This is a genomic window from Paenibacillus sp. FSL M7-0656 (assembly GCF_038003225.1).
GTDB classification, from domain to species: domain Bacteria; phylum Bacillota; class Bacilli; order Paenibacillales; family Paenibacillaceae; genus Paenibacillus; species Paenibacillus amylolyticus.
In genome coordinates, this window is record NZ_JBBOOT010000001.1 from 6,055,494 (window position 1) to 6,113,164 (window position 57,671).

Annotated in this window: 47 protein-coding genes (1 of these 47 only partly in view); 33 read left to right on the plus strand and 14 right to left on the minus strand. The window is 44.7% G+C overall.

Annotated features, from left to right (window positions below; genetic code table 11):
• Window positions 1-53 precede the first annotated feature (53 nt).
• From MHI01_RS26610 to MHI01_RS26620, 3 genes are all read left to right on the plus strand, one after another.
• Complete coding sequence (locus MHI01_RS26610) at window positions 54-506, plus strand: hypothetical protein (protein ID WP_340984510.1); 453 nt, start codon at window positions 54-56, stop codon at window positions 504-506.
• A gap of 547 nt (window positions 507-1,053) precedes the next feature.
• A complete protein-coding gene (locus tag MHI01_RS26615; RefSeq protein WP_036668702.1) occupies window positions 1,054-2,061 on the plus strand; it encodes an ROK family protein in 1,008 nt (335 codons plus the stop codon).
• Window positions 2,062-2,122: 61 nt separating this feature from the next.
• Entirely contained in the window at window positions 2,123-2,764 is a 642-nt protein-coding gene (locus MHI01_RS26620; protein WP_340984512.1) for a sugar O-acetyltransferase, read from the plus strand.
• 61 nt (window positions 2,765-2,825) lie between these two features.
• Here the strand turns inward: MHI01_RS26620 and MHI01_RS26625 are convergent, their stop codons facing one another.
• From MHI01_RS26625 to MHI01_RS26635, 3 genes are all read right to left on the minus strand, one after another.
• Entirely contained in the window at window positions 2,826-4,646 is a 1,821-nt protein-coding gene (locus MHI01_RS26625) for an ABC transporter substrate-binding protein (RefSeq protein ID WP_340984513.1), read from the minus strand.
• 78 nt (window positions 4,647-4,724) lie between these two features.
• A complete protein-coding gene (locus MHI01_RS26630) occupies window positions 4,725-6,236 on the minus strand; it encodes an ABC transporter permease (RefSeq protein ID WP_076328215.1) in 1,512 nt (503 codons plus the stop codon).
• Between the two features lie 36 nt (window positions 6,237-6,272).
• A complete protein-coding gene (locus MHI01_RS26635; RefSeq protein ID WP_340984514.1) occupies window positions 6,273-7,715 on the minus strand; it encodes an ABC transporter permease subunit in 1,443 nt (480 codons plus the stop codon).
• Window positions 7,716-7,865: 150 nt separating this feature from the next.
• On the opposite strand from MHI01_RS26635, the gene MHI01_RS26640 reads away from it, so the two are divergent.
• Window positions 7,866-9,617 (plus strand): ABC transporter ATP-binding protein, encoded by a 1,752-nt coding sequence (locus tag MHI01_RS26640; RefSeq protein ID WP_036668695.1) that lies wholly within the window; start codon window positions 7,866-7,868, stop codon window positions 9,615-9,617.
• 109 nt (window positions 9,618-9,726) lie between these two features.
• On the opposite strand, the gene MHI01_RS26645 is transcribed toward MHI01_RS26640, so the two are convergent.
• From MHI01_RS26645 to MHI01_RS26655, 3 genes are all read right to left on the minus strand, one after another.
• Window positions 9,727-10,506 (minus strand): hypothetical protein, encoded by a 780-nt coding sequence (locus MHI01_RS26645; RefSeq protein WP_127550049.1) that lies wholly within the window; start codon window positions 10,504-10,506, stop codon window positions 9,727-9,729.
• Between the two features lie 110 nt (window positions 10,507-10,616).
• On the minus strand, window positions 10,617-11,378 hold the full coding sequence (locus MHI01_RS26650; protein WP_076318764.1) for a LuxR C-terminal-related transcriptional regulator: 762 nt from the start codon (window positions 11,376-11,378) through the stop codon (window positions 10,617-10,619).
• 26 nt (window positions 11,379-11,404) lie between these two features.
• A complete protein-coding gene (locus MHI01_RS26655) occupies window positions 11,405-12,469 on the minus strand; it encodes a suppressor of fused domain protein (RefSeq protein ID WP_340984515.1) in 1,065 nt (354 codons plus the stop codon).
• Window positions 12,470-12,616: 147 nt separating this feature from the next.
• On the opposite strand from MHI01_RS26655, the gene MHI01_RS26660 reads away from it, so the two are divergent.
• The 6 genes from MHI01_RS26660 (at window position 12,617) to MHI01_RS26685 (ending at window position 21,077) form a co-directional block, all read left to right on the plus strand.
• Window positions 12,617-12,910, plus strand: coding sequence for an antitoxin Xre/MbcA/ParS toxin-binding domain-containing protein (locus MHI01_RS26660; protein ID WP_127550055.1), 294 nt, complete (start codon window positions 12,617-12,619; stop codon window positions 12,908-12,910).
• Between the two features lie 291 nt (window positions 12,911-13,201).
• On the plus strand, window positions 13,202-14,659 hold the full coding sequence (locus MHI01_RS26665) for a glycoside hydrolase family 1 protein (protein ID WP_036668687.1): 1,458 nt from the start codon (window positions 13,202-13,204) through the stop codon (window positions 14,657-14,659).
• A gap of 135 nt (window positions 14,660-14,794) precedes the next feature.
• A complete protein-coding gene (locus MHI01_RS26670) occupies window positions 14,795-16,477 on the plus strand; it encodes an S-layer homology domain-containing protein (RefSeq protein WP_340984516.1) in 1,683 nt (560 codons plus the stop codon).
• A gap of 48 nt (window positions 16,478-16,525) precedes the next feature.
• On the plus strand, window positions 16,526-17,950 hold the full coding sequence (locus tag MHI01_RS26675; RefSeq protein WP_127550061.1) for a glycoside hydrolase family 1 protein: 1,425 nt from the start codon (window positions 16,526-16,528) through the stop codon (window positions 17,948-17,950).
• 233 nt (window positions 17,951-18,183) lie between these two features.
• Window positions 18,184-19,035: a BglG family transcription antiterminator LicT gene (gene licT, locus MHI01_RS26680; RefSeq protein WP_036617363.1), complete on the plus strand. Its 852-nt coding sequence runs from the start codon at window positions 18,184-18,186 to the stop codon at window positions 19,033-19,035.
• Between the two features lie 128 nt (window positions 19,036-19,163).
• Window positions 19,164-21,077: a beta-glucoside-specific PTS transporter subunit IIABC gene (locus MHI01_RS26685; protein WP_340984517.1), complete on the plus strand. Its 1,914-nt coding sequence runs from the start codon at window positions 19,164-19,166 to the stop codon at window positions 21,075-21,077.
• Between the two features lie 72 nt (window positions 21,078-21,149).
• Here MHI01_RS26685 and MHI01_RS26690 read toward each other — a convergent pair whose 3' ends face one another.
• Window positions 21,150-22,052 carry a LysR family transcriptional regulator gene (locus MHI01_RS26690; RefSeq protein ID WP_340984518.1) on the minus strand — a complete coding sequence of 301 codons (903 nt, stop codon included), beginning with the start codon at window positions 22,050-22,052 and terminating at the stop codon, window positions 21,150-21,152.
• 195 nt (window positions 22,053-22,247) lie between these two features.
• On the opposite strand from MHI01_RS26690, the gene MHI01_RS26695 reads away from it, so the two are divergent.
• Together MHI01_RS26695 and MHI01_RS26700 are read left to right on the plus strand one after the other, a co-directional pair.
• The gene (locus tag MHI01_RS26695; protein WP_340018095.1) at window positions 22,248-22,835 is read left to right on the plus strand and encodes an ankyrin repeat domain-containing protein; all 588 of its coding nucleotides are present in this window, start codon (window positions 22,248-22,250) and stop codon (window positions 22,833-22,835) included.
• Window positions 22,836-22,884: 49 nt separating this feature from the next.
• Window positions 22,885-24,228 (plus strand): uracil/xanthine transporter, encoded by a 1,344-nt coding sequence (locus MHI01_RS26700; RefSeq protein ID WP_340984519.1) that lies wholly within the window; start codon window positions 22,885-22,887, stop codon window positions 24,226-24,228.
• A gap of 75 nt (window positions 24,229-24,303) precedes the next feature.
• On the opposite strand, the gene MHI01_RS26705 is transcribed toward MHI01_RS26700, so the two are convergent.
• The gene (locus MHI01_RS26705) at window positions 24,304-24,681 is read right to left on the minus strand and encodes a PilZ domain-containing protein (protein ID WP_036617371.1); all 378 of its coding nucleotides are present in this window, start codon (window positions 24,679-24,681) and stop codon (window positions 24,304-24,306) included.
• 188 nt (window positions 24,682-24,869) lie between these two features.
• Between MHI01_RS26705 and MHI01_RS26710 the strand changes: the two genes are divergently transcribed.
• From MHI01_RS26710 to MHI01_RS26740, 7 genes are all read left to right on the plus strand, one after another.
• Window positions 24,870-25,337, plus strand: a complete 468-nt coding sequence (locus tag MHI01_RS26710; RefSeq protein WP_340984520.1) for a DUF6386 family protein — start codon at window positions 24,870-24,872, stop codon at window positions 25,335-25,337.
• A gap of 28 nt (window positions 25,338-25,365) precedes the next feature.
• Window positions 25,366-26,046, plus strand: a complete 681-nt coding sequence (locus tag MHI01_RS26715; RefSeq protein ID WP_340984521.1) for a hypothetical protein — start codon at window positions 25,366-25,368, stop codon at window positions 26,044-26,046.
• A 28-nt stretch (window positions 26,047-26,074) separates the two neighbouring features.
• Window positions 26,075-26,722 (plus strand): SMI1/KNR4 family protein, encoded by a 648-nt coding sequence (locus MHI01_RS26720; RefSeq protein WP_340984522.1) that lies wholly within the window; start codon window positions 26,075-26,077, stop codon window positions 26,720-26,722.
• A gap of 14 nt (window positions 26,723-26,736) precedes the next feature.
• Window positions 26,737-27,063 (plus strand): hypothetical protein, encoded by a 327-nt coding sequence (locus MHI01_RS26725; protein WP_076318774.1) that lies wholly within the window; start codon window positions 26,737-26,739, stop codon window positions 27,061-27,063.
• A 36-nt stretch (window positions 27,064-27,099) separates the two neighbouring features.
• Window positions 27,100-27,501, plus strand: coding sequence for a hypothetical protein (locus tag MHI01_RS26730; protein ID WP_340984523.1), 402 nt, complete (start codon window positions 27,100-27,102; stop codon window positions 27,499-27,501).
• Window positions 27,502-27,681: 180 nt separating this feature from the next.
• Window positions 27,682-28,230, plus strand: a complete 549-nt coding sequence (locus tag MHI01_RS26735) for a sigma-70 family RNA polymerase sigma factor (protein ID WP_307720268.1) — start codon at window positions 27,682-27,684, stop codon at window positions 28,228-28,230.
• Window positions 28,220-29,362, plus strand: coding sequence for a DUF4179 domain-containing protein (locus MHI01_RS26740; protein WP_340984524.1), 1,143 nt, complete (start codon window positions 28,220-28,222; stop codon window positions 29,360-29,362). Before MHI01_RS26735 ends, MHI01_RS26740 begins: the two co-directional genes overlap by 11 nt.
• Window positions 29,363-29,485: 123 nt before the next feature.
• Here the strand turns inward: MHI01_RS26740 and MHI01_RS26745 are convergent, their stop codons facing one another.
• Entirely contained in the window at window positions 29,486-31,471 is a 1,986-nt protein-coding gene (locus tag MHI01_RS26745) for a beta-galactosidase (protein WP_340984525.1), read from the minus strand.
• 114 nt (window positions 31,472-31,585) lie between these two features.
• Here MHI01_RS26745 and MHI01_RS26750 point away from each other — a divergent pair, with 114 nt between their 5' ends.
• From MHI01_RS26750 to MHI01_RS26765, 4 genes are all read left to right on the plus strand, one after another.
• Window positions 31,586-32,428: an AraC family transcriptional regulator gene (locus MHI01_RS26750; RefSeq protein ID WP_340984527.1), complete on the plus strand. Its 843-nt coding sequence runs from the start codon at window positions 31,586-31,588 to the stop codon at window positions 32,426-32,428.
• Between the two features lie 290 nt (window positions 32,429-32,718).
• Window positions 32,719-33,762 carry a pectate lyase family protein gene (locus MHI01_RS26755; RefSeq protein WP_036617386.1) on the plus strand — a complete coding sequence of 348 codons (1,044 nt, stop codon included), beginning with the start codon at window positions 32,719-32,721 and terminating at the stop codon, window positions 33,760-33,762.
• A 303-nt stretch (window positions 33,763-34,065) separates the two neighbouring features.
• On the plus strand, window positions 34,066-35,544 hold the full coding sequence (locus tag MHI01_RS26760) for a methyl-accepting chemotaxis protein (RefSeq protein WP_340984528.1): 1,479 nt from the start codon (window positions 34,066-34,068) through the stop codon (window positions 35,542-35,544).
• 196 nt (window positions 35,545-35,740) lie between these two features.
• Entirely contained in the window at window positions 35,741-36,949 is a 1,209-nt protein-coding gene (locus tag MHI01_RS26765; protein WP_340984529.1) for a GNAT family N-acetyltransferase, read from the plus strand.
• Between the two features lie 125 nt (window positions 36,950-37,074).
• Here MHI01_RS26765 and MHI01_RS26770 read toward each other — a convergent pair whose 3' ends face one another.
• Complete coding sequence (locus MHI01_RS26770) at window positions 37,075-37,440, minus strand: VOC family protein (protein ID WP_340984530.1); 366 nt, start codon at window positions 37,438-37,440, stop codon at window positions 37,075-37,077.
• Between the two features lie 573 nt (window positions 37,441-38,013).
• Between MHI01_RS26770 and MHI01_RS26775 the strand changes: the two genes are divergently transcribed.
• The 5 genes from MHI01_RS26775 to MHI01_RS26795 all read left to right on the plus strand — a co-directional run bounded on the left by MHI01_RS26775 (window position 38,014) and on the right by MHI01_RS26795 (window position 46,603).
• Complete coding sequence (locus tag MHI01_RS26775; protein WP_340984531.1) at window positions 38,014-39,615, plus strand: hypothetical protein; 1,602 nt, start codon at window positions 38,014-38,016, stop codon at window positions 39,613-39,615.
• Between the two features lie 14 nt (window positions 39,616-39,629).
• On the plus strand, window positions 39,630-40,364 hold the full coding sequence (locus MHI01_RS26780; protein ID WP_264928297.1) for an OmpA/MotB family protein: 735 nt from the start codon (window positions 39,630-39,632) through the stop codon (window positions 40,362-40,364).
• Window positions 40,354-41,589, plus strand: coding sequence for a hypothetical protein (locus MHI01_RS26785; protein WP_340984532.1), 1,236 nt, complete (start codon window positions 40,354-40,356; stop codon window positions 41,587-41,589). Before MHI01_RS26780 ends, MHI01_RS26785 begins: the two co-directional genes overlap by 11 nt.
• A gap of 42 nt (window positions 41,590-41,631) precedes the next feature.
• Window positions 41,632-44,361, plus strand: a complete 2,730-nt coding sequence (locus MHI01_RS26790; RefSeq protein ID WP_340984533.1) for a DEAD/DEAH box helicase — start codon at window positions 41,632-41,634, stop codon at window positions 44,359-44,361.
• A gap of 82 nt (window positions 44,362-44,443) precedes the next feature.
• Window positions 44,444-46,603, plus strand: a complete 2,160-nt coding sequence (locus tag MHI01_RS26795; RefSeq protein WP_340984534.1) for a Z1 domain-containing protein — start codon at window positions 44,444-44,446, stop codon at window positions 46,601-46,603.
• 184 nt (window positions 46,604-46,787) lie between these two features.
• Here MHI01_RS26795 and MHI01_RS26800 read toward each other — a convergent pair whose 3' ends face one another.
• Entirely contained in the window at window positions 46,788-48,440 is a 1,653-nt protein-coding gene (locus tag MHI01_RS26800) for an alkaline phosphatase (RefSeq protein WP_340984535.1), read from the minus strand.
• A gap of 724 nt (window positions 48,441-49,164) precedes the next feature.
• Here MHI01_RS26800 and MHI01_RS26805 point away from each other — a divergent pair.
• Window positions 49,165-51,408: a carboxylesterase/lipase family protein gene (locus MHI01_RS26805; protein ID WP_340984537.1), complete on the plus strand. Its 2,244-nt coding sequence runs from the start codon at window positions 49,165-49,167 to the stop codon at window positions 51,406-51,408.
• 146 nt (window positions 51,409-51,554) lie between these two features.
• A complete protein-coding gene (locus MHI01_RS26810) occupies window positions 51,555-51,761 on the plus strand; it encodes a hypothetical protein (RefSeq protein WP_036668655.1) in 207 nt (68 codons plus the stop codon).
• Between the two features lie 136 nt (window positions 51,762-51,897).
• On the opposite strand, the gene MHI01_RS26815 is transcribed toward MHI01_RS26810, so the two are convergent.
• A complete protein-coding gene (locus MHI01_RS26815; protein WP_339283821.1) occupies window positions 51,898-53,484 on the minus strand; it encodes a choice-of-anchor I domain-containing protein in 1,587 nt (528 codons plus the stop codon).
• A gap of 322 nt (window positions 53,485-53,806) precedes the next feature.
• Here MHI01_RS26815 and MHI01_RS26820 point away from each other — a divergent pair, with 322 nt between their 5' ends.
• From MHI01_RS26820 to MHI01_RS26830, 3 genes are all read left to right on the plus strand, one after another.
• Window positions 53,807-54,766, plus strand: coding sequence for a helix-turn-helix transcriptional regulator (locus MHI01_RS26820; RefSeq protein ID WP_340984538.1), 960 nt, complete (start codon window positions 53,807-53,809; stop codon window positions 54,764-54,766).
• Window positions 54,767-54,876: 110 nt separating this feature from the next.
• Window positions 54,877-56,079, plus strand: coding sequence for an MFS transporter (locus tag MHI01_RS26825; protein WP_340984539.1), 1,203 nt, complete (start codon window positions 54,877-54,879; stop codon window positions 56,077-56,079).
• A 191-nt stretch (window positions 56,080-56,270) separates the two neighbouring features.
• Window positions 56,271-56,714 (plus strand): Hsp20/alpha crystallin family protein, encoded by a 444-nt coding sequence (locus tag MHI01_RS26830; RefSeq protein WP_036617413.1) that lies wholly within the window; start codon window positions 56,271-56,273, stop codon window positions 56,712-56,714.
• A gap of 122 nt (window positions 56,715-56,836) precedes the next feature.
• Here the strand turns inward: MHI01_RS26830 and MHI01_RS26835 are convergent, their stop codons facing one another.
• Window positions 56,837-57,484, minus strand: a complete 648-nt coding sequence (locus tag MHI01_RS26835) for an Imm50 family immunity protein (protein ID WP_282320585.1) — start codon at window positions 57,482-57,484, stop codon at window positions 56,837-56,839.
• A 53-nt stretch (window positions 57,485-57,537) separates the two neighbouring features.
• A protein-coding gene (locus MHI01_RS26840) for a DUF1697 domain-containing protein (RefSeq protein WP_340984540.1) crosses the window boundary here: on the minus strand, window positions 57,538-57,671 show its 3' portion. Its footprint extends 424 nt past the window's final position; only the last 134 of its 558 coding nucleotides appear in the window; its start codon lies off the right edge, out of view; the stop codon is at window positions 57,538-57,540.

The following is a 57,671-nucleotide window of genomic DNA, read 5'->3' on the forward strand; positions in this document are numbered from 1 at the left end:
TAATCCTCCATATATGAAGTTGAGAAACGAGAGAACGGAAGGAGCCATTCATGATGAAGCAACGTATAGGCAGATCGTGGTTACTCATGTTGATGCATGGAATGCTGGGGATTGGGGCGATCATTGGAGGCATCATTTTAATCATAGACCCATCCGGAAGTATGGTGAATTTGCCCGCATCTTTGTTAGAGAATTCTCCGTTTGCCAGTTTTTTGTTCCCGGGGATCATCCTATTGCTGGTTCTTGGCGTGATGCCTACAACGATTGCTATTTCGCTCATCCGCTACGTTCATTGGGGGATGGGTGAGAGAATGAATCTCTATCCTGACCGCTATTGGGCTTGGACTTTTTCGTTGTATACGGGGTTTGCTCTCATCATATGGATTATGGCGCAGGTGTACTGGATTCAGGATGTCTCTATCATTCACTTGGTCTATTTTGCATGGGGAGTGGGTATTCAAGTTGTGACCTTATTGCCCGGGGTACAGCGAATCTATTCAAAATAAACTGCTTGTATATTGAACAAACGGCTGCCGAAAGAATCGTTGAATGATTCTTTCGGCAGTTATTTTTTATAAGCATCGAGATAATACGTGTTGTTGTAGTCATGTTGTCCACATGTTCCTTGGACTGAAAAGGGCTCGGATAATTCTAAATCATATTGACAAAGAACCATTATTCTCGCATACTTACGTAATATACTTTATAAAGTCTGTTTATTAACTAGAGGAATAGTCACATGTGGTAAGTATCGCAAAATCATAATCCGCATGAAACAGGGAGGTAAGTATGGATGGTCTACGTTATTATGGCAGTTATAATTTGGGCAGGTACCTATGCAAGTATGGCCTTGTCAAATCAGCCGATGGAAGTGAAACCTGTGAAATCGATGGATGATTTGTTTGAGTGAACAAAGTAGCTCTGCCGATTTCGATCCATTGCCAGCACGATGGAACTCATGTGTTCGGGTAAGGCATTATGTTATGATATGGTGTGAATGACATCCATACCATTGCTTTGGCTCAATTGAACCAGAGTAGAAACGAGAGGGTTATGAAAAAAGCCAACGCTACAATGATGAAATACATCAATTTGAATAATGTGCGTGAAGTCATGCAGCAGATTGAGACGGCGACCAAACCGCAATTAGCTTTATTAACCAATCTTAGTGTTGTTACCATTAATGCGCTGATTCAGGAATTATGTGATGGCGGAGAGTTGTTTCAGGATAAAGTGGTTCCCTCTAACGGCGGTCGTCCTGCTCAGGCATATCGATATAATTATAACTTCAAGCTTGCTTTGGTTCTTTACATCAAAGAGATGAAAGGCCAGGAGTTGATTTCGGCGACGGTCATGAATCTGGAGAATAAGGTTGTGTTGAAGGAAGAGCGCATCTTGCCTGCTTTTGATAAACAGCATATGCTGCAACTTATCGCGCGTTTCATTAAGGAATATCCCTCCATTGATATGATCGGCATCGGTATTCCGGGGCAAGCCGTGGATGGGGACATCACGGTGAGCAGTCATGAAGAGCTTATCCATTCACATCTGATACGGGAGATCGAAAGCGAGTTTCAATTGAACGTTCTCGTGGAGAATGATGTTAATGCAGCGATTAGCGGATACTGTACACAGCATGCGGATATGAAGGAACAGAGTGTAGCAGGAATTTATTTTCCGAACCGATACCCGCCGGGTATGGGGATGATGTTGAATGGACAGATGATCCGTGGGAAAAACGGGATGTTTGGTGAGATCAAGTATCTTCCTTATTCACCTGATTGGCACCGTGACATGAGCAAAGATGATTTTGTAGTGAACGTATGTCACATCTTGCAAACGATTAATGCCGTCGTTGCCCCGCACCAGATTGTCATTTATCAGGAACGGGTGGAGAGAGAAGAGCTGGATTTGGCGTGGAAACAATACGGGAAGGATCACCCCATGCCGTCGTTGCCCGAGATTGTACATCAGGATTCGTTCCAACATGATTTTGATGCTGGGTTACGAGGAATGGTGCTTCAGGCGTTGAAGTCAGGCATTCTATCAGAAGCCTTATAACCCACAGTTCATGTCTGTGGCTTTTATTTTATAAGCTAACCCTTGTAGAGGAGGATTCATGATGCGTGAAGAAGAGAGAATCATGAAAGGCGTGTTGTTCAGTCCAAGTGATCCCGAATTAAAGATCATCAAAAGGCGGGCCCATAATCTCAGTCAGCGTTACAGTCAGACCTTTGAAGAACAGACTGAGGAAAGGGATCAGATATTACAACAGTTAATGGGGCAGATCGGTGAAGGTGGATTCATGCAAGGCCCCATCTTCTTTCATTATGGTGTGCATACCCGGATAGGCGAGCATTTCTTCGGTAATTACAATCTGACGATACAAGATGACGCACAAGTGACGATCGGGGACTATACCAGTTTTGGACCCAACGTTACGATTGTTACCCCCATTCACCCCATGATTGCCAGCGAGCGGAGACAGATGGTGGACCAGAACGGTGATGTGAAGTCGCTATGTTATGCCAAACCGGTCACGATTGGTAACGATGTATGGATCTCGGCAAACGTCACAGTGTGCGGGGGCGTAACGATTGGAGACGGCTGTGTGATTGGAGCAGGTAGCGTGGTGACTCGTGATATTCCACCGCATTCTTTTGCAGCAGGCGTACCGTGCAAAGTTATTCGCAAAATTACTGATGCGGACAGCATGCGAAATTATCCCGATGTTCTGGCAGATTGCCGTGTGCTGGAAGAATAAAAAAGGCTACTATCAGGATCAAACACATGATTCTGATAGTAGCCTTTTTGTTGGTATGCGTTTACTTGGAGGCGTTGTAGTTACTCAAGAATTCTTTTACTTTTGCAGGATCAGCTTTCAATTCATTCCCGGTCTGAACGAGCGGGCTTACTGTAGAGTATGCTTTGAGTTTGTTGTTCTTGTAGAAACTCAAAATCTCATCCTGATTAATGGAGTACAGCACGGCTTTTCTCAGGTCACTGCTCTTGGCAACTTCACGATTGGCCGTGTTAAACAACAGATAGGAGACAGCGTTACTTGGCAGACTTTGCAGTTTCAGTTTGCTGTCATTTTCGATGATGTCATACTTGGTTTCAGGTACACCGTAGTATAAGTGAATTTCACTGCTACGAAGAGCAGAGAGGGCGCTGTCTGCATCCGCGATGAATCGGACGTTAACCTGAGCAATTTTCGGCTCATCTTCCGTGCCTTTACGGTAAGCCGGATTTTTTAAGAATACACCTTCATAGTCATTTTTATAAGACAAAATATAAGGTCCGCTAGTATAAAGGGTGTTATTGTATGCTGCGCCTTCAGTCACGGTGTTCTGATCACCGTAAGGAATATCTTTGTTGACGTCAAAGGAATCTACATCATATGTGTTGATGCTCTCCACCTGTTTTTTGGACACGATACCCGCAGATTGGTGAGCTAGGTAGTTCAGAACTTGCGGGAAAGGTTCAGTTGTTGTCAGTTTAACGACCTGATATTTACCTGCGCTATTATCTGCTTTGGTTTTGTCCGTCACGAGTTCTGTAATTTTGCTGCCCAATCCTTGTTCCAATGCTTCGAGGATTGTGCCGTTACCGCTGGATTGTTTAATGGATTGTAATGCACTCAGATCCGTTACAACCTCAGCTTCTTTGATGTGTTCATGCAGACTGTACGTCCGGTGATCCGGAACGGAATCTTTATTTTTAGCACGATCCAGGGAGAAGATCACATCATCTGCACCGACACGTTCTCCTGTATCTACAGCTTTTTTGTTATCAATCTTTGCAAAGTTGATATCGTCTCTGAGAATGAAGTAGTAGTCCGAATTACCTTCAGCAATACTGAAGTTATGGGACAGTGATCCATCTGCTGTCAGCTGATCGTCATCTGTCAAGTTAACGAGACGTACATACATATTGGTGTTCAACTGGTTGATGGAGCCGTCGTTTCCTTTGATTGGATCAAGGGAAGTCAGTACGGATGCACTTTGCGTCAGAATCAACGGATCTTTGGCATTTTTGGAGCTGTCCTTGAACTCAATCGGTTCCCAAGCCATGGCGCGGGATTTGGAGAGACGAACGGTGTCGACATTCAGAATGTCTTGGTTCACAGCCTGACTTTTCAGGGAAATGTACAAAGGAGCGATATACGCCTGATCCGTTACCAAGCGATCTTCCAATTGTTTGTACGTGTCTTTGTACTCATCTGGAGTTTGAGTAGCTGCCTGATCGATGAGCTTATCAAGTTCCCCATCGGCAAGGATACTGTAATCTCCACCTGTTTTGAAAAGGGAACGCACCGCATAATCGGGATTTCCCGTTACCGTTGTCCAGCTGGACAAGGCAATGTCATAATTCCCTGCATCCTGCTGGGATTTGAAGCTGCCGTAATCCGGCTGCAGGTTCAACTTCACATTGAAGCCGTTTTTAGTCAGCTGGTCGCGCACAATGTTTACATCATTTTCGGAAGAACTCATGGCGAGCAGTTCAATGTCAGCCGGTTTTTGTGCAGTTTCAGTTGTGTCCGCTGGTGCGGTCTCCGCCTGGGATTCAGTTTTCGTTTTTACACTGCAGCCGGAAATCACAATGACGAGAATTAATAGTAATGAGATCAGTGTACGTTTTTTCATGGGATTACCCTCCATATCTTGAATGTGTGATGTGTGATTTCTTTTTTTTCTATATCATTCATTTCAATGACGAATCAGTTATGCCTTTTCCAGCTTGGGATCAAGCGCATCACGCAGACCGTCACCGAGAAAGTTAAACGAAAGAACCAGCAGAATAATAGCCAAGCCTGGATAAATCGCCAGATAAGAGTGGGTCTCCAGGTATGTACTGCCGAGCTTCAGAATGTTACCCCATTCCGGAATATGCGGCTCCACGCCGAGTCCCAGATAACTCAAACTGCTGGTAGCGATAACCGCTCCACCAATCGTGAGTGTGGACTTGATAATCATGGGCGCAAGGGAGTTGGGAATAATGTGTTTGAAAATAATCGTACGATTGTTGTACCCCAGTGCACGTGCAGCTTCCACAAATTCAAAAGTAGATACATAGAGCACACTGGCTCTCATGGTACGGGCGTAAGTTGGAATCGAACCCAGACTCAGCGCCAGAATAAGATTGACCGTATTGGCTCCAAACGCCGCAATAATGGCAATGGCGAGCAGAATTCCCGGAATCGCATAGAGAATATCCAGCAGCCGCATGATGATGTTATCCGTATGCCTTCCGTAGAAACCGGAGAATGCTCCGAGGACTCCACCGATCAACACAGGAATGATGGTCGACATGCAACCTACGATTAAGGAGATCCGGGCACCAAATACAATCCGGGAAAACAAACATCGTCCGAAGTCGTCCGTTCCCAAGGGATACGCAAGGGAAGGGGGTTGAAGCAGAGCGGAGTAGTTGTTTTCCACAGCCATGCTGTAATCAAAAGTAAAGAAGCTGCAAATCGATATCGAGAACAGAAAAATGATAAAAAACAAACCGGACATGGCAGTCATATTCGGAGCAAGTCGCTCCCACAGATCATTCCAGAAGTTTGATTTTTGTTTCCCCTGTCTGCGAATGCGCCCAATAATGGAAATGCCGAGCAATAGGGCAAATACATTACCTGTGATTGAGGTCAGAATCAGTACTACACTGACACCGATCATCCAGCGAGGGAGGATAGAGGTCGCGTTATATCGGGATACGATAATCAGTACGACCAGGTCGATGACCAGAATAAATATGAGCACCGCCATAGCTGGCAGAAAGTTGTCAGCCACATAGGGTTTGAAAACATTTAACGCGGATACACCGATGACGAACAGCTGGGTTAACAGCATATATACCGCAAAGGTGTACTCCACATTCCTGGCTTTTCGAATCAGATGAAAGGCTGCCGTTACGATAAATATGTTGCCAGAAATGATGGCAAGTAGCTGAACCCAGGCTAACCTGCGGGTCAAAGTAGAGATCGTACCTGTACGGATCAAGTCTTTTCGAATCCGAAGGGTGATGACACTTTGGACCAGTGTGAAGAATACATAGATCCCAAGTATCGTTAGCAGAAATGGTTTGAACGTCTGCCCGCTCCAGTCATAACTGTTGAACAGCAACAAGGCAGTCAAGAGAAGGGACGTGATCCAGGCGAAGCTTGCCTGACTGTATTCTCGAGAAGACTTAAGCCGGAAACGCATTTCTTGTGTTAAGGACGAGTTTGTCATAATACACCTGCTTTAAGAGGTAGTTCAACACACACTTTAATATTGTTTCATCTTGGAGCGCACTCTTGGATCAATAAAAGCGTACAGCAGATCAACCGCTACATTGATAATGGAGATCGTAATTGCTGTGTAGATTACTCCGCCCATGATACTCGGAATATCGGGGATGAATTGTTTATCCACAATATAGCTGCCGAGACCGCTGATATTAAACACTTTCTCTGTCACTGCTGCCCCGCCAAGCATGGCTCCGAATTGAAGTCCAACCACAGTTACGATTGGAATCAATGCATTACGTACAGCGTGTTTCAGCATGACCTGACGTTCGCTTAACCCCTTGGCGCGGGCGGTCATCACATAATCCTCATGAATGACTTCCAGTGTAGAAGACCGGGTCATCCGTGCCACCGCAGCCGTAAGTCCTGTGCCCAGCACAATGATTGGCATAATGATCGACAGCCAGTTCTGCGGGTTGAAGGTGGCGGGAAGCCACTGTAATTTGATCGAAAAGTTCAGAATGAAAATAAGTCCTTGCCAGAAATTCGGGATCGATAATCCAATCAGAGCGATGAACATAAACGTATAATCGAACCATGAATTAGGCTTAATCGCTGAGATGATACCGATGGGCAATGCGATGACGAGTGCTAGCAGCAGGGAGATAACCGCCAGCGTCAATGTAATTGGAAACTTCCTTGCAATCGTTGCTGTTACGTCTTCATTTCCTGCAAAAGACTTGCCAAGGTCGAAGAGAGCAACTCCCTTAATATTGTTCCAGAGCTGTGTAAGATAAGGCTGATCCAAGCCATACACCTGATTGAATGCTGCAATCTGTTCCTGCGTTGCTGTCTCTCCGAGAATGTTAGCTGCCGGGTTGAACGGAGACAGATACAAAATCGTAAATACGAGTGTGGCTACGCCCAGAATGACAAATACCGTCATCAGTAATCTTTCAAATATGTACTTTAGATAAGGATTTCCATACAAAAAGAGGATGCCATACATCAGACAGCCAGGAATAATCGATATCGCGAAAAACCACGGTTTGTCGATAAGGGTGTGGAATGTATCGGCCATCGTAAGACGTTGACTTCCCTGTTCCTGAAGTATGCGAGAAGTCCGCTCCTTCAACTCTTTCTGAACCGTTTCTTCTAACCATTCCTCGGTCTGACGTCTGAATTCTTCCTCACTGACCTGCTGCTGGAAAAAACGATGTTTGCGTCGTAGCTGTACTTCGACTTCCAACTTCATCTTGTTCCGATAGGAAGAAGCGAGCAGTTCTTGCTCAGCCGTCTGCCTGGCGGCTACCCAGCCGTCATTTTTTCGATTCGAACGCCATATTAGAAACACGACCAGATTGATCGGTAATCCAAGAATGAACAGAACATATCGGTAGGAAGGATGAAGCAGCATTTTGCCATAAATAAAACTTAAATTGTGCACCAACCGCGAGAGTCTGTTGCTTTCTGCAAGATTCAAACCAAGCGTGCCTCCTTTCATTCAGGTTTAAATTGCATTATTCCGATTGATATAGTATATATTATTTAGGGTCTAAACAATTGTCAAGGAATTAAATGGTATACATATGAGATAAGTGAATGTGAAATACGGATGAGAGCTGGTGATAACATGGAACCTTTATTGAAAGTTAATGATCTATCGGTCTCTTTTCATTCTGGAGAGAGTGAGTTTCATGCAGTACGAGAGGTAAGTTTTGAAGTGCGCAAAGGAGAGACACTAGGCATTGTAGGCGAATCGGGTAGTGGCAAGAGTGTAACCGCACGTTCCATTATGAGGCTGCTTGCATCGCCGCCTTCACAGATGAAAAATGGAGAGATTCTGTTCAAAGGGGTCGATCTGGCGAATAAAACGCAGAAAGAGATGGAGAGCATTCGTGGGCGTGATATTGGCATGATCTTTCAGGACCCAATGAGTTCTCTTAATCCGACTATTAAAGTGGGTAAACAGATCTCCGAAAGTCTAATCAAACATCAGAAGGTGTCCAAAAGGGAAGCCAAGAAACAGGCGATTGCCATGATGGAGCGGGTGGGGATAACTCGTAGTGAAATACGCTACAACCAATATCCACACGAATTCTCCGGAGGCATGCGCCAGCGGGTCATGATCGGTATTGCACTTGCTTGTCGTCCTGAATTACTCATTGCCGATGAGCCGACAACCGCACTTGACGTTACGATTCAGGCACAAATTCTTAATTTGATGAAAGATATGCAGGACCAACTGGGCACATCGATTATCCTGATCACGCATGATTTGGGCGTAGTAGCAGGCATGTGTGATCGGGTTGTTGTTATGAAAGAAGGACAGATTGTGGAAACCGGGACAACAACAGAGATTTTTGCTAATCCCAAACACCCGTATACGATCAGACTTCTGAATGCATTACCACGTCTGGATCAGAAGAAAAAGCCCAAACCGGTATCGTTGGTCCCGAGAGATCTGGAAGACGATCAGCCGTTGCTTGAGGTGAAATCACTCAGACAACATTTTAATCTGGGCAAAGGTAACACCTTAAAGGCGGTTAATGATATTAGCTTTCATATTCGTCAAGGAGAGACGCTTGGCGTTGTAGGGGAATCCGGTAGCGGAAAATCAACCACGGGGCGTGCCATTCTGCGATTGCATGAGCCAACAGGTGGAGATGTACTGTTTAAAGGAGTCCCGCTCAATCGCTTGTCGGCTTCGGAGATGAAAACGATGCGTAGACATATGCAAATCATCTTCCAAGACCCCTATGCATCTCTGAATCCCAAAATGAGGATTATGGATATCATTGGAGAAGCGCTTGATATTCATCAACTTGCAGGCACTGCCGCTCAGCGGGAAAAGCGTGTGGAGGAATTGCTGGAGATGGTGGGTCTTGATCCCACCCATGCGCAGCGTTATCCACATGAATTCTCGGGTGGACAGAGACAGCGGATCGGTATTGCACGAGCTCTGGCTGTGGAACCTGAATTCATCGTATGTGATGAGCCATTGTCTGCACTGGATGTGTCGATACAGGCTCAGATCGTACAATTGCTTGAAGAGTTGCAGCAGCGACTCGGATTGACGTATCTCTTCATCGCGCATGACTTGTCCATGGTTAAACATATCAGTGATCGAGTGGCGGTGATGTATAACGGGAAAATTGTAGAGCTGGCCGAGAGTGAAGAACTCTATTCCAACCCGCAACATGCCTACACCAAGGCTTTGCTATCTGCTATTCCCGTGCCTGATCCGGCGGTAGAAGCGAAGAAAAAGAGACATGTTGTCAAAGAAACAACTAAAGAAAATGTTGAAGTAGAGGACCGTTATAATCTGGAACATTCCAAGTGGGTAGAAGTCACGGAAGGGCACTGGGTAGCCATATCTAGCTAGTGCAATATATAGTCTTTTTAACTACAAAAGAACCCCGACGATGATCTCCACAGATCGTTATCGGGGTTGAGTTATATGTTCTTCGTATAATGGCAGTAATCAAAAGCGATTATTTGAATTGAACCGATTTCTTGATGGTATCAATCTCGGCTTTGGTCTTATCATCCACGTAAGTGAATATGAAGTTGAAAGCATATCCTTCAATAATTGTACTATAGTAATCTTGAGTAACGGTTGAACCGTCACCTGGATCCATCGTGATTTGCATCAGATCCATCTCTTTACCACCGATGGTTTCCGTTGTCATTTCCTTATAATCGTAAGGGAACTGGCTATCCACCATGAATTTTTTGGTTGCTTCCAGGTAGTCTTTACCTGTACGAATGCCTTGCAACAAGCTTACTTTCTCAGCAACCGCAATTGCGGAAGGACCAACTTGGCCTGCATCTAATGGATACTTTGAAGCCATAAGCAGATTCAATGTTTTGGTCTGAGACAGTTCAATTTGTTTTTTCTTTGTTTCATCATCACCAGCAATCGCTTCGGATGAAGCACTTGTCAGCTCATTCATGCCTGCAGCATCCTGGAACTCCCAAGCTTCCGGAAATTTCAGAGATACGCCAAAATAGTCATTGGTGTAAGAACCTTTTTTCGTAGTCCCCAGCTCAACGTCTTGTGAATTATCAGTTTCCTTGGACTCTTCGCTTGCTGGTTCTGTGTTCTCTGTTTCTTCTGTATTGGCTGTATCAGAATCAGTACCTGTCGTTGTTTCTGTCGGGGTAGGCTCTTCTGTTGCGGCTGTGTTATCTGCTTTGTCACCGCAAGCGGCTGCAACCAGCATAATCATAATGAGCATGGCGAATAAAGAAGCTTTTTTTGGAATTGTCATATTACCCTCCTGAAATGTGTGTGTTTGTTTCTCTCTCTACATGTTGCCTGCTTCTTAAATTGTAGCACAAACGTTCTCATATACTACCTATAGGAATCTATAGGGGTCTTCTATACATAAGACATTCGGCTGGCAATTGAAACAGCTTCTGTGCTGGATTGCACACCTAATTTGTTAAAAATCACTTTTTTGTGATGATTCACGGTGCATTCCTTGATCTTTAATTTCAAAGCAATGGCTTTTACCGTGAGGCCTCCGGCTATCATCTCCAGAATGGTTAACTGACGCTCGGTGAACTCCACCGCCGGTTTGTCGCACGCTTCAGCAGTCTGTTGACTCTGATAACAGTTCTGCATGTACGCTGGAATTAGCTTGGCAATGGCAATCAGTTCACCTTGCATATCTGCATTAATGGTGGACACATCCAGATAACCGACATGTTGCGATCCCATGAACAGAGGTGCGGCGTAACAATGCCAGCTTTGAAAAAAAGGACTTTCATGCTGCTCGGGCAGCAGCACTACAGGCTCGTTGCTGTCCATCGTTACAGATATGGCGTTAACTCCACAGCTCTGTGCAGTGAAGAACATGCCAGGACGAATGGGGGAATGTTCTACTACAGCTTTAAGATCTGAACTATAATTCATCGAGAGGAGCACACCGTTGCTATCTGTGAGTAAAAAAAGATAAGTGCCCGTTAAATTCTCTTGGATAACCGAGATACTGTTCTGGAATGCATGAATCAGGAAATGATTGATTTTACGAAGCCTGTCCAGACTGGATTTTGGTAAATAGTCGAACGGAGCCGTTCCTGCTGCATGCGAGCAAGTCGGGGACTCTTCGTGTCGTGTGGCAAATGTAATGGCAGGCATGTTGTTTTCTCCTTGTTGCACAGTTCTCATCCAATCGTTTGAATGACGTGTCCTTCCTGGTCCTTGATTTCTGTTCTAACAATCTGAACGAGAATATGATCCAATGAAGTTATCTCAAATGTCCCTTCAACCGGACGAAGATTCTCTGCCAGCTCCTCAACAATTTGTTTGTTCACCGTCAGGGTAACTTGTCTGTCCGACTCCAATACGGTTGGATGTTCTCCTGCTTCGAACAGAATATTAGTATCCGGTCCGATCAAGGATAGAGAGGCACCTTTCGAAATTCGGCTACGAAGGATGGTGCCAACTAATACGGCTTGTTTGGCTCCAAGCTGGAGTTTGGCCGGAACCGATTTTTGCAGCAATTTTTTGCGAGGAGATTCCCAAGCCAGTTGTTGTATGAATAAAAATGCTGTGCTGGACCCGTCCTGTTCCATTCCATCCTCAACCGCTTGTATAACCGAAGGAATATCTGCGTACGAATTTCTCATCAGATCCGTCACATATTTGGGCATGAACATGGAGGAGGCAGACAGGAATCCACGAGCATTCCAGCTTTGAATCATTTCCAGTTCCCGACCTGTAATGCCAACCATCTGAATAAATTGCACTGAACCATTAGGCGTAGAGATTGCGGGTAGATCCGGATCTTCAATAAACGAGAGAGCTGTCAGCAAAGTATCGGACTCCAGACAGATGGGGCCATTGGCGTCCATGTAATCTCCTGGCTGAAAGATATTTCCGCTGTTGAACACGTAACGTCCTACATTCTGTAGCAGATTCAGCGCCCAGGCTGGCGGATCAGTCTCTACTTCACTGCGTGTAAGCCGAAAGGTGATTTCAAATCCATACCCGCTCTTGGATGCATCCTGCATCTCTTTTTCATATAATTCAGAGAAACCGTAGGTAACAAAATGCCAGTGAGGCATAGGTGTGTTCACCTCATAAACGCTGATACCATCAAGTGGATCAGGGCCGCCTAGCATATATGGAAGGGCAGTGCCGTAGTGTTTTGGCTCTTGTTCCCCATACAATTCACGCATGGATTGATCAATCGCATCCCAACCGGATGTGTTTTCTTCCTGAGTCATTATTGAATCCTCCTTGACTGTTCTTTCCCCCGAAAAACATTTAAAATTAAGTCTACCTGTTACAGAAACGGATTCAAGCGGCTTAAGGATGAATTGTGTCAGATAGGACTTGGGTGTTATTAATTGCAATTCAGGGAGTGAAATTACATGAGTATGAAAGGTATCTATTTAAAGGAGTTTAATCATACAAGCTGGGACTCATTTTCCGAAGGGTTTGAAGAACTTGGACAAAAGTTGGACCCCGCGTGGGTAGAACGTGCGCGATTACAAGGGATTCCGGCAGATATAAGTCGGGTGCTTTTGTGTGAAATGGGGGAGTACGTTTTTGAATGGATAGCGAAAGATATCCCGGCTTTAGGGGACCAAAGTCCCGCTGTTTACCTGGAAACGGAGGAAGGAGCGCAGGCATTAAGGGCGGCCATTATGCGTATGCCACGTTAATTTTTTCGATGGTGAGAGTGTGCGAGCGATCAGTTGATCCAGTGAAGTTGATTTTGCAAAATAGATATGTTACGCTTACATTACAAGAGCAAACACAACAGAATATGCAATAACATCTTTTGATGGATTGTAACTGTGAAGACAGGCAAAACCTAAACTGATGGTGAAATGAAAGCTCCTTTTTTTGGTGCTATTTTACCTTGAGTTTAGGTTTTTCTTGTTTTCTGCTCTAAATCACACCATTTTTCACCTGGAAAAACCAAAATAAATTTCGAAAAGAGGTTGTTGTTCATGACCACGGCAAAAAAAGGATTCCCCGAAAACTTCCTATGGGGCGGCGCTACAGCTGCCAATCAATTGGAGGGTGCATTCGATAAGGACGGCAAAGGCCTCTCCACAGCGGACATGATCGCTCATGTTCCCAAAGAGAAGCGTACAGGCGGACATGCTATGGAAATTTCCTCTTCCCGAATCGAAGAGATCCTCTCCGGCAAATTTGAAGAACGTTTCCCGAAACGTTTTGGTATCGATTTCTACCATCACTTTAGAGAAGATATTGCATTATTCGCTGAAATGGGCTTCAAAGTATTCCGTTTGTCCATTCACTGGGCACGTATTTTCCCGAACGGTTATGATCAAGAGCCGAATGAAGCAGGCTTGAAATTCTATGATGAAGTATTCGACGAATTGTTAAAATATGGCATCGAGCCGCTCGTTACATTGTCTCACTATGAGACACCGCTTGGCTTGACGCAAAAATATAACGGCTGGGCTGGCCGTGAAGTAATCCAGCACTATGTTCGGTATGCAGAAACGGTGTTCAACCGTTATAAAAATAAAGTGAAATACTGGCTGACGTTTAATGAAATTAACGTCATGCTGTTCAGCCCATACACTGGCGGCGGCATTCTGATCGATAAAGTGGACAACAAACTGCAAACCACTTATCAAGCGCTGCATCACCAATTTGTAGCAAGTGCATTGGTAACGAAGCTTGCTCACGAGATTATGCCTGGTTCCCAAGTGGGTTGTATGCTTGCTCGTATGGAAACTTATGCAGCAACATGTAATCCGGTAGATGTTCGTCTGGCTCAACACGAGAATCAGATTAACCTCTTCTTCACGGACATGCATGCTCGTGGTAAATACCCGAACTACATGGCTCGTTATTTTGAAGAAAACGACATCGTGATCCAAAAAGAAGCAGGCGATGACGAGATCTTGCTGAACAATACCGTTGATTTCATCTCCTTCAGCTACTACATGTCCGTAACCAAATCTGCATCTGCAGACAAGGAAGAAACATCGGGTAACCTGACTGGCGGCGTGAAAAACCCTTATCTGGAAGCATCCGACTGGGGCTGGGAGATCGATCCGATCGGTCTGCGCGTAACCTTGAACAACTTCTGGGATCGTTACCAGAAACCATTGTTCATCGTAGAAAATGGTCTGGGTGCATATGACCGTGTTGAAGAAGACGGTTCGATCCATGACTCCTATCGTGTGGATTACCTGAAAAAACACATCGAACAAATGAAAGAAGCCATCAAAGATGGCGTCGATCTGATTGGATTTACAGCATGGGGCCCGATTGACCTTGTGAGCATGTCCACTTCCGAAATGTCCAAACGTTATGGTTTCATCTACGTGGATCTGGATGACGAAGGTAACGGAACACTCAAACGTTCCAAAAAGGATTCATTCGACTGGTACAAAAACGTAATCTCCAGTAATGGTGAGCAACTGTAGTTCTCACGTTTTCTGAGCGGGCAAACCTGATATAACAGTTAGTGTTTAATGGAATTTAATGTTCCTGAGGGCCTGCTGATTAGCGTTTGTCCGCTTTTTTATGTGCTGCAAACATTACATATGGAGGGATATCTTTTGAAAAGATGGAGTATGAACACAAAAAGTATGGGATGGATGCTTGCCCTGACACTAAGTCTGAGTGTGATCTGGCCAGCAACCGTTGGTGCGGAAAGCACCCAGGTTACTCGAATCCAGGCCAATACCTATGTTGGTGATCCTGGAGAGATGGTAGAGTCCTTTGACATTACTGTAGCGAATCCGGAGAAATATCAGAATCTGAAAGCTTCAGACTTCGAAATTACTGGCAATTATGATGGCTATCCTTTAAATGAAGCGGAAGAGATCATACAAAATGAGTATGAAGATGACGGAATAAAATTGACAATTACGGATCATACCATCCATATGGCGGTAAAGCCTTTTAAATATCCAGGTGGATTTAAGTCAGCATTTGCAGTCACAAGCAAGGCGTATCCTGAACTTTCTTTTGACGATAAAAATGTAAATGTAGTCAAAACACGTACGGTCGATGAGTTTGAAAAAGGACAATTTACAGGCAGTAACGGTGCGAACTTGTCCTATCAACTGAAACGAAGCACGTCCGAAGAACCGAAGCCGCTCATGGTATGGCTCCATGGTGGTGGCGAAGTTGGTACGGACGGGCGCAGCCATCTTACGGCTAATCGTGGAGCAGTAGTATGGACAGAATCGCGGTATGATACTTCCGTGCTTGCCGTACAGTATCCTGAGAATTACAGCTTCAAAATCTATGATAACCCGGAGCAACTGGCCCAGATGCAGGCGTACTTCGTGGCGCAGTATGAGTTGATTCAGAAGCTGGTTGCTGAAGGTGAAGTTGATCCGAATCGGATCTATCTGTCTGGTGTTTCCAGTGGCGGTGGTGGTGCCTTCCGTTTCTTGACACAATATCCCGATCTGTTTGCTGGAGCGATTATTGTAGCGGCCAAGGATACGGTAGCGGATTATACCGGATCTGTAGAAGCATTCAAAAAAGAACTGAAAGATATTGTGGATGTCCCAGTATGGATTATGCATGCCAAAAATGATCCAACCACTGACAGCCGGACAAGCTCTTTGGCTTATCAGGCTTTGACTGAGCTTGGAGCCAAGCATGTCAATATGACGCTGTATGACGATGCATACATGGATAGCCAAAGACTGTACGGTGGCATGAAGCATTGGTCATGGGTACCGGCTTTTGACAATAAAGAAGTACTTGCCGACCTGTTCCAACTAAGCAAAGGAACTTCAGGCGAACAGGATGGAGGTAACATAGAGCATGGAACAAAACCAACTGAGCCTGTAACAAGAGCGCAGATCGCCCTCGTGCTTGCCGACAAGTTAAATCTTCCTGAAGTATACGAATCTGCTTACCCGTACACAGATTCTGCTCCTGAATGGGCTCGTCAGGCCATCGCAACAGTGACTAAGGCAGGATTGATGAAAGGTGTCAGCAATCAGATATTTGCCTCGGGAGAGGAAGTAACACGTGCACAGATGGCAGTGATCGTAGCCCATATTTTGACGAGTCGCGGCTGGAATGATGCAGACGAGTCAACTGTAGTATTGTTCAAGGATTTGAATGATAAGCATTGGGCTTATGAAGCCGTTCAAAATAGTGCCAAAGCCGGTATTATGTCCGGTATGTCCAAAGATCAATTTGAGTCATCGAAGTCGGTTACAGGTGGTCAGCTGGAGCTGATTCTGCAACGATTGGAACAATTGTCAACAAACTAAGTTCAATAACCAACTTTATAATGATAAATAATGAGAGGAATGATTGATATGACTACACCATTTCCGAAGGACTTCCTATGGGGCGGCGCTGTAGCAGCCAACCAACTTGAAGGAGCTTATAATACAGATGGTAAAGGCCTGTCTGTTCAAGATGTAATGCCACACGGGATTACAACGCCTAGAACGGAAGCACCTACAGAAGATAACCTGAAACTGATCGGTATCGATTTCTACAACCGCTACAAAGAGGATGTTAAACTGTTTGCTGAAATGGGCTTCAAAGTGTTCCGTACATCTATCGCTTGGTCCCGTATCTTCCCTAAAGGTGATGAATTGGAGCCAAATGAGAAAGGTCTGCAATTCTATGATGACCTGTTCGATGAGTGCCACAAATACGGGATTGAACCACTCGTAACGATCTCTCACTATGAGACACCGCTGCATTTGTCCAAAACGTATGATGGCTGGGTTAACCGTAAAATGATCGATTTCTACGAGCGTTATGTAACAGTGCTGTTTAACCGTTTCAAAGGCAAAGTGAAATACTGGCTGACGTTTAATGAAATCAACTCCATTTTGGAGGAGCCATTCATGAGCGGCGGGATCTACACGCCAAAAGCAGAACTTTCCAAACAGGATCTGTACCAAGCGATTCATCATGAATTGGTAGCCAGTGCGTTAGCTGTGAAACTGGGTCATGAAATTATGCCTGAAGCCAAAATCGGCTGTATGGTACTGAGCATGCCTACGTATCCGTTGACTCCAAACCCGGATGATGTGGTTGCAGCGATGCATGCGGAACAGCGCAATGATATCTTTGCTGATATCCATGCACGTGGTTATTATCCGAAATACATTAATCGTTATTTCAAAGCGAATAATATCAATATTAAGTTTGAAGATGGCGATGCTGAAATTCTGAAGCATACCGTAGACTTTATCTCGTTCAGTTATTATGTAAGTATCTGTGAGACTGGTGATCCCGAGAAACGTATCGAAGGCAAAGGAAACCTGTTCGCAGGTGTGCAAAACCCTTATCTGAAAGCGAGTGAGTGGGGCTGGCAGATCGATCCGCAAGGACTGCGCGTAACCTTGAACAAATACTGGGACCGTTATCAAAAACCATTGTTTATTGTCGAAAATGGTCTGGGCGCAGTCGATGAACTGATTACGGACGAAAATGGCAATAAAACGGTGAACGATGATTACCGTATTCAATACTTGAATGACCATCTGGTACAGGTTGGCGAAGCTCTTGAGGATGGCGTAGAAGTGATGGGTTATACGTCATGGGGCTGTATTGACCTGGTAAGTGCTTCAACAGCAGAGATGAAGAAACGTTATGGTTTCATCTATGTAGACCGCAACAATGACGGGTCAGGAACATTGGAGCGTTACAAGAAAAAATCATTCCATTGGTACAAGGAAGTTATTAGTACAAATGGCGCAAGTCTTAAGAACAACAACGAGTAAACACTAGTTCTATAAGCATAGTTGTGCAAGCACCTTCTGATGTCACATTAACGCACATTAACCGCTTTCACAAAAACATTGTCATATGGATAATTATATGGTAAGATGGGCCTAAGGCTAATGAATACTGGATTGTTACTGTTCAATCAGGCAAAACCAGAAGCGGGGCATATTTCGTGACCTGCTTTGGTTTTGCCTTTTACTACTTTGACGGTGCAAGGTGATGTGAAGAAATGAAAATTGAGAAGGTGCTGAACAACAACGTAGTTACCGTAATTGATCCGGGAGGAAACGAACTGGTCGTTATGGGACGTGGAATTGCCTTCAAAAAGCATACTGGTGAATCGATTGACGAGAGTCTCGTCGAAAAAATATTCTCGCTTGAAAGTAAGGAAGTATCACAGAAACTTAAAACACTTCTGTCTGATATCCCGGTTGAATATGTCGAGTGCTCGGATGAGATTATCCGTTATGCCGAGACGGTGTTAGGTGAGAAGCTGCATGAAAGCATCTACATTTCACTGACGGATCATATTCATTTTGCCATTGATCGACATCGTCAAGGATTGCAGATCCGTAACGCATTGTTCTGGGAGATCAAGCGCATGTACCGGAAGGAATATGCCATTGGACTCAAGGCGCTACAGATTATTGAGGAAACATTAGGTGTCCTGCTACCCGAAGACGAATGCGCATTCATTGCAATGCATCTGGTTAATGCCCAGATGAACGGTGAGATGAGGGAAACGATCAGTATTACGAACATCGTTAAGGACATACTTAACATCGTAAGACGTAGCTTTGTGATTGAACTTGATGAAGATTCATTGAGTTATTATCGATTTTTAACTCATCTGAAGTTCTTTGCCCAACGTGTGTTGCAAGGAACGGCGATTGAAGATAAAGAAGTAGATAATCCGCTTCATGACTTGGTGAGCAAGCAGTATCCGGAAGCACATGCATGTGCAGTAAGGATCAGTGACTATACGCGTAAGATCTATAATCGGGTGTTGTCCAAGGAAGAAATACTGTATCTGACCATTCATATTGAACGAATTGTCAGAAATGAACAAACAATTGAATAAAGTTGGGATTGTTACTGCTAAAAAGGCAAAACCTAAACGTTGAATAATGATAAGCTTTTCTGCTTTGTCATTATTCAGTGTTTAGGTTTTTTTTTAACCTTCATTACACATAAAAGGAGCAAAACACAATGGATAAACAACAATTGTCCAAGGATATTTTGAAGCTTGTTGGTGGCGAAGAGAATATCGATCAAGTCACACACTGTATGACAAGACTCAGATTTAACCTGAATGACAACCAAAAAGCGGACAAAGCGACGCTAAAAAATACACCAGGCGTTATGGGCGTTATGGAGAACGGTGGACAGTTCCAGGTTATCATCGGTAACGATGTGCCTATCGTGTATAACGCACTCGTTGGCAACATGTCCAAATCACCAAACGCAGATAATGCAACCTCAAGCGCTTCAACTGGAGAAAAGAAAAAGAGAAATCCGATAAGTGCGTTGTTCGACTTCATCTCAGGTATGTTTACACCAATCCTGCCTGCGATTACAGGTGCTGGTATGATCAAAGGGATCGTGGCTATCCTTGTCGCACTTGGATGGTTGTCCAATACTAGTTCAACCTATATCATTTTGTCGGCAATTGGTGACGGTGCCTTCTACTTCCTGCCAATCATTCTGGCGATCAGTGCTGCACGTAAGCTGGGTAGTAATATGTATATTGCCGCGGCGCTTGCTGCGGGCATTATGCACCCGACCATTACAGCATTGCTGGCCGATGGTCATAACTCATCCTTTATGGGGATTACAGTCATAGCGGCAACGTATTCTTCTACAGTTATTCCAATTGTTCTGGCCGTTTGGATTGCTTCATATGTAGAGAAAGCCGTTGATCGTGTTATACATGCTTCACTTAAGTTACTCATTGTTCCAACAGTTACCTTGTTAATTATGGTTCCACTGACGTTGATGACAGTAGGTCCATTGGGTACCGTTCTTGGTAATGGTTTGTCCGGTGGTATTTCATGGTTGTTCGATAACATGTCCATCTTCGCAAGTATCCTGATTGGTGGTACGATGTCACTGCTGATCATTACAGGTATGCACTATGCTTTGCTGCCAATCGTTGTTGGTTCAATGACAACACTGGGTTACGACTTTATTATTCCACTGATGTTTGCAGCTAACTTGGCACAAGGTGGTGCAGCATTTGGTGTAGGTCTCAGATCGAGAAATAGCAAAACCAAATCCCTGGCCTATTCCACAGGTCTTACGGCTATTATGGGGATCACGGAACCAGCGATGTATGGTATCAACATGAAGTTCAAAAAACCATTTATCGCAGCTCTCAGCGGGGGTGCTATTGCTGGTGCATTCATGGGAATCTTCAATGTTAAATCGTATGTTATTACAGGACTTGCAGGTCTGCCGAGTATTGCGGCATTTGTCAGTCCAGCAATTAGCACATTGATTTATGCTTTGGTTGGTGGTTTGATTGCCATCGTAGCGGCAGCAATCATTACGTATATCTTGGGCTTCCAAGAAGAAAATGCATCGGAGCCAGTAGCTGCACCAGCAGCTGAGCCGGCAACACCAGCAGCAGCAACAACTTCTGCTGCTGTAACTGAAGAAGCAAAAGCACAAGATGAGCAAGTATTCAGCCCGATCACAGGTGAAGTTAAACCACTGAGCGAAGTGCCAGACCCTGCGTTCTCTGAAGAGATTATGGGTAAAGGATTCGCGATTCAACCATCTGAAGGTCGCGTCGTATCTCCGATCAACGGAACCGTGTTCTCGTTATCGAAGAGTGGACATGCCATTGGTCTGGTAAGTGATACAGGCGCAGAGATGTTGATTCATATCGGGATTGATACCGTGAAGCTGAAAGGTCAATTCTTCTCTCCTAAAGTTCAAGCAGGTGCGAAGGTTGCTGTAGGTGATGTACTGATGGAGTTTGACCGGGAACAGATCGAAAAAGCCGGTTACACAACGATTACACCAGTCATTATTACAAATATGCATCAGTATGAGTCGATTGAGTCTGCTGGTCGCACTACGATCAAAGAAAAAGACTTGTTGTTCACAGCTAAAGCTTAACCATAAAAATGAAACAGCAGCTTCACTGGAATGTAATCCGGTAAAGCTGCTGTTTTTTTTGCTTATAGCCTTTTACACGGGAAGCATACCCTGCACCAGTTGCACAAAGTGTTGTGCAGGCTTGGACAGATAACGGTTCTGCAGCCAGACCAGCGCCGAACCGACCGTGGAATGCTGATCCTGGATGCGATATACGTGGAATGGGTGCTCGTGATATAGCTGTAGTACCGTGTGAGGCACGATGGAACTGGCGAAGCCGAGTCGGACCAGCTCGAGTAACATATTAATGTCTGAGCACTCACCCATGATGGAGGGGGTAACCTGATGCTCCCGAAACTTGTCCAAAATTAGCTCGAACATGCCGAGTCCTTCTGTACTTGGAAGCAGTAGAGGGATTCCTGTAAGCTGCTTAAAATAAGTCCCCATCTCCGCTCCTGGTCCCATCTCCGTTGGGCTATCAAGCGGTGTTGAAGAAATATAGAAAAGGGGCTCCTGTGGCAGATGCAGCACCTCATAACGTTCAGTCTGGACAGGCATGCGTACACAGGCAAGTTCAACTTTGCCATCTTCCAGCAATCGGCATAATTGCGCAGATTCATTTTGTTGAATTTTATAGGTAACCTGTGGGTGGGTGGTGCGAAACTGTTGCAGTGCTTGCGGGATCAGGCGATCCGATATGGTATTGATGCCGATGGCGAGTTTGCCCCGTATGCCGTGACGGAAACTTTGCATCTCCATTACAGCTTCCTCCATATATTTGGTCAAGGTAACCGCATAATCATAGAAGCTGCGCCCCGCCTGCGTTAGTTCCATCATACGCCCTTTGCGTTCAAATAGAATCACACCAAGCTCTTCTTCCATTAACTTAAGCTGCTGGCTTAAGGGTGGCTGAGCCATGTGAAGTCTTCGAGCTGCGGCTGTAATCTGTTTCTCCTCAGCAATGGCAATGAAATAGCGACATTGTTTGATATCCAAGTGGTTGTTCTCCTTCGCCTGCAATGTATATGTAATTCGTATGGAAAGGCAACAAAACATGTATTTTTAATATACTACGATCTTATGTTACCATACATTAGATTTGCATACCTGACTAACAGGGTTTGGTTTCTATATGAATATTACTGCCATATTACTGCATGAGAAAGACCTTGAATTGGAGGATAAAACAACGTGGTTAGAACAATACATGATGCTGCTCAAGCGGGCCATACCGATGAGGTCATTCGATTTATCACACAACAGGGTAACCGGTTGAACGAACGGGATACATTGGGGCGGACACCTCTGCTGGCAGCGGTGCACGGTAACAAGATAGACACGGCAAGGATGTTAGTGGACGCCGGAGCCGACATTAATCTTCGGGATGCACGATTGGACAACCTGCTGTTATACGCGAGTGCTGAGGGTATGTATGACATGGTCGAATTGGCGATTACTGCAGGTGCAGATACGAGGTTAACAAATCGTTTTGGCGGCACAGCTCTTATCCCAGCAGCGGATCGGGGCCATGTGGACATTGTGGAGCTTCTGCTGACACGCAGTGATGTGGATGTGAACCATATCAACAACCTGGGGTGGACAGCCTTGTTGGAAGCGGTCATTTTGGGAGATGGTGGGCCGCGTCACCAGCAGATTGTTGCCTTGCTTTTACAATATGGTGCAGATCCAAAGATTGCGGATCGGGACGGGATTACACCGCTTGCACATGCGAACCGGCATCGGTATACCGAGATGGAACGACTATTAACCCAAGTCTGAAAAGGCTATACATTTATGATACAGAACAGTGAAAGGATATTCCAAACGAATGAACAGACATCAAGAGCATTTTACACAAAAGAATATGAAGGACGTATCTTCACTGATTTTGGCAGGTATACAGTGGTTTTTCTTCCTGTTTACCAATACCGTTGTTGTTCCGCTATCCATTGGACATAATTTTCATCTGTCTCCGGATGCCATCGCTGCCTCCATGCAGCACGCATTTATCCTTACCGGAGCAGTGTGTATTCTTCAAGCCGTATTTGGTCATCGATATGCGATTATGGATGGTCCGTCAGGATTATGGTGGGGATTGACGCTAAGTTTGACGGTATCTGCTTCATCGGCCGGTATGAGTCTGGAGCGTATTGGCGGTGGGCTGGCTGCAGGTTTTCTGTTAGCGGGATTAACGATGGTGATTCTGGGTTGGCTGGGAGCAGCGCAAGTGCTGCAAAAGCTGTTCACACCTATGGTGAAGAGTGCCATGTTGTTCTTAATGACGATTCAATTAACCATGAATTTTTTCAAAGGTATGATTGGATATACGGAGTTTGGCCGCTTCAATCTGCCTGTTGCCGCATTGTCCGTTGTCATTGCATTTTTGGTGGCATGGATTCAATTAAAGGGTAGGGGGAAACTGGGGAACTACGCGATCCTGATTGGGATTGTGGCAGGCTGGATCGCTTATAGTCTATTGTTTCCTGGACAACATAGCGGACAGCCGAATCAGGCCCCGGCTGGTCTCGAACTGTTTCCGTGGGGAGCGCCCAGATGGGAACCGGGTATTGTCATTACTGCATTTTTCGTGGGACTGGTGAACATGACGAATTCGATCACCACATTAAGCACAGTTGAGAAACTATACCGGACAGAAACAACAAGTCGTCAGTATAGGCATTCCTATGCGCTAACGGGTCTGTTCACGATGTTGTCAGCCTGTGTAGGTGTGCTGCCCTATGGTTTATTTGCATCATCGATCGGGTTCCTGGAGAGTACTCGCATTCTGCGTCGTGCTGCTTTGATTATTGGAGCGGGGATGTTATGTGTGATAGGTCTTACACCTTCAGTGACAGCATTTTTTGCACAAATACCACCAAGCGTCGGCAGTGCGGTTTTGTTCGTGGCTTATCTTCAGATGTTCGGCACGGCACTTAGAACGCTTGAAGGTACGACGTTTAATTCTAAAACGATCTATCGTGTAGCGTTGCCGGTCCTCACGGGAGTTGCGGTCATGAATATTCCTGCGGAGGCCTTTCAAACTTTGCCCATGTACCTCATTCCGATCATAAGTAATGGTCTCGTCATAGGGGTATTGGTTTCACTGGTTCTTGAAAAAACCGTGAACTGGTCCAAAATGGAACAACCAGCGACAGTTAGTAAAGCGGCATAAAGAGTTTCATCTTGCGACAGTCCAATTTGATTGGGCTGTTTTTTTGTTTTTGTTACAGGTTTTAAGGCTATTTAACTATTTCACAATGATTTTGCCTTGTCCTGCAAGCATTCGCATCTCTCTAGAGAGACGGTCCTGGTTCCCATCCTGCATTTCGAGTTGAACCCCATAGTGCCATGAGGTATTTTTTTCTTGACCCCAGCGGAGAGTGCCTTCCATATATAGAGGGTCTTCAAAAAGCAGCATATTCATTCCAATCCGAATATCGTTATTCTCTACAGGAAGGGATAGCGGAAATGACAGCTGACAGCCGGATCGACTGATGTCACAGAGTTCAGCCTGAATGGGCTTGGCTGGTGCGTTAACCCCGTTGATGCTGAGAATATAGATCTCAAAGTGGATCGGTTCCTTCAATGTGTATCGAAAGGGTTCTTTTCTATTGTTAATTGACATGGCTTGGCTTCCTCCATCAGGTTCAAAAAAAGTCAGTTATGCTTATATCGACCATTTGGAGCGAGAAATGAAGAGTTGCGCAAGCAGAGATGGTCCGTGGGTTCCTTTTACACGTGTATCAGGCTTGATATAATGATGGAATATATTTCTGAGGTCAGACTTGGATCAGACAGAAGGGACGGGTGAATATGAGAGGAACATTTCAAATGGTTACAGATACGGCAACATTGTGCCTGTATGATCTGGCAGCGTTAAAACATCGGCTTGAGGATACTTCGGACTGGTGGTCCATTCCAGTGGATGAGCTGGCTGAGGTGAATGCAGGTCATTGTCTGTTCTTGAATCTGGGTGCGGATGGAGTGTATGAGGTGGAATGGAGCCTGGAGGATGTAGAGGAGGATTCAGATCCAGATCACGCAGCGGAACGGGAAAAGGTGTATCATCTGCAAGTTCCGTCTGGGCACGTCTATCTGGGAGCGGCGGATGATGTCACTGGCGGTGAATTGGAGCCGGATGAGACGTGTGAAGGGGTTCTGTTTCAGTTAAAACCCGGAAATTATGCGTGTATCGTCTCCAGAGAAGCCAGTCGGATCACCATTGTCATGACACCAAGTATTCGGGGAAATAACACGCTGGATGAATTAATCCGGATATAGTGTACATATACGAACAGGAGGGATTCATATGCAGGATTGGAACGAGATAACGATGATGAATGCAGATGCCCTGCGTAAACAAATGAGAATGCTCGCTGCTTTGGATATCATCTTTTCGGAGGAAAAATGGTTACGCGTACATCATTATGAAGCTGAACTTCAGCCAGGTGTGGCATGGGGAAGTATCAATAACGGCGCAGGTGATCATCTGCATGTATTGTTTACGAACTCAGGTACGTTGATCAAAGGATTCGATCATGAGTCACCCTTGAGCCCACATGCTCGTGAGGACGGCGAAATCTATCCGGGCATGTACGATGAGGTACCAGAGGTCTTGATGGCTGTACTGCGAGATCATGAGGAAACGTTGGATATGGAGGATGTGACCTTTTGCCTATGGCAGGAAGGGAACGACTTGCCATGGAAGGTTGGTAACTGGATTCAGATGGCGATGGCCAAGGAAGACAAAGCGGACGCCAGAGGTGGCGCAGAATTTTTACTGGGATATTTGGAGAAGAACCCGGTAGATTACGTTGATTGGGCCAAAGGGTACTATGACTTGCCGGATCTGCCGTTGGAAGCCGTAGCTGAAGTATATGAAGGAAAACCGGTGACCGCCAGACTGATTAAGCAGTTGTGTCCTGAGCGAGATGTGGCAGCCACACTGGGTGAGTTGCAACAACGCGGGTACGCCGTCGAACAAACGTAACAGAGTAAAGAAGGGAGGTAGGGAAGCCATGTACAAAGTGCAACTGGAGCGTATGCGTGAAAAGTTGATCACTCTCCGAAGTCTGGACCCGGATCTGGAGCTGTTTGGTGCAGAAAACCATGAATATGAAATGGCGTCTGTGTGGACCCAGAAGGATATTACGCAATTCGAACAGAAATGGCGAATTGAGTTGCCGGAGGACTATAAGGTATGGCTTCTTCATATGGGAACGGGTGGTACAGGACCTTATTATGGTCTGGAAAACCCGGATGACGGCGTATACGCTGTGCTGGGTTATAATGATGAGCTGAATGCGATCTCGGACCCTTTCCAATTCACGGAAGCATGGAACTGGAACTATGACTGGTTCGATGATAGCAAGGAAGAAGAGGAATGGGAAGCGCTGGAACATGAATATTTTGATCCAAAATGGTCGGCAGGCATGCTGCGCATCAGTGATTTTGGCTGTGGCATCTCCATGAATCTGATTGTTAAGGGAGCCTCCTACGGAGAGATCTGGGTTGATGACCGGGCTAGCCGCAATGGAATCTATCCTGATCAGTATTGGGGCAATACGAATCGATTACATTTTCTGGACTGGTACGAGTTGTGGTTGAATCGTTCGATCCATCAAATGCATGAACAAAAGCAACAATCTGGAGCGAATGAAGTCTGAAGGAGGTTGTACATATGGGCTGGGAATATGGGATTAGAACAACGGAGCCTGCGATTTTACCTGAAGTCGTGAAGCGTTTGGCAAGTTCATTAAAATTTACCGAAGTGTATAGTTTGGAACACCAAGCCAACGGCTTTGTATTGAAACGTGAAGATCCTTCCTGGCCTAGAGCCCTTGAAGTGTGGATAGAAAAGGCTTCCGGGTTAGAAGAGATTGTGGATGGGGATTCGTATATCTACTGTTTGTTTCATATCTGGGGTGAAGAGGCGCGGAGCTGGATGCATCAGATGGAGCAAGAAACCAGGCGGGTTGATGGTGGTTTAATCTGGTTTGAACTCTGATCGGTAGAAGATTTGCCTGAAACAGGAGGAACATATATGGCTAAAAAATCAAAGAGAACAATTCCTGCGCTCATATATCAATATCAAGGTCCACAGCGAAATCTGGGTTTTGTTTTATCCCCTTTATACATAGAAGACTCGGTTGAAGTAGAGATGGAAGATATGCTGTTCATATATAATGAAGACTTTGACTATATTCGTCCTGCATTGGATCGTGTATTTCCCTTAACTGACCCACGAACTGGAGAAGAGATGAAGGCACTTGATCCTTGCTGGGACAATCCCATTACGAAGGAAGTGTGGGTGGGGATTTTATCAGAGCTGGATCAACAGGTGGTTGCAGAGCCAGAATTACGGATTTTTTTGAATCGGTTCACCACTTGGGTGAGAAATCATCTGCAATTGGCCGACGGGATCGAAGTCACCGGCAATTTGTAAGTTAGTTGATCTTGGATTGTTCATTTGTGTACGTAATTCAGTATATCGGCGGCCGAATTGTTATGTAATCAAGCTCCCTCATGATGATGGCGGAGCTTTTTTTGATGAACAAATATTAAAAACCGTTTGCTTCACTCACCCGTCTTATACCACAGAAAGAGAGAGAAGGAGGGATGCGGGGTGGAAACAAAAGCAGAGATGAACCAGAGGATCTATGTACAGACCGAAGACGAGACGGCATTTGTGCAATCCATTATGGAACATCAAGATACGCTCATTTCCATTGCATACAGTTATCTGCGTAACCAGCAAGATGCGCTGGAAGCGGTACAGGAGATGACGTGCCGGGCTTGGATCAAACGTCGTACGCTGAATAATGAGAAGGCGTTCAAGTCGTGGATCATTCGGATCCTCATCTATGTCTGCATCGATGAACAGAGGCGCCGCAAGCGGGCAACACCTCTGGCGAAGGAGGATATGGAGGACAGCATTCCGGCGTCTTGGATGATTAGCGTTGACGATAATCGAATCGCTATGGAATCTCTTTTGCAAAAGGTGAAACCGAAATATCGCCATGTATTATTGCTGAAATATTATAACGACATGACACTGACGGATATTGCCTCCATCCTCGGCAAACCGGAAGGGACGATCAAGACCTGGCAGCACAAGGGACTCCAGCAGTTGCGCAAGTTGATGAGGAATAGGAGGGATTGGCATGACCACTAACCCGGAGGAGAAAGCACTTCTTGCAGATGCATATCAGGTAAAAAGAGAGAAACAGCAATGGAATCCGGCGGATACGACTGTTGCGATTCAACGTGGTCTCGCGAAGGGCAGAACAAAACGATCAGGTAGGACCGTTCATATCAAATGGATTACGGCAGTGCTGGTCACGGCCCTGGCCGCGGGTTGGTTTCTCTTAGGTCCGCTTGGGAGTTATGGTCAAGAGCAGGCAACATATACTGAGCCTGTAACCCATTGGGGAGTGCTAGAGCCCTTTCGTGGCCTGCTAACTTCGGATATGGACCGTGCTACGATTACTTCAACGCTCAATCATGGTTATGTGCAACTTGTGGATCGGACGGTTACATCGGGCATATATCAGTTTACCGTGAATGCGGTTATGGCAGATGAGAACAGGATAACCGTATTGTATACCGCCAAGACGGATGCTTCGCAAGAGATGTATTCGACTGTTGATATGAAGATGACGGATGCTTCCACAGGGTACTTGCTTGACAATGGAAGTGCAGGAGGTGTGCATTTTTCGAAGGATAAGTATACCATTTATGGACGGAATACAATTGAGCGAAGTCGAAATAAACTGCTACCTGAGCAAGTGAATCTTCAGTTCCAGTTGTCTTCAGTTGTGCCAGATGTGGGGGATTATACAGACAAGGGGGAGAAAGAACGAAAATATCAATTTTCCAAAAAAATGAATGTTTCTTTCCCTCTGGATCCCAAGTTTTCTATCCCCAAAACGGAAGTCATTAACGTTAATCGGACTTTTACTCTTGGAGGGTATGAGATCTTTTTGTCGGAGGTGGAGGTGTCTCCGTTGGTAACTCGGGTCAAATTTGTCCGTGCACCTGATCAAGAAATTGATTACAAAACGAAGTTGTCGCTCAACGAGATTGTTCGGCCTATCGAGATCATTTCGACCTCCCGTAATGGGAAGCAGACCAAGTTATCCATGGTAGGTGGAAGCGGATCGGAAGATGGAATGATGTATTCTTTCAGTAGCAATCTGTTGGACCATCCGGAGTCCATGGTGTTAAAACTTAGTGGTAAACCAGATAAGGTCTATGATGATTTGCAGGAAGCCAAGAATGATGAACTGGAAATCAAAATCAAATAAGATGAACTAACTGGCAATACTCTTATTCAGATTAGGTGGATGTTAGTGAAAGCAGAGAAGGGATGTCCCTCAAGGTCGTAAGCCTTGTGAGACATCCCTTTTTAAATATGAAAACGGCTGATCTTATACAGTTAAAATATCTACTCCCAGAGCTGGAAGGGTCAACTTCTGATCCAACCTCTCGCTGGTCAACAAGCTGCGATAAGGAACGTCCAGCGTAATCTCTCGTTGCTCATTCGTCAAATTGATCAGAAACAGGAAGTTTTGCTCCCCCTTCGTTCGAATCGACAGCTCGACACCTTCCGGCAACTGGATTTTGGCCGCCAAATCCTTTTCCTTCAATATGCCTTCAAACAACTGATAGAAATACGATGGCTCCGGCCAAGTGCCGACATAATACACTTCACCTTCACCAAACTTATTGATAGTAACCGCCGGTACACCCTCGTAAAAGTCGTTGTCAAACCAGGCGATCGGCTCTGCACCTCGCAGTTCCAGTAGATCACACCATTGCTTCGCAGCGAAAGTCTTGCCCTCCGCGTTCCGTATCCGATGCTCACTGTTGCCGATGGCATCATATTCACTTACGACAACACCCGCCGCTTCACCCAGTAGCCCCGGCAGAGGCAACATCTCACATACATTCCTCATGTTCTTCACGCCAGTCCGATTGGTAAGGACAACCGTACCACCCTTGGCTGCGAATCGCTCCAGCCGCTGTGCTACTTCTTCACTTAACAGGAAGAGGGAAGGGACAATGACCAGCTTGTACCCATCGAGCTCCTCAGTCCAGTTGATAACGTCTGTACCGACGCCCATTTTCAGAAATGCATTATGCATAGAGGACAAGTTGTCTAAGTAGTGCATTCCCCCTTCCGCCTGCGGCTGAAGGGAGAGCGCTGTGTGCTGATCATGCGAATGCAGAATAGCAACCTGGGTAACAATGGTTGAGTCGGCCAAGAGTTCTCCTAACTGGTTCACCTCGCGAGTAAGCTCCGCGAACTCCCTGAACCTGCGTCCAGGAACATTGCTGTGGTCGATCAGCCCATGCCAGAACTGTTCCGCTCCGACGGTAGCACTCCGCCAGCGGAAATGGACAACCATATCCGCACCGCGAGCGATTGTCTGCCAGGAGCGAGCTCGGATCAGTCCAGGATAGGGCGTGCGCTGAATCGGCATCCAGGCGCCCTGTGCCCCGCTGAGTTGTTCCATTACCCAGAAATTCCGGCGTTTGATGCCGCGAACCAAGTCCAGCGTAAGCGCTCCGTTCCTCGGAAACCGATCGCCATAATCGCGATACAGCTCATTCGGATAATAATCAACAGAGACGAAGTCCAATTCGTTGTGCATATCATAATAGTCCAGGCTATTCGGATATTGCCACATGTTATGCGTCACAAATTGGCCTGGACAGTTACGGCGTAAAATCTCAAGCTGCCATCCCAGCAGATAGCCTACGCTGTCAGAACAAAATCGCTTGTACTCCAGAAGATAGGAAGGATTCATCGGTTTGCTGGCACCGAGTGGCGTTGTTACCTCAGCCCAGCTGCTGTACTCACCACTCCAGACGACCGTACCCCACTCCCGGTTCAACTCCTCCAGATTGGAATAACGCTTTTGCAGCCAAGCGACAAACGAACGATTACATGTATCACAATGGCATTCCTGGTAGTGCATCTCGTTATCGATTTGCCAGCCAATAACGGCGAGATGCTTACCGTAGCGCTGTGATATCGCTTCCACAAATTTAGAGCCCAGCATTCTCAAGGAAGGGCTGTTGTTGCAACGATGTCCACGCACACCTGGCCGAATGATGTGGCGTTGTTCATCCATGGGTAGCACATCCGGATAACGGGTTGTCATCCAGTTTGGCGGGGTATTGGTGGGAGTGCATAACACAATTTCCATACCACGCGAAGCGAATACTTCTATGGCCGCATCCAGCCATTCAAACTGATAATTACCCTCAGTCGGTTCCATTCGGCTCCAGGCGAACTCCGCCATTCGCACAACTGCAACCCCTGTCTGTTGCATAAGTATGGCATCTTTCTCCCATAACTCCGGGGTCCATTGCTCTGGATAATAATCAATTCCGATCTTAATTGTCATCCTGTGATCTCCTTTATTTATCAATATATTGCGATTATATGTTATATTAATTCGAGTGAATATCTTAAATAATTAATATGATATAACAATATTAAGATTAGGAGAGTTAGCCGTATGCCTCATCCCAATCGTAATTTTCCGGTGTTATCTTCCCGAGACAAGCTGCTCCCTTTTTATTTACTTGGCATCGGCCTGCATCATGAACAGGAGCATATACGCCGAGACCAAGGCATTGAGGATTATCAGTGGATACAATGCCGCAGCGGTGTGGGTAAGCTCAAGCTCAGTGAAACGGAACATATCGTCAAGCCAGGTATGGGCATGCTGTTATTCCCTGGACAGAAGCACGAATACTATGCGCTATCCGACAGTTGGGAAGTCGACTGGATCATTTTCGATGGCAACGGGTCAGCAAGCTTGTTTGAAACCGTTGGCATTGTCGACACATGCGTATACACGCTTGCACAACCTGAATACCTTCTATCCCGAATGCGGGAGTTGCTGCAAGCTGCCTTAACACCACAAGAGCAGACATTAAGCAATTACGCCTGCTCCGCTGTCCTCTATACCTTATTGACAGAGATTATTCAACGCGTATCTGTTGAGGGCAGCGATACGGTCGGGCAGCAGTATGAGCGATTAAAACCGGTTCTGGACTATATTGAACAGCATTATGCTGAAGAGATCACTTTGCCAACGCTGGCTGGATTGATCTGTGTCACACCAGAATATTTCTGTCATTTGTTTAAGAAAACGACAGGTATTCGTCCCATCAGCTATGTTAATCAGGTAAGAGTCAACAAAAGCAAGGAACTGCTGCTCGATAATGTGCAACGCGGGATGGAGGATATCGCTCGTCAAGTCGGTTTCGAATCGACCAGCTATTATGGAGCCATCTTCAAGAAGCTGGAACGAATCACACCTGGCGCCTTCCGCCGCAACTATCAGAAGTCGTGACATATTATTATCCGCAAGCGAATAAGTTTTCGTCAGAGGCTTTAGGAACTGATCCGAGGGCAGACCAGTTCCAAGTTGTATCACATAGTACTCGTTAATAGAGCCGCTAATTAGCGGCTCTATTTTGTGTGAACGAATGGCCTGGTTTTATGTTTTTTCACTATATCTGATCTGCTGTTGCATAAAAATGATAATTGTTGTCTTTTTGCAATTTTTGTATTGTCACAGCCAAAGTTACACGATATAATCGAGTTGTCTTTGAGGATAATATTATAAAGGATGGTGAAATTTTGAAGAAATTTTCGATGCTTTTACTCGCTGTAACTCTATTGTTGTTAACTGTCTCCACAGCCCCGTCTACATATGGTGCGGCCAGTTATCCGAACACAGGTACGAACGGGTTGACTGGTTTTGCAGGCAGTGCCAAGAATGAAAATGGTGTATCCAAGTCAGCTACGACAGGTGGCAAGAACGGTCAGGTGGTTTACGTTAGTAATCTCAATGACTTGAGAACACATATGGCGGGCTCTACAGCCAAGATTGTCGTCGTCGAACAGAATATTTCTTCCTCCACGCTGCAAAAGGTTGAATTTGGAGCGAACAAGACACTTGTAGGTTCCTTTGGCAAACATACATTAACGAATATTCATTTCAGATCCACAAGCAGTTCAAGCAATGTGATTTTTCAGAATCTGACTTTTGAACACGCTTCCAATATTAATGCCAATGATGATATCCAGATGTATATCACTTCAGGCTCCAATTACTGGATTGATCATGTGACGTTTGCTGGTCACAGCTACAGCTCTGGCGGTAGTGATCTGGACAAACTTCTGTATATTGGCGATCGCGCCGACTATATTACGATTAGCAATTCCAAATTTGCGAACCATAAGTATGGCGTCATCCTCGGTCATCCGAATGATGGTAACAGCAGTTACAATGGAGTACCTCATGTGACGATGTCCAACAATTATTTTGAAAATTTATATGTACGTGGTCCTGGACTTTTAAGATATGGTTACTTCCATCTCAAAAACAACTATGCAAACAACTTTAATCAGGCCATCACAATTGGTGAAAAAGCACGGATTTATTCCGAAAACAATTACTTTGGTGCTGGCGCTGAAAAGGGTGGCATCCTGGATGACAAAGGAAAAGGTGAGTTTACGGATACGGGCAGTACACCAGCGCTTAATAGTCCGACTTCTCCTAAAACGAACTGGAGACCAAGCTCCAATTACAGTTATCAGGTAGAAAGTGCCAGCTACGCGCGTGAGTTCGTCACCAAGTATGCAGGCTCCTCCAATACGACACTTGTATTCGGAAAGTAAGAGCTGCTACACATCGATTCATGACCAAAAAGGCCTGTCTTGTGCGTCACAACGCATAAGACAGACCTTTTTTTGTTTGTAAAATGATATGCTTACATATCATTTTACATTTCATATTCATTTTAAATGTTGAATACCGATATACATAAAGTAGCGCTGGTTTCATACTTATGAAGTTAATATGTACTATGCTAAGGCGCTGCGTATTTGCGATTTGCACATAAGCAGGACCAAAGACTACTAGATGTAGTACAGAAAGGCCCTACAACTTACATTTAACCTACATAAAAGGACGGGGTATGCATGGATCGTATGGACGAAATTATTTGGAAAAGGAACAAATTAATCGGTATCATTTTGTGGATTATTATTGCCATTGGTATGGGGCTGGCCTTTACGATGCCGAAGTTACTTGTGTCCAATGGAGTAGCTCTGATCTTTGTAGTTTGGATTACATACGCTAATGCGAAAAAGAAACATATTCATCTCATTCCATGGCTGATTACTGTATTACTTACAATATGTGGAGTCTATGTCGGTTGGGGAACGGTCAATTTTGCGTTAAGTTTGGTCATAACCGCAGTTCTACTGTTATTTCCTAACAAGAAATTTTTTGTGGTTGGATTTTCGGTATTACTAGTCAACAGTGTTCTTCAATTATTTGTTATGAATACCGTTGACTCTGTTGAGCTAATAGGTAATATCGTTAATGTGGGACTATTCGCTCTTACGGGGGCCATTCTGATGCTGGTCTCCCAGCTGAATCAAAGGCTCTTCCATGAAAGTGAAGTACGCCAGAATGAGGTGGAGCATTCTAAGCAAAGAGTGGAAACCATGCTGGAGCGTGTGAAGGAATCGGTCGAAGGTCTATCACGTTATACAGATCAATTGAAGCAAAAAGTGAATGCGACTGGCTCTATCACCAATGAAGTGACGCTTGGGTTCAGTGAGGTTGCAAAAGGTGTTGAGTTCCAAGCGACCAGTGTAGCTGAGATCTCGGAATCCTTATCTGTGTCGGATCAGCATATCAAGGACGTTGCTTCGTATTCCCAGCAGATGAAAGACTTGTCCGCAAGTATGGCAACGAGCACGCAAACAGGAAGCACACAGATGGACCAGCTGAACATCCAGATGCAAGATCTATATGAGATAATCGATACAACTGCAAATGACATGCGAAAGTTCAACGATGAAAGTGAATCCATGACGCTTATGCTGAACAGCATAGCGGATATTGCGAGTCAGACCAACCTGCTCGCGCTTAATGCAGCCATTGAAGCCGCTCGTGCGGGTGAGCATGGACGCGGGTTTGCTGTTGTATCAGAGGAAGTTCGAAAGTTGGCAGAGAACTCGGGTCAGTCCGCAAGTGATATCGGAACCATCCTGTCTCGATTAAAAGGACAGACGCAGGCACTGACAGATCGATTCGAACGTATTCGTCTATCGTTACAACAAGGAAGAGATAGCGTCCATACAGCAGAGGAAGTATTCCGTACGATCAACAGCAACTCTCAGCATGTGCTGAATCAAGCGACAGATATCGAGACTAGTTCGGCTACAATGAAGGAATCGTCCACCAGAGTTGTGAATGAAGTTTCCGAGATTTCGAGTGTGACTGAGCAATCCAGTGCAGCGACAGAAGAGATTCTGGCGAGCATGGAAGAACAACGTAACCTGACACAGAAGATGGTGGAGAGCTTTGGAGAATTGGAGCAACTGATTGTGGACCTGAATGAGTTAGTCTCGGATCATCAGGCTTCTTCCGTTGAGAATAAACTTTAATATTAATAGTTGAGGGCCTGTCGGTACGTATTTAGCGTACTAGACGGGCTTTTTTCATCAGGAATACAGCTTGATGCCGACATTTTTTTCCTATACAGTGATGTGTAGAGTATGAAGAGCGTAGAACTGAAACTGTAAATGGTAGTTAAAAGAAGATGTAACCTCATGGGGGAGTAGAAGGTTGAAGGATAAAGGAATGAAAGATAGATTGGACTGTGATGACAGTACATATGAGGTTAGGAATGATAATAGGGCTGCACGCATACGTTTTTATGATCAGCAATCGTTCAAAGACATGGACTGGCCCGATACGGAGGATGGCAGATATGCCAGAGTCTATCTGGAACCTATGATGCTGGACGGGACCCAAAGCTTTATGTCCAACGTGGAAACGACATTGTTGCTCGCCCGGATTGATGATCTCGTTATTCCGCTGACGGTGAATGATACAGAGTATGATAATGCTTACGTTTGTTCGCCATATACGCACTATGTGAGTTACGCCAAGCAGGAACTGACCATGTTGCAGAAGCCAGTGTTGGAAAAAGGTCTTTCTGTGCTGCTCAGTCTAATAGGTTGGGGAATGAAGCAATCGCAGATCAACAAAGTTGTGCATGTGAACAACTGGTTGTTGTCCACCAATCTGTATCCAGCCATGTCTGGTGATCAGGCAGCTTGTTTGCTTGCAGTGGTACAAGAGCGGTACCCTGAACATGTCATTGTGTTTCGCTCCTTGTGTCCGGGACTTCATCCCGATCTGACGGCGAGGCTACCAGAAGCGGGGTGTCGATTGATTCCGAGCCGACAAATCTACCTGTACCATGCGCATGATCCGAATTTTGGCAACTCGAAGTCGCGCTGGTTGCTGAAGCGGGATTACGAATTATTGGCCAAGCATGGATACGAATTCGTATCCGTAGCAGATATGCCAGATGCAGATATTCTGCGAATCGTTGAGCTGTACAAGCTGTTATATCTTGAAAAATACTCCTATCACAATCCGCAATTCACTGAGCGGTTCATTGCTGCTGCGATGGCATCAGGAACACTCAGACTCTACGGACTGCGGAAGGAAGGGTGCCTGGACGCGGTGATGGGTTATTTCTGCCGAAATGGAATCATGACAACGCCGCTGTTTGGTTACGACACAGCGGTGCCCCAATCCGTCGGACTATACCGCATGTTATCAGCTTGTCTGATCGGACAGGCTCGCGAGAACGGCCATCTGTTACATGAGAGCGCCGGGGCTGCGCAGTTCAAGCGCAATCGCGGTGCTGTGGCGGATTTTGAATATTCGGCTGTGTATGAGCGCCACCTTCCATGGGGCAGACGCTGGTGCTGGCTACTGCTTGATCGGTTGTTGAATCGCGTAGGTGTACCGCTGATGCGCCGCATGAAGCTGTAAACAGACATGATGCTTACCGATACCACACCATTTTGAGTTAGTGTGTGCATGTATGCAGTTTTAGCTTTACACATGCACACCAAGCTGGTCATAGTGATACGCACACTCATTTCACACTCGCCTAATTAGACATGCTCTGCGAGTTGTACCTCGAAGCCGTCTGGATCTGTAATGTAAATAAACCGCAGATGCGGATTGGGCTGGATGGGGCCACGCACAATCGGAATATTCAGCTCTGCCAATCGTTCCATGGCTTCATCCAGCGAGTTCACCTCATAGCCGATCGACACGCCGGCCTCTGGTTTAAGAATGGATTCACTGCCCTCAATCAGTTCCAGCTTGGCTTCATTTTCCATGCCCAGCATGGCAATCTGTCGTCCACGGCTTTCGAATCTGCGATGAATGGGAAGTCCGAGCAGGTTGTGGTAGAACCCGAGCGAAGCTTCCAAATTACTGACCCTCAGCGTGATCCAGTTTAATTTGATCAACATAGGTGAATCTCTCCTTTTGTTTTGCATGATATGTATTTTTGTTACGTTCATTATACGATAGGCTTAAAGTTGAATGAACATAGACACACGTTAATATGGAGAAGGGTTCGTTTGGACTATTTATTTCTAAATTTTTTTCTCTTATAGGAAAAAAATAGGTATAATGAACTTGGTAATTATGATAATCTTGCTTTGCAAGAAAAATATTGAAGTATAACAAGCATACTTTGAGTTGGGTATTTAAATTTAGTATCAAGTGAAGACCGTAATTTAGTTAACTACTATATATCTTTAGGAGGAGCTATGGCAACATTTTTTACATCTACAGAATTCGCATGGGGTTACATAGGTTTAATGGTCTCGATTTTCGTACTATGTTTGTTTTTTGTCCTCATACCTTACTGGAACAGCAAAAAAGCTGAATCTGACATCAAGGCTAAGCTTGATGAATTATCTAATATTACTGAAATGACAGCAAAGTTTCATAGCTTCAATGATTGGATGGAAAATCAGGATAATAAGTACATCAAGGGACATTTACTCCCCGCATGGAAGAGTTTCTATGTTAAGTATATGAGTTATCAACAGAAAGGCATACTCTACACACCAGATGTATATGACTTCTTTTTTGAAGAGCCTCTAGTACATAAATTTGGAAAAAGAAAGTTTGCAGAAGTTGTTGCGGGTATTTTTCTCTCCATGGGAATTGTAGGAACTTTCGTTGGGATTGCATTTGGTGTATCTCAAGTGCATGTCAATGGCGACTCAAGCACGATGCAAGACGGAATTAGCTCATTGCTTACGGGGATGAAAGTTAAATTTGCATCATCGATTGCGGGAGTTCTGCTGTCTCTCATTTGGCAGTTAATCGACAAAGGAATTTTCTATCCAAGGCTCACCAATGCATTTGGCAGTATTCGTCAACAGCTTGACGAGTCATTTCCAACTCAAGATCAAAGCACGTTATTGTTCAGCATGGACCAACGGCAAGAGAAGCAGATGCAGGATTTTCAGTCTTTTTTGTCAGATGTACTTATCCCTAATATGGTTAACGGTGTGGCAGATTCCATTCAGAAATCACTCGCACCTCAGATGGAACGAACTGAGAAAATGATGACAGATTTAATGCAGACATCGACAGTGAACCAATCCGAGGGTATGCAACAGATGGTTAATCAATTCGTTACTCAATTGAATGAACTAACTGGAGATCATATGAAGAATCTCGGAGAAGCATTGAACAATACCGTGGAATGGCAGAAAAAAGTGCATGAGGAAATGGGTGCGCTTGTGCAATCCATGCAGGATTCGGCTGCGGGACAGTCAGCGATGGTGGACAAGACCACCGTTCTTACGGAACATATTCATAATTATACAGAACGGATTACGGATTATCAGACAGTGTTGGAGAAAACCGTATCAGAATTGAACGAAACAACGGAGAAAAACAGCGAGCTTCAGAAGGTTACAGCAGATCTATTGGACAAAATGACGGAAGAACGCAATACGTTTAATGGTTATTTTGAAAACCATATGAACACGCTTAGAGAAAATGTAGATTCGATTGTGACCCAAACAGGATTACAAGTTACTTTCCAGCAACGTTTAGAAGAGAATTTACAACGGATATCCAGCATTACACAGAGTCAACAATCATTGGCTGTCACATTATCTCAGCAAGCTGAACTTAGTCAAAGGTCGAATCAGGAACTGGAACTTATCTTTGATAAATTCACAAATAATAATACAGAGTTTGTTCATATCCAAGAAGATATGCAATCCTTGATGAGAGAAATCCAACATGAACGTGAAGCAGTGGGAAATATATCAACTAGGGTGCAAGACCAATTAGCTGGACAACTGGAAAGCATGGATCAGCGAGTTGAACATTTGCAGCAAGTGTGGACTTCAGCAAGCGAATCGATGTCCAAGACGAATAAGCATCTGGAAGTTTCCATGAATCAGTTTACAGATGATATGCATCGTGGTCTTCAAAACACGTTTACTCAATTTGACCAAGAACTAACCAAGTCAGTTCAGCATTTGGCGAGTGGCGTTGATGCGATTCAGGAAGGTTTGATCGATTTGCCTGATGCCATGCAGACATTGAAGCAAACGGTGTTGGAGATTAATCGTCAATCCAAACGGATCATGAATCCGGTAACTTCAGAGTAAGGTGATGATGCATTTTGGCTAGAGGATTTCGCAATGAGCGGCATATGTCACGAGCGCATGAAGGTGAAAAGGAGAGTTTTTGGGTATCTTATACCGATCTAATGTCGGCGTTGCTTGTCATTTTTGCCCTCGTACTCATGATTACCATATATAATACGCAATCGGCGTATGAAGAGAAAGAAGCAGCAATCAATGAAAAAAATCAGATGATTGAGGAAGTCATCGGTGTCAAATCGGAAATTATTCAGGAATTAATCAAAGCATTTAAAGATTCGGACCTAGCTCTGGAAGTCGATCCCCAGACAGGAGCAATCCGCTTCTCTGGCGGGGTATTCTTCGATTCGAATAGCAGTCAAGTTTCGGCTAAAGGAAGAACGTATTTGGAACAGTTCATTCCGCAGTATATCAATATTCTACTGTCCGACCGTTTTCGCGATGAAATATCGCAAATTATCGTAGAAGGCCATACGGATACCGCTGGCGGATACCTCTACAATCTGAAGCTTTCACAAGATCGCGCACTTTCTGTTGTTGAGCAAGTATTTCAGCCTAATTTCCCGGATTTCCAATATAAAGAAGAGCTAAAATCAGTCATTACGGCCAATGGTCGTTCCTTTAGTATACCGATCTTGAAAAAAGATGGGAAAATTGATGCAAATAAGTCCAGACGGGTGGAATTCAAATTCCGTTTGAAAGACGATCAACTATTGGATCAACTTCAAGGGTTAGGTGAGAGAGATGGAAATTAATCAATACTTTTATCAATTCTCGTTTAAACCACAACTGCTTACCGAAGAAAGAATTAAAATGGAACGGAAATACAAAAACAAACAGGCGGATATTATCCGGCAGCGCAGTAGAATGTTGCTTCCGAAATTGATAGAGATCATTCGCGCTACCCCCATGGAAGATGTTGAGGAATTGGCGCACTCACTGAAGAAAATGGAAGTGCTAATGCTGATCTATAGCGAATATCCATTTCCTAATGAAAATCAGGATACAAGGCAGAAAATTAATCGTATTTTAACAGCGCGTTACTCTGTGGAAGTAGGAAAGACCGCATGGGTAATCTTCCAGCATCAATATGAAGAACCTTACTTGCTGGATCTTTTGCGCTCAATCTATCAAGTCGACCAGTTTGGGTTTATGTTGCTTGACGATAAGATCCAGTACCACATGGATAATGTGATGTACCACAAGTCTGGTGTTGTACAGGGGATTACTTCTGCTCTCCTGCTGATGGGAACCAATACGACAGACGCATTCCATGCTTTAAAGATTGAACAAGAATCCAAGTTGGAATCGACTTTGATGCGAAAAATATTGGAGCAAGGACTCTCGCAAGATCATATGATTAATCGGGATGGAACCGATTTTATTGTTCGACTGCTAGAGAATTATTCAATGCACGAATACAAACAGCTCATTAAAAACTATTTTGAGCCACGTAAATACACTCAATTTCATGTCGCAATTGTTCAGCAGGCCGTAGCCAGGTTGAGAGATCCCAGGGAACGCGTCACGGATTGGCAATTTCTAAGTTCCGGTGCTCTTGAAGAAGTCAAACGCTGGCTTATCCAGAAGAAACTGCAGATTCTATTCGAAAACGACCAAGATAACCAACGATTGAACTATTGGAAAAAATTCATTGATTATATGCAGGACGTAGAGCTTGTCCAGGATCCCATGATCGCTTTTATACACTTCGATAACTTCGTTGTGGTTGAATACGGTCAGATGGGGGCGGCCTATTTCTATCATCGTGAAGGATTTGAGAAAATCATTCGTCCGATAAGCACATCACCGACTTTTAGAAACAGCAGGAGCCGCAGCAATAAAGAAAGCATGCTTAAAGTACCTGAATCCAGTCGAGCAGGTGTCCAGCTATTTATAGAGAAATTGGGTCATCATGGTCGAAGCTGGGATGATAAGTTCGATAGCTATATGAGACAGTATTTAAACGGAAGATTTTAGAGAATAGGAAGGCGAAGGCAGATGGCAGGTCTCTTTGGTTTCTTGAGCAAGCGTCGAAAGTCGACAGATTCTATAGTTTCGGACATACAGGTTGAGAAGGAAATGGTTCCGAACGGGCTATTGTATTCCATTGTCAGAGAAGAAAAGGCACTACAATTTCCGCTTGGTCTAAGAATCTCCGAACTTCGACAGATCAGTAACGCTGAGCTGTTAGAGACTCTGGAAGACATGTGGTTCGAGGGATATTTGGATAAACAAGATAGCAATTATGTATTAAATACAGATAAATTTGATGATGTACCACCAGAACTGCGGGAGAGATTGGGCATTCCTGCATCGAAGAAGCTTGACCTGAAGTTAGGCCACGAGAGCGCAGTGGGAACGGCTCATTTTAAATTCGTGCTGGAAAAGGCTTGTGGTTCGTGGAGTCATTTGGAGCGAACTGCAAAAAGGATTGGGCCATGGTTGGTGTTACCCGATCAGCAGGTATTGCTTATGGATTCGGAGCAATATCAATTTCAACAGCTGATTGATCAGGCTCCTAATCCATTGGATCAGGAACGTATCTTCAGCTATGTTGCGGAAGTTCGTCATTGGGCAATACATCATGATTATCCTATGGATGACTATCTGCTACATCAGGAATATCTGTTTGTTGATAAAGTGGATCTTGGATTGGAATACAATTCGGAAGGTGTTTCGTTTCATCCGGAGTACCACTCATCAGATCCAATTAGCCCCGATTTGTTAAATGAAATGGGTTCTTCCGCTAGTCGTTATGCCGTGGATCGTCAGCGGAGAAAAGTATTTGTGAAGCCCTCAGTTGTAGATCATGCCGATCGTATTCGAGAATTACCAAAGATTCAAGGAGCGGATATCCCGAAATTTGCTGAAAATCCTGAAGCATATGTACCTGAAATGGAAGGTATTGATTTGTCCCTGTTTGGTGAACGGGTAAAGTCACTAGGTATTCGAGTCTATAAAGCCCAGCCATTTGTGCATGCTACTGAACAAGAGCGAGGATGGTTCGAATTGGATTTTGGCTTTTCCGCGCAAGACGAGACTGGGGAAGTACAGCAAACGTGGGAAGCTTCTGACATGTTGGATTTGATCTCAAAGGCCAAGGAGAAAGGCGAGGACTACATAGAATGGAATGGCAGCTGGCTTAAATTGCCGCAAGATGCTGAGGCCTTTGTAGAAACTACGGATACGGCAAAACGAGAAATGTTTAGTGAAGGTAACTTGGTAGATATAACGAAGCTGCCGTATGTGTTGGAGATTTACGAGAACATCAGTCAATTGGAGTTTAATCAGCCGATTCTGCAAGCGCAGCAAGAGATGCAGGATCTGGGAGTGTTCTCAAACCAGCCGCCTGAAGCATTTATTGCTTCCCTGAAACCATTCCAGGCAGATGGATTCGTATGGATGAAATCACTCCATTATCGCAAATTGGGAGGTCTATTGGCTGATGATATGGGGCTTGGGAAAACGATACAAGTGATTTCTTTCCTGTCTTATCTCCAGGAAATCGGAAGACTTACGCCAACATTAGTTGTGGTGCCCAAGACACTCATGGACAACTGGGAGAAGGAAGTGCGCAAATTTGCTCCTTACTTGCTGAAGTCGCTGTACCTTCATAGGGGAACGGAGCGGTTGAAGGATGCGGTGGAACTGAGGCACATTGGCATCACAGTAACAACGTATCATACCTTAGTGAAGGACCAACTGTCGTTTGGACAAGTGAACTGGCAGGTGGTGATCTGTGATGAAGCACAGGCCATCAAAAATCCCTCAACGGCTGCCTCCAAGGTGCTGAAAGCGATGAAGTCCAAATTCCGTCTCGCCATGACAGGAACCCCTGTGGAGAACGGATTGAGTGAGTTGTGGTCTATCATGGATTATGTGCAGCCAGGATTATTGGGCAGTCTCAGTCAGTTCAAGGAAGAATTTGTGAACAAGCTTACTACAGACTCAAGAGACACTGATGTCGAGCAGCAGCTTCTGGCTCGAATTGCGATGGTGTACAAGCGCCGCACGAAATCAGAAGAACTCGGGGATCAATTGCCGACCAAGCAGGCTGTCATTACCAATGTGCCTTTGGGAACGGAACAGGAACGTTTGTATAGCGAAGTAATCACCTTGGTCAAAAATAAAACGATGGACGGTTTGCAGGCTATTCAAAAACTAAAAGCGTTGAGCTCTCATCCGGGGTTGATTGCTGACCAATACATGAATATACCGTACCAGCAAGTACCCAAGCTTAGAGAAACGGTGGAACTGATTCGTCAAGTCAAAGCAAAAGGGGAAAAAGTCCTTATCTTCACCGAATATATCAAGATGCAGGACATTTTACGAACAACGGTACGTGACTGCTTTGAGATCACGCCAATGATCATTAACGGCATGACCGATCGCAGACAAGAGCAAGTGGATCGCTTTAACAGTAACGTTGGCTTCGATGTGATGATTTTGTCTCCGAAAGCTGCAGGAACAGGACTGACCATTACTTCAGCCAATCATGTGATCCATTACACGCGCTGGTGGAATCCGGCAGTTGAAAATCAGGCTACAGACCGCGTATACCGGATTGGGCAGGACAAGCCTGTAACGGTATATTACCCTATTGTTGCGGACACACAAGGCATGACCAAACAAGGTTCAGTTGAAGAGATCGTGCATCGGATTTTAAGTGAAAAACAGGAGATGGCTTCATCTGTCATCGTATCCAGTAAGAAATTAAGTGTTGAAGATGAAGTGTTGAAGGGGATATAAACTGAGTTATTCTATTTTTATGGGCTTATTTTAACTGCATATTGTAGGTGGAATTTTATTTGGAAAGGATGTATCAGAATATATGATTAATACTCTCAATTTAACGGGGGATTTCTTTACATATTTACAAAAAAAGAATAGTTATTCCTCTGAGTTAATCGAATGTATGGAGCGGACAGTCAGAAATTTACTCGATATAAAAACAACGGTAGACCGGCCAGGGATGCTCCTTGGGAAAATTCAATCAGGAAAAACCAGGACTTTCCTCGGAGTGATGTCACTAGCCTATGATAATGGGTATGATATTGTTATTGTACTGACAAAAGGTACAAAGGCTCTTACACAACAAACTTTGGAAAGGTTAAAGTCGGAGTTTAAGGATTTAAATGATCAAGATTATATGCAAATTTATGACATTATGGTAATGCCAACATTGACAAGATATGAGCGTAATCAGAAGCTTGTCTTTGTAGTGAAAAAGGAAACAAAGAATATGGATAGGTTACATCAAGCGTTCTTTGAAATTTATCCTGATCTTGTAAATAAAAAGATACTCATAATTGACGATGAAGCCGATTTTGCTAGTATTGGTTTTTCTAAAAAGAAAGATGAAGAGCCGGAGATTAAGAAAATAGCAGGGAAAATTAATGAATTCAGAAAATTAGTAAAGGATTGTAGCTTTCTACAAGTAACGGCTACTCCTTATTCGCTATATTTGCAACCTGAGGATATTGTTGTTGACTCGGAGGTTTTTAAACCGATTAAACCTGTTTTTACAGAACTTGTACCTATTCATGACAAATATATTGGTGGAGAATATTACTTTAAAGAAAGTGAAGAAGAGGGCACTATTGCTTATCATCTATTTGAGAAGGTTCCTCAGGAAGAATTATCTGTCTTGAAAAAAGAAGATAGGCGTGTTTTCAAAACTGAAGAATGTTTATACAGTAACAAAATTAAATCGCTTCGAGATGCTATTGTCAATTTTATAATAGGGGGCTGTATACGTCGCATACAAGATAGACAAAACCAAAAAGTTATAAAAAAATTTAGCTTTATAATACACACAGAGCTGGGGAAATCTGCACATGAATGGCAAGAGAGCATTGTAGATTCTATTGTTTCTAAACTAGCAGATGAATCTAAAGAAAGTTCGCATCTTTTTGATCGACTTGTAAAAGAGGCATATGAAAATTTAAAAGACTCAATTAAACTTTCTAATTTACTAATGCCAGATATTTTGCAAGTTAATACTGAAGCAAAACAAGCTTTAGATGAAGGTCACATTATGATAACCAAAGTGAATTCCGAGAAGGATGTAAGTGAGTTGCTTGATGCATCTGGACAATTAAAGCTGAGAACACCTCTTAATATTTTTATTGGAGGACAAATACTAGATCGTGGAATTACTATAGGAAACTTGATTGGTTTCTATTACGGGAGACGACCAAAGACATTCCAGCAGGATACGGTCTTACAGCATTCACGTATGTATGGGGCAAGACCTATCGAGGACCTAACAGTGACACGGTTCTACACAACAGAAGGTATTTATTCCGTGATGCAACGTATTCATGAATTTGATTCAGCTCTTCGTGAAGCTTTTGAGAAGGGGAGCCATGAAAACGGTGTTGTATTTATACAAAAGGATTTATGGAGTCAAATTGTTCCTTGTTCACCTAATAAAATATTACTATCTAACACTACTACATTAAGACCAAAGGCCCGGCTCTTACCGGTTGGATTTAAGGTCAGAGCTAAAACACATGTTTTAAAACCAGTTGAGGCAATCAACACAATCATTGAGAGATACTGCAAAGATGTAAGTGATTCTCCAGAACCTTTTCTTATGGGGGTGGAGGATGTATTAAAAATAATAGATTATGTTGGACAAACATTTGAAGAGGGACATTCTTGGAATCAAAATGCGTTCATGGCAAGTATTCAATACTTAACTTCTATACCTAAAAATGAAGAGGATAAAGGGAAGGTCTGGATCATATTAAGAAAAGATAGAGATATATCGAGAGAGAAGAAAGATGGGCGATTAGAAAACTCTCCAGATTCTTATCAAGAGAAAGGTCTTGCAAAAGAAATAGCGGTAAATATTCCCGCAATTATACTTCTTAAACAGAATGGTACAGCCGAGGGATGGAGAGGTCATCCTTTTTATTGGCCAGTCCTTGTGGCCCCTCAAAAAATGAAAACAGTTGTATTTGCTAATCATTTGTACACAGATTGAGAAACGTATCACTTTAACTTTAAAAGATGGTCATTACAGTTTAAGATGGTTTGAGATAAAGCGGAACCTAAAATTCTTCATAAGAATCTAGTAATAAAACTAAAGCCTTAAACGTAAAAACTGCCGAGATTTTACCTCGGCAGTTTTTAAAGAGGATTCTTCATAGGTCAGGCATGCTCTTTTTTTATTGAATCAGATCAACGGCCGTTTGTGGTACAAATGCCTCTACGCCGTTATACACAATGACACTCTCCAAAGTTGTCTTTTTACCGTTCACCAGTGCAATATTTTTGTAGATTTGCAGTTCCAGTTTGGTGTTGCCTTTTGTAACGAGAATCTTCTGATTTTTGGCGTCCGTCAGGTCCAGTTTGTACGTCGCGCCTTTGGCCGTAAATGCTTGTTTGGCAGGTACAAACAATTGTTTGCTCACGCTGTCGAGATCCAGATCCAGTACACGTGCCATATACTTTGCTACATCCGTGTTGTCGATTACACCGAATGGACGGTCATTGTTCGGAGCATACGTGTACAGCACAACATCTCCACCTGTATGACCACCGGTTGTCCAGCCGATCCCTGCACGTTTGCTAATCATTGGACCGATTGCATAGTTAAGACTGCCCGGCTCGGCCGCTTTAATGGTGGCAATCTCCTCGGAAGTAAGATCGATAATGCCATAATATTGTTTCATCACTGCTTTGATGTTTGTACGCTTGGCATTCAGCTTCGCTTCAACGCCCTCGCCTGTCAGTTTGGCCTTTTTCAAAGGTCCGATAAATGTGGACAACGGCTCTTTGTCATAAGTGCCGGAAGTTGCGTTGTTACCAATGGTGAGTCCACCATTACCATGGTCCGTAACAGCCACAACGGCAGTCTCTCCATCCGCTTTAGCAAAATCCATGGCTACTTTTACGGCATCGTCAAAAGCCAGCACGTCACTGATAATACCAATCGGATCATTGGCGTGAGCTGCCCAGTCCACTTTACTGCCTTCGACCATGAGGAAGAAGCCATCTTTGTCTTTGGACAGTACTTCAATGGCTTTGGATGTCATCTCGGCAAGGCTTGGCTGCTTTGCTGGATCACGGTCCATATTATAAGCCATGCCTGCGGGTGCAAACATACCCCACAGCTTGTTCGAATCGGAGGCTTTCATTGCAGCTGGTGTAGTGACGTAATCGTAACCCAGTGCCTTGATGGACGAAATCAGATTCTCGCCGTCTTTACGTCCGGCTGGCTCAAGATATTTGCTACCTCCGCCCAATACAACATCCATGCCATTGTAGACTTGCTGTTTGCTGAGTGCATCATAGTTTTTACGGTCCGGATAGTGAGAGGAGAAGTCCGCTGGTGTGGCGTGCATAATCTCGGATGTAGCGATAATGCCAGTTGCTTTACCCGCCAGTTTGGAAGCTTCCAGTACAGAAGCGATCGGTTTTCTTTCGTCTCCAGGCGCAATAGCCTTTTGCCCAGGCATGGTAGCCTTGTCCGGCAGTACACCAACAAATCCGGTATGAGATTTATAACCTGTAGCAAAAGCAGTTCCGGCAGGGGCCGAGTCCGCAATCGGCGCATCGGCGGAGTGTGTCCGAACCATGCCGCTTGCCATGGAGTCCAGTGTCAGGGACGAGCCCTTATACCAGCGAGCCAGAGCGGTAGCATCGTTAGCCATACCGTCAGGAATCAGAATAATCACATTTTTAATCGGTGATGCAGATGTCGTTGAGGTGGTGTCTTCCACAGCCCACGCTGCACTGCTACCTCCGAGTGTAGCCGTAATAATTGTTGTCACCGCGAGCATCATTTTGGCTGCACGGACATTAAACCGGTTTAACATGAATGCATCCTCCTAGAATATATGTATAGTTTGGTATCCCAAACCAAGTGTATACAACAATTGCTAAACTAACGTATGAAATGGATTAACTATATGTAAAATTTACGATTAGTGAAGGGTGCTGGAATTCAGGTGAACTGGACAAAAAGAGGAGTCGACGAATTAAGAGACAGTATTTATAGATCATCATGTTGTAAGTTGAGTTTAAACCCGCATGAGAACGCAGTTTTTTAATGTTACCCTTTCAGAGATATATATTGACGATTAAAAAAAGATATTGCGAACGCTTACATTATGTGCTAACATCACCATAACAACAGGATTGTAACCGTGTTTAGGGCAATACCTGTGTCAGTTCATTCGTTGGTTGTTTGTTCATCAAACGATTGATTGCGTTTACATTTTCATATGGAATGAACCTCATTCCTCAGGGTTGTTACTGATTGCAGGCAAAACCTGAATTGAGGGCAGTAGACCACGCTAAAGCGATGTCTGTTTGCCTTCGATTCAGGTTTTTTCATATAAAAAATGCCTGATGGCATGACCGCAAGCGCCGTAGCAGATATTTCGAGCAGAAAGGAGCGCAGCAGATTTAATTTTTTCATAAATAGAGATATAGACTCATCCAGACATTGGAATACTGATTCTTAGATACGCAACTCAAATGGACATTCCAATGAACTTATCCCATCACACACTATTCGACAGCGAGGAGATTTATGACATGAAAACCATTAAACGTTCGATTGCTGTAGCAACCATTCTGGGGTTATGTGTATCCGCTCTACCAGCTTATGCAGCAGGCAATACAGGACCTTCTTCTTCAGCAGCGATGGACAAGCTGATCCAATCCGAGCTGATTCGCGGTAGCGGTCAAGGTGTTAATGCAGCTTATCTGAACAAAAAGGCTACACGCATTCAGGCCGCAGTACTTTACTTGCGTTTGTCCGGATTGGAGAAAGAAGCACTCGCTTATCAGGGATCGGAAACGTACGACGATGCGGCTCAGGCAGGCAAAGTATTACAACCGGTCGTTGGTTACTTGAAGCAGCATCCATATGTGTCTGAGATCGTAACAGGAACGGAGAAGTTTGAACCTAATGCACCCCTTACAGCGGAAGGTTATGCCGAAATGCTGCTGAAGGTGCTTGGATATGAAGCAGGTACGGATTATGAGCAGGGATCGGCTTCCACCTATGCGGCTGGGAAAGGAATCATGGCGCTTCAAGGGAAGGGAGCGAGTCAACTTACCAACCGCCTAATGGCAGAGGCAACCGCACAGGCTTTGCAGATACAGCTCAAGAATGGCAGTGGAACCTTGGAGCAGAGTTGGTTGAAACATAAAGAAGCTGGAGCGTTCAAACCTCAAACGGTGCAACAGACCAAGTATGGCACAATTGATGGCAAAACCTATGAGCAATATGGCACGCTCGGTTGGCTTGGTGTTCCTTACGCGGCACCTCCGGTAGGGGAACTGCGCTGGAAAGCCCCGCAAGAACCGGAATCATGGACAGGAACCAGATCGGCTAAGGAATTTGCAGCGAACAGCTTGCAGATCTCCGGCAAGACTACAGCGGGAAGCGAAGATTCGTTGTATCTTAATATCTGGCGTCCCGACACAACCAGTTCGAAACTTCCGGTTATGGTGTTCCTGCACGGCGGCGGGAATATGACCGGATCAGGTAAAGATTTTCAAGGTGAACAGCTTGCACGGAGCACCAACAGCATTATCATCTCAGTGAATTACCGTTTGGGAGCCCTTGGATTCTTCGAGAATGCAGCGCTGAAAACAGGGAATGCCCTGGATGACTCAGGTAACTATGGTCTGCTTGACGCATTCCGTGCATTGGAGTGGGTACAGGATAATATCGAAGGTTTTGGCGGAGATACAGGCAATGTTACATTGGCCGGACAATCTGCTGGTGCACGTGATGTACTGGCAACGCTGATCTCGCCACTTAGCAAAGGTTTGTATCAAAAAGCAGTTGCTTTCAGCGGAGGATTGACGACAGCATCACCGGAAGAAGGCGAGCAAAAATCCGAGGATGTACTTGTGAAGCTACTGGTGCAAGAGGGGAAAGCGGCTACCGCAGAAGAAGCAAAAGCGTGGATTGGCAAGCAGTCTCAGGCACAGCGAGAGAGTTACCTGCGTGCACTGCCTGCGGACAAGCTGGTCACAGCGTTTGGTGCAACCGCAATCCGTATGGACCCATTCCCGCATCTGTTCCGTGATGGCACAGTGATTCCAAAAGAAGGATTTGACGCCATCAATAATGGCAATTATAAAAAAGTACCTGTATTGCTCGGCAGCTTGGAAACGGAGTTCTCCGGTTTTGCCTTCGGTGATCCAAACTTCTCTCCATCCATCACGGATGAGACTTTGTTTACCGATAAAACCAAGGCGGAGCAATATGCTGCTGCGTTGAAATATGGTAGCGAAGCTTATGCAGGCTTTAATGCAGAGCGTGTAGCGGAGCAATTGACCAGTGAAGCAGGTCAACCACCAGTATATGCGTATCGTTTTGCATGGGGCACACAACCTGGAGTCATCTCTGAGCGTTTGCTCACGTTACTGGGCGCACCACATGGTGCGGATATGGACTTCTATACAGGACACGCAGACGGAATTGCTGCTTATTTCCCTGATGGGTACTTTAGCGATACAAACAAACCAGGACGTGCTCAGTTGTCCGCCGCGATGGCAGCATATCTGAAGCAGTTCCTGTACACAGGCAATCCAGGCACGGGTGGATCACCTGATCTAGCGGCATGGACACCTTGGACGAAAGATGCTCAAGCCCCAATCATGCGTCTGGATGCTAGCAATACAACGGCAGAGATTGGCATGTCCACACAATATAATCAAGGCAAAGACGCCGTTATGGCAAAGATGAAAAAAGAATTGCCTGAAGAAACGTATAAACTGTTGACGGAAAAAGTGTTCGCAGGTCGTTTCTTCTGGGAATAAGGATCACCGGATAGGAAGGTATATATAGATAAATTGAAAGCCAAGGGAGCATGCTCTCTTGGCTTTTTATACTGTTCGTTATGCTTAATTATGGTATTGTTGTAAATATAAATTAATAGAATGTCGGAAAGGGGAAACGTAAAGTTATGATTAGCTCTATAGGTATTGCAGGTATTATAACGCTATTAATTTTCTTTATTATGATTGGTCTTGTATTATATCTGGTTTTCTATCTTGTGATGAAGAGGTCTGGCGTCAAAGAGGAAGTATCCGCATTAAGGATGGAAGTACGAGTGTTACAAGAGGAAGTAGAGCGGAACAGGCGGGAATTGGAAAATATGAAGCGTCGATAACCTTTACATCACTAGTTTTGGATACGCGGAATGGTGTGGGTACAGCAGTAGGAGAGGACAGGGGCTCTACGCCCCCACCTACTCAATACAACGTGAAACCGCTCATTTCAGTCTTTGTACGCCATGGATACTAAAACTATTTCTTGGCAAAAAAACTAAGGGTTCCAGTACTTTCATCTGCACTCACAAACAGGCTGCGTCCGTTAACACGATGAATTCCCTCTGGTGATTCTCCAGCTGTAGGAATCAGACCCAGGTAGTCCGGATTGACCGGATCAGCAAGATCAAAGAACAAAATGGCATCTGCCCGTTCAGAAGCTACGGCTGCATACGTAGTGCCGTCTACAGTAGCAACGGTCAGGTTCTCGACTTCGCTGCCTTTGTTGGGACTGCGATCATCCGGATACAAGCCGACCATAGCGGTTGCCTCGTCAATGAGATTCTGACTATCGTACATCCGCTGGCCTTGCAGATTCCAGACAGCGATATTACGTCCGCCTGCTTTTACACCATCCTCAAATTCATTCTTGCCTAAGTCCCCTTCATTGGCTGTCAGCAGGTATTTACCATCTGCCGAGAAAGCAATCCCATCCGGTTCATAACGAGCGGTCAACGTCTCTTTAAACTGAACGATACCGTCATCCTTCAGATCTGCTTGATGTGAAGTAGTACCGAGCGCGAAGATCGAGCTGATTTTTTTTGTCTCCAGATTTACGATGGCAACGACATTGTTTTCCTGTAGCGTGATGGCTGCTGTTTTGTTATCTGGACTAATGGCAACATACTCTGGTTGTGGATCATGCGGATAGATGGCGCCTTCTACATTGTCCAGAGATACTGGCAAGTTGGTGATTTCACCCTCCAATACGTTCCCGCCAGCAAAAGATACTACCATAATGCTACCCGGACGTTTGGTGTTGGCATAGTCAATTTCATCCGCAGCTTTATTCAGCTCCTCATCCTCTATCGCGATCACCGCATGCAGACCGTCAGGTGACAGTGCAATCGAGTCAGGACCAATGCCCAGTTCATACGTTTTGACGGTTTTGTAGGTTGCCAGATCCACAATGGCAAGTAACCCTTTGTTTGCTTCACTGTCCGTATCCCCTGTGCGAATAACTGCAAGACCATATTTGCCATCTTTGGACACGGTTACGCTTGTGACTTCAGCTTTGGCGGAGAGGTCATGGAAGCTGACCGTCTTTAATACGTTAATATTTTTCAGATCAGCAATATCCAGTATGGCAATGCTACCATTGTCTGCTTCGGTTACGAGCAGGCGCTGTCCATCTGGCGTAGAGGCTGATATTTCTGCTTTGCCACCAGGCATCTGAAACGATGCGGTCTGTTCAAAACCGGTTTTATTTTGTTTCAGGATCAGTTGATCCGTAATTAATTTTAGCGTTTGGGAAGATACATACGTTGTACCTTTGGTGATGTAGCTTTTACTGTCCAGAGGAGTTTTCACACCGTTGATGGTGACTGATGAAGTTCCTATAGGAAGTTGTACTTTAGTATCTGCGATCTGGATATCAACACTGCGACTGCTTCCGTTCCATGTGACCGTACCCTGCATATTTTGGATGGCTGTGCGCAGTACGACATGATCGTTGGTGGTTTTAGTTGCGTCAGCGGCATGAATCATTGATGTGTAGCTGGTTGCTCCTGCAGTAAGAATGGCAGTCATCGACAGAACGGCAAGCCATTGATTTCTCTTTTTCAATGTTACAGATCCCCTTTATCGTTTCGTGTGTAATGAGTTGTACAATTGTTTTAGTATAGGGAGCTTATGTTAAGGAGGGGTAAGAGAAGTCTGCGATTTGTGTAAAAGGTTAGATAAGAGATATTTTTCCAAATTGGATATGTAAGTTAACGTATAAAATGATGTTGCCACATGAAGAAAAAAAGCAGACGTGAACCTTCATATATATAGGACTGGTCGAACGGGCGAAAATACGCTAGAATTATAATTGAGAATCATTATCAATTAATTCAGGCTTTCTTTACTGACAAGTCTGATCAAGATATAGGCGAGGTGAATACCAATGCGCACGGATGATGCATTAGGCGTAGTATATCAGCATTACCTGACCCAGGAGCCTTACAGTCAGCAAGATGAACACACGTATCTGCTCTCTCCCAAGGCGGGAAGTGGCAATATTAAAAGAGTAACGACATACAGTGGCATTGAGATTTTATATTCCCAGGTTGAATATCATCAGCCTTATCCTACGTATTTTGCGTCGGAGACACCCATCGTGGAGTTGCAATTTGCCTTGTCAGGAGAGCGACATGTGGATATATCCGGTCAGGATTATTCATTATCGATAGGGCAAGGGGCCCTTATTTTTATGCATGATTTCGAAGCGTGGTTCCATCCTCCGACAAGGGAGCTGTATACGTCTTTTTCGCTGGGGATTCCGGTTTCTCTGTTTAATTATGCAGCAGCACAATTGGGCGGTTTCAAGTCGATTGCGTTTAATCAGGTGTTGGGACGAAAAGTGTTCAAGCCGATTGTATTTCAATTGGATAACCGGATACGAACGATGATTGACAGTCTGATTGTAGAATTAAACAATAGTTATCGATCATCCTTAATGATGGAAGCGACAGCCTTGGAGATCTTGAATCGATTTATGATCCAATTGTTTGATTTGGCGCCAATCCCCGCGGGATTCTCCAGAGAGGACATCCGGAAGTTACATACGGCACGGGAGATTATGGAGGCTTGTATGGTAGATCCTCCATCTTTGCTAGCATTGTCCAGACAGGTAGGTCTTAACGATTTTAAATTAAAAAAAGGATTCAAGGCACTTTTCGGAAGCACGGTGTTCGAATATTTGCGTCAGATTCGTCTCGACAACGCCATGAAGTTGCTGCGCAATCAGGATAACAACGTCACCGAGGCCGCGGTTGCGGTCGGTTACAGTAATGTCAGTGCCTTTTCGCAGCAATTTTATCGCAAATTCGGCGTGAAGCCTTCCGAGATGAAAAAGATTTATTAATAATCCGGTTTGCCGTGAATTGTTCCGTATAGAGGCAGTGGGGATTCATTCAGCCTTGTATACTCCAGGTACAGTGGGTACTGTACTGAAATATAGAGGAGTGTACAAACATGAATAGAATCAGAGGAAGTATTTTTTTTAGCGTATTTGCAGCCATGTTGGGTCTGATGCTGATTGCACCCATTATGCCACCACTTATTCGCGAGTTGGGCATGAAAGAAAGTCATTCCGGTCTTATTATCTCGCTTGGGTCCATTATGATGGCTGTCATGGCTCCGGTATGGGGCAGATGGAGTGATATAAGAGGAAGAAAACCCATCATATTGATTGGATTCATAGGTATGTCTGTGAGCTGTGCATTATTTGCACTGGCATTGTACGGGGGATTAAATGCATGGATCGGAGGGGGGCTCCTGTTAACCCTTCTGATTGTGACGCGCAGTCTGATCGGCATGTTCATTCCGGCGGTGCTGTCTTCTGCCCAAGCCTATATGGGTGATGTGACAGAAGGGGAAGAGCGGGGAAGCGGGATGGCGATTATCAGTGCTGCGAATGGACTGGGCCTTGTATTTGGACCTGCGATTGCAGGAGCTTTTACCCTTATCGGTCTGCTTTGGCCGCTTTATTTTGGCATTTTTATAGCGATAGCTGCGTTTATTATTGCCTTGTTGTTAATCCCGGCAGCCAAACCGGTCATTCAGGCAAAACCGCCTAAAGTCAACCCGTTCCAACGTGGTTTACGAATGTACCTTGCTGCCGGCTTAGTCACGATGATGGGTATCATGACACTACAGGTTGTCGGGGGATTTTATTTTCAGGATCAACTGGCTCTATCCTCAGCGGCGACGGCCCGAATGGTTTCGTTTGGACTCATGTTCTCTGGAGTAGCGATGTTGATCATGCAGGTCATTCAGATGAAATGGTTGAAATGGCAGCCACGCCCAATGATTTTGCTCGGGTCCCTTTTCCTGATCGCAAGCATGATCCTGTTTTTGGTCTTTAATGTGTTATCCATGTATTATTTCTCGTTTTTCCTGTTTGGCATGGGTTCGGGTCTGATGATGCCCGGGTTCATGGCAGGTGCTTCGCTGGCGGTTAGCAAAGAACAGCAGGGAGGTGCAGCGGGATTGGTAGCAGCGATTCAGGGGATATCCGCCGTCATTACGCCTTTACTTACAACGACACTTTATCAGGTGGACAAACATGTTCCATTTATGCTTGTAGCTGTTCTGGTTGTCTTGCTGGCAATCATGATGATGGGAATGCGGAAGAATGAATCCAATACTGTAACGGACCCCATTCATTCGTTATAGTCAGACAAAGTCAGAAGATCAAATAAGGTCAAAATAAAAGAAAATAGAATCTATTTTAAAATAGTGAACCATGATGAAAGAAAATCGGTTTTTTTGGTCTTTTACAGACTTTGAGCCTTATTTGCACGGGTATTATAATAATCAATGTAAGCAACACCAATAAACCAACCACACAAAAGGAGCTGATTTTCATGTTTGATCTGATTCCGTTTCGTAAACGAAATGAAGACCCGTTCGGACACATGTTGAAATCCTTCAATGACATGGTTGAGAACTCATTCCTCTCCCCTTTTGGAACTGGCTCCCAGCCATTCCGGACTGACATTCGTGAGGAAGAAGACAAATATTCGGTAGAAGCCGAGCTTCCGGGCATCGCCAAAGAGGACATAGACATTCAGGTTCAAGGTAATGAATTGATTATTCGTGCCAAACGCAATGATATAGTGGAGCAGAAGGATGACTCCAATCGAATCATACGGCAGGAGCGCCGTTCCGGCGAATTTATCCGGCGATTCTATGTTGATCATATTGATGAGGAGCATATTAAGGCCAAATTGGAAGAAGGTGTGCTGAAGCTCGAGATTCCAAAACGTCCTGGTGATGATCAATCTCGCAGACGCATTCAGATTGACTAAACCAGATGCAAAATGTGTAGCTGAAGAAGTTGAGCTATCCCTTTATGGTAATAGGCATGGAAGAACATCTGTAAAGATGTTTTGTCATGTTGTCCCATGAAGGGATTTTTTACATAACGGGGTTAATGGAATTGAATATGAATTGTGCTGCATAGGAATGTAGCGGAGAAGCCGGATACGGCATCCAAGTTAACACGAATCTGATCGGCTGCATTAGTGAAACCTAGCTGTAAACAAACGTTAGATGCCTCCACAGGGGAGAACATCTCTTGCTGAATATGTTCAAAATGGAAGTGCACCTGCTGTTCCCATTCCTGATCAGCATTATGCGTTAGCACAAGAGAGAGGGATTGTATATTTTGGACTGTTTCCAGCTGCACATCCGTAATTTCGTCATAATGGAAGGGAGGGAAATAGCCCAGAGTTTCGATTACATGTTGCGCTCCGAGAATGGAAGCCAAAGGAGAAAATTCACGTTCCAACCTCCGAATATCCATTAACTGTGCCTCGTACTGAGGACTTGTATAGAGCAGGAGAGAGTCTGGTTCGCATTCCACGACTGTTCCGATAAAAGCAGCCCAGTTCGCGGTACCTTCCTCACCAACGGTAACAAGCAGTTGATCTTGAGCAAGCAAGTCGATTGCCCTATTGGTATGGAATTTCACTCGAAAACCTTGTCCCTGTATCTGCCAGGGAGTCTGGGGTGCATACCAGAATGGTTCCCGCTCTACGGATCGGACGCTGACGTTTAATGTCCATGCTCTGTTCATTAGACTACCTCCAATTGCCACAAGCTGCGTGGCATCATCTCCACCTGTCTGTATTATTTCTCTGCTGCTGTTTGCATCAGGGCATAGATCTTACGTGTGGTATTCACATTTCTAACCGTCATATAGGCATATACTTTGGATCCCACAAGCTTGTTCATGCCACTTTTGGATGCATCTTCTCTGCTGA

Excerpts from the sequence above, each read along its gene's own strand:
- MHI01_RS26610 (WP_340984510.1), top strand. The coding sequence starts at position 54 with ATGAAGCAACGTATAGGCAGATCGTGGTTACTCATGTTGATGCATGGA.
- MHI01_RS26615 (WP_036668702.1), top strand. The coding sequence starts at position 1,054 with ATGAAAAAAGCCAACGCTACAATGATGAAATACATCAATTTGAATAAT.
- MHI01_RS26620 (WP_340984512.1), top strand. The coding sequence starts at position 2,123 with ATGCGTGAAGAAGAGAGAATCATGAAAGGCGTGTTGTTCAGTCCAAGT.
- MHI01_RS26625 (WP_340984513.1), bottom strand. The coding sequence starts at position 4,646 with ATGAAAAAACGTACACTGATCTCATTACTATTAATTCTCGTCATTGTG.
- MHI01_RS26630 (WP_076328215.1), bottom strand. The coding sequence starts at position 6,236 with ATGACAAACTCGTCCTTAACACAAGAAATGCGTTTCCGGCTTAAGTCT.
- MHI01_RS26640 (WP_036668695.1), top strand. The coding sequence starts at position 7,866 with ATGGAACCTTTATTGAAAGTTAATGATCTATCGGTCTCTTTTCATTCT.
- MHI01_RS26645 (WP_127550049.1), bottom strand. The coding sequence starts at position 10,506 with ATGACAATTCCAAAAAAAGCTTCTTTATTCGCCATGCTCATTATGATT.
- MHI01_RS26650 (WP_076318764.1), bottom strand. The coding sequence starts at position 11,378 with ATGCCTGCCATTACATTTGCCACACGACACGAAGAGTCCCCGACTTGC.
- MHI01_RS26655 (WP_340984515.1), bottom strand. The coding sequence starts at position 12,469 with ATGACTCAGGAAGAAAACACATCCGGTTGGGATGCGATTGATCAATCC.
- MHI01_RS26660 (WP_127550055.1), top strand. The coding sequence starts at position 12,617 with ATGAGTATGAAAGGTATCTATTTAAAGGAGTTTAATCATACAAGCTGG.
- MHI01_RS26665 (WP_036668687.1), top strand. The coding sequence starts at position 13,202 with ATGACCACGGCAAAAAAAGGATTCCCCGAAAACTTCCTATGGGGCGGC.
- MHI01_RS26675 (WP_127550061.1), top strand. The coding sequence starts at position 16,526 with ATGACTACACCATTTCCGAAGGACTTCCTATGGGGCGGCGCTGTAGCA.
- licT (WP_036617363.1), top strand. The coding sequence starts at position 18,184 with ATGAAAATTGAGAAGGTGCTGAACAACAACGTAGTTACCGTAATTGAT.
- MHI01_RS26685 (WP_340984517.1), top strand. The coding sequence starts at position 19,164 with ATGGATAAACAACAATTGTCCAAGGATATTTTGAAGCTTGTTGGTGGC.
- MHI01_RS26700 (WP_340984519.1), top strand. The coding sequence starts at position 22,885 with ATGAACAGACATCAAGAGCATTTTACACAAAAGAATATGAAGGACGTA.
- MHI01_RS26705 (WP_036617371.1), bottom strand. The coding sequence starts at position 24,681 with ATGTCAATTAACAATAGAAAAGAACCCTTTCGATACACATTGAAGGAA.
- MHI01_RS26710 (WP_340984520.1), top strand. The coding sequence starts at position 24,870 with ATGAGAGGAACATTTCAAATGGTTACAGATACGGCAACATTGTGCCTG.
- MHI01_RS26715 (WP_340984521.1), top strand. The coding sequence starts at position 25,366 with ATGCAGGATTGGAACGAGATAACGATGATGAATGCAGATGCCCTGCGT.
- MHI01_RS26720 (WP_340984522.1), top strand. The coding sequence starts at position 26,075 with ATGTACAAAGTGCAACTGGAGCGTATGCGTGAAAAGTTGATCACTCTC.
- MHI01_RS26725 (WP_076318774.1), top strand. The coding sequence starts at position 26,737 with ATGGGCTGGGAATATGGGATTAGAACAACGGAGCCTGCGATTTTACCT.
- MHI01_RS26730 (WP_340984523.1), top strand. The coding sequence starts at position 27,100 with ATGGCTAAAAAATCAAAGAGAACAATTCCTGCGCTCATATATCAATAT.
- MHI01_RS26740 (WP_340984524.1), top strand. The coding sequence starts at position 28,220 with ATGACCACTAACCCGGAGGAGAAAGCACTTCTTGCAGATGCATATCAG.
- MHI01_RS26745 (WP_340984525.1), bottom strand. The coding sequence starts at position 31,471 with ATGACAATTAAGATCGGAATTGATTATTATCCAGAGCAATGGACCCCG.
- MHI01_RS26750 (WP_340984527.1), top strand. The coding sequence starts at position 31,586 with ATGCCTCATCCCAATCGTAATTTTCCGGTGTTATCTTCCCGAGACAAG.
- MHI01_RS26760 (WP_340984528.1), top strand. The coding sequence starts at position 34,066 with ATGGATCGTATGGACGAAATTATTTGGAAAAGGAACAAATTAATCGGT.
- MHI01_RS26765 (WP_340984529.1), top strand. The coding sequence starts at position 35,741 with ATGAAAGATAGATTGGACTGTGATGACAGTACATATGAGGTTAGGAAT.
- MHI01_RS26770 (WP_340984530.1), bottom strand. The coding sequence starts at position 37,440 with ATGTTGATCAAATTAAACTGGATCACGCTGAGGGTCAGTAATTTGGAA.
- MHI01_RS26775 (WP_340984531.1), top strand. The coding sequence starts at position 38,014 with ATGAGTTATCAACAGAAAGGCATACTCTACACACCAGATGTATATGAC.
- MHI01_RS26785 (WP_340984532.1), top strand. The coding sequence starts at position 40,354 with ATGGAAATTAATCAATACTTTTATCAATTCTCGTTTAAACCACAACTG.
- MHI01_RS26795 (WP_340984534.1), top strand. The coding sequence starts at position 44,444 with ATGATTAATACTCTCAATTTAACGGGGGATTTCTTTACATATTTACAA.
- MHI01_RS26800 (WP_340984535.1), bottom strand. The coding sequence starts at position 48,440 with ATGTTAAACCGGTTTAATGTCCGTGCAGCCAAAATGATGCTCGCGGTG.
- MHI01_RS26805 (WP_340984537.1), top strand. The coding sequence starts at position 49,165 with ATGAAAACCATTAAACGTTCGATTGCTGTAGCAACCATTCTGGGGTTA.
- MHI01_RS26810 (WP_036668655.1), top strand. The coding sequence starts at position 51,555 with ATGATTAGCTCTATAGGTATTGCAGGTATTATAACGCTATTAATTTTC.
- MHI01_RS26820 (WP_340984538.1), top strand. The coding sequence starts at position 53,807 with ATGCGCACGGATGATGCATTAGGCGTAGTATATCAGCATTACCTGACC.
- MHI01_RS26825 (WP_340984539.1), top strand. The coding sequence starts at position 54,877 with ATGAATAGAATCAGAGGAAGTATTTTTTTTAGCGTATTTGCAGCCATG.
- MHI01_RS26830 (WP_036617413.1), top strand. The coding sequence starts at position 56,271 with ATGTTTGATCTGATTCCGTTTCGTAAACGAAATGAAGACCCGTTCGGA.
- MHI01_RS26835 (WP_282320585.1), bottom strand. The coding sequence starts at position 57,484 with ATGAACAGAGCATGGACATTAAACGTCAGCGTCCGATCCGTAGAGCGG.